The organism is Methanococcoides sp. LMO-2 (assembly GCF_038432375.1).
Lineage (GTDB): Archaea > Halobacteriota > Methanosarcinia > Methanosarcinales > Methanosarcinaceae > Methanococcoides > Methanococcoides cohabitans.
The window spans coordinates 230,687-288,357 of sequence record NZ_JBCAUS010000006.1 but is presented as its reverse complement, the minus strand read 5'-3'; the positions used below and the strand labels follow the sequence as shown (position 1 = coordinate 288,357).

The following is a 57,671-nucleotide window of genomic DNA, read 5'->3' as shown; positions in this document are numbered from 1 at the left end:
GAAGAGGATTAAAGAAGGTAAGAACCCTGCAAATTCCATCTGGTTCTGGGGACAGGGGTATGCTCCGTCCTTCCGCACTTTCCATGAGCTTTACGGACTCACAGGTTCTGTTATCTCGGCTGTTGACCTGATAAAGGGTCTTGGTATATATGCCGGGCTTGATGTCATAGAGGTCCCGGGTGCCACTGGATATCTTGATACCAATTATGTGGGCAAGGCAGAATATGCCATGGAATCCCTGAAGGAAAGGGATATTGTTGTGGTCCATGTGGAAGCTCCTGATGAGGCAGGCCATATGGGTGAGCTGGATGCCAAGATCAAGGCGGTAGAGGACTTCGATGAGAAAGTTGTGGGCACTGTCCTGCGCGCGGTAAAAGAAGACGATGAAGACTATATGATTGTCGTGCTTCCGGACCACCCTACGCCGATCGTGCTCAGGACCCATACGTCCGATCCGGTGCCGTTCCTGATGTATTCAACCCTTGAGGATGACGTGGACAGCGTGGAAACATTCGACGAGGATGCTATGAAGGAAGGTTCCCTTGGAACTGTCCGTGGATGTGACATTGTCCAGATGCTCATTGATAAGGCAAAGCAGGACTGATCCTCCTGCTTGCACTTGTTTTTTAAGTCCCGTTAGTCTTTTATTTTTATCTGATGTATATCTTCACACCTAAATTTTAAGGAGTGGAATACATGAAATTCGGTTTAACACGTAGGGGTCCCTCTGGATTATCCCGCTGGGATCCATTTGAAGAGATCAGGCAGACGCAGGAACACCTCAACCAGCTGTTCAGGGAAGTTTCACCTTTCGGAGGGTGGCTGGAGGGGAGTTCGTTCACACCCCTGATGGACATCAAGGAAGAGGGTGACAACGTCGTAGTTACTGCTGACCTTCCCGGAGTTGACAAGAAAGATATCAACGTATCTGTAAAAGACAATATCATCGAGATCAGTGCGGAATGCAAAAAGGAAAGTGAGGAAAAGGAAGAGGGTTACACCCAGAGGGAGCGCACATATAGTCGTTTCTCAAGGTCTGCAGTCCTTCCATCCAATGTCACTGATGAAGGTGCAAAGGCAAAGCTTGAGAATGGTGTGCTGACCATCACCCTTCCGAAAACAAAAGCTGAAGAAAAGCCGAAGATCATGATCGAGTGAGTTCGATCATTCTTCTTTTTTAGATCCCGATCAAGAGTCTGTTTGCGGCATCAGCCAGAGTTTATCGTCATATTTTGCTCGGTCGGGGTAACTCTCATCATCGCCGCAACTTCCGTTTATATGGATAGTATTATTTATTTTTGATGCCATTTCACCTTCCGAGGTATCATATTGAGGATGGAACTGTTTACTGTGGATGGCCTGCCGCTTATTCAGAAAGGAGATGACATTGCGGCTATGATATGTGAGCGCACAGAACTTGAGGCCCATGATTGTGTGGTGATTGCTTCCACCATCGTAGCAAAGGCCGAAGGTGCAATGGTTCTGAAAAGTGATGTAGTACCATCCGATCGTGCTGTGAAAATTGCGAAACGCCTGGGAAAAGAACCTGAACTTGTGCAGGCTGTCCTTGACAGGAGTGCTGATGTGATCGTGGAATTCCCTTTATTACTTGTGGAGAACCTCAATGGGCACGTGAGCATCAATGCCGGTATAGATGATTCCAACGTTGAAGATGATTATTTCCTGGAACTTCCACACGATCCGGATGCTTCTGCAAAGGCAATAGGCGAAGAAATAGCCAATATCTGTGGCAGGGATGTGAGTGTTATCATCACTGATACCAATGGCAGGGCTTTCAAGATCGGTCAGACCGGAGTTGCTGTGGGTGTCTATCACATGTACCCTATCAGGAACTGGCGTGGAGAAAAGGACCTCTTTGGAAAAGAGCTTGAGATCACAGAGGAAGCGATTGCAGATGAGGTCGCATCGGCTGCGAACCTCCTGATGGGGGAGGCAGCGGGAGGATATCCTGTAGTGATAGTACGCGGGTATGAATATCATACTACTGATGATGTTACTGTGAAGGAAATGTATCGTCCGGAAAATGAGGATATAATCAGAAAAGGTTTAAGGTGCCTTCGTCAGTCCTCTGACTGAAGGTTCACCATTTCTACACCTGCGGCCCTGAAGAACTCAGGGGTGTCTGTGTCAGGGTATTTTGTACTGAAGACAACTCTCTTGATATTGGAATTTATTATCATCTTTGCACAGAGTATGCAGGGCTGGTGGGTGCAGTATACTGTAGCTCCTCCGATACCCACTCCATGTAGTGCTGCCTGTATAATGGCGTTCTGCTCGGCGTGAACTGCACGGCATTTCTCATGCATGGTGCCTGATGCGATGTTGTTCTTCTGTCTTATGCAACCGATTTCAAGGCAGTGTTCCATGTTACTGGGGGCACCGTTGTAACCTGTGGAAAGTATCCTTTTGTCACGGACAATAACCGCTCCGACCTTGTTTCTAAGGCAGGTGGAACGCTTTGCGACCACTGAAGCGATCTCCAGGAAATATTCATCAATTGATGGTCTCTCGGTCATGTATAAAAAGAAAATGGTAAGTAGTATATATAAGTTGTAGTGTATGAATCTGGCATATACAAGAATATTTATAGTTTACATTTTTTTCTGATAACGGAGTATTTAAAAATGGGATCAATTCTAGCAGAATATCTTGATTCATTTATAAGAGGACGTGATGATAAGCAACTTATCGCCATTCCTCTAGTGGTCCTGGCACTAGCCCTGTTAGTGTCGGTGGTAGTATTTTCAAGTACAGGTGCACCTGTGAAGCTCGGACTTGAGTTTGAGGGTGGTACCATGATAGCTTTTGAGACACAGGATTCCGCCGGTGTTCTCGAAGAGGCATATTCCGATTATTCACTTGTTGATGCGCGCAAGACCGGGGACCGTGCTATCCTTCAGTTCGGCCCTATGGGCAATGAAGAGCAGAAAGAGCTTGAAAAGGACGTAACTTCGAAGTATTCGAACGTGGAGATCAAACAGATCGGTGCCCTGTATGGAAAAGAGCTCCAGTCACAGGCACTGAAAGCGATCGCACTTTCCTTTATTGGAATGGCCATAGTTGTGTTCCTCATTTTCAGGACCGCTGTCCCATCCATCGCAGTGGTGCTCTCCGCGATATCTGATATTGCCATTGCTGTTGGTTTCATGAACATTACAGGCATCGAACTTTCCCTTGGTACCGTGGCGGCTTTACTGATGCTCATCGGTTATTCGGTTGACAGTGACATTCTGCTTACAACACGTGTGCTGAAGAGAAGGGGCACTGCCAATGAGAACATCGGGCGTGCAATGCATACGGGTCTTACCATGACCACAACCACACTTGCAGCACTTGTGGTGATGTATATCGTATCCACTTTCTCATACCTTGTGACATCCTCTGTTTCCCAGGTCAACCTGCTTTCCGATATCTCCATTGTGCTGATATTCGGTCTGGTGGCTGACATAATGAACACCTGGCTGCTTAACACCGGTATACTGAGGTGGCATGTGACCCGCAGCAACCCAAGGGGGCGAAGAGCATGAGGGAAGAAGAAGTAAAGAAAGGCCTGAAAAGCGATCTTCGTGTGTGGCTACTGATAGCAGCAGTATTGTTCTCTGTTGTTATGATACATCCGTGGTACTCATCTGATGAGGGTTTAACAACTGATCTTAATTACGGACTTGACCTTGAAGGCGGTTCCTGGATACAGATCAGACTTCAGGGTGCGGTTACCCAGGTCGACGGGGACATTGCACAAATGGTGCCTGCTATAATTGAGCCAGTAATAGGTTCTTCAATTGATGTGAATACTGTGACAGGTGGCTCAGGAGACGAGTTTTCGTCTGTAGGTACTACGGTGGTATTCACAACTGATACATATGTTTCCGATCTGCAGATGGATCTGATAGGTCTCGGAGATTCCGATATCACTCATTCAGGTGACACTTCCGAGGTCGTCCTTTATACCAATAAACAGACGCTTATCACCCAGTATCTTTCCGATTCACTTGATGCAGAGGTAATCCCTCTTCCACTTGGCGGTTCAGTGGAGTACGAGATCCGTAAAGAGGTCTCACAGGAAGACCTTCAGTCACTGATGGAAGATGTTGGTGGTTCCATACTGACGGAAGCTGACGGCACTCCGATATATCGTGAAGGTGTCAGGACCGAGACCCGTGACATGACCCGTGATATTCTCAGTGAAAAGCTAAATTCCCTTGGTCTTAAGGACATACCTGTGCGTACCGTTGGTGACGATTACATCCTTATTGACTTTGCAGGAACAGATCTTGCAACAGCAAAGGATATTGTGGAAAAACCCGGTAAGTTCGAGATAAGGGTTCAGACGCAGGGCAATGAGACTGCTCATGTGCTTTATGGTGATGCCATCGAGAAGGTCGGTGTTGTGTCATTCCACGATGGTCAGTGGCATACTCCGTTCACACTTAGTGAGGAAGGTGCCCTTGCACTGCAGAAAGTTGCCATGGAGACCGGCGCGACCAGCGACCCCAGTTCACACTGGCTCTACATGTATCTTGACGACAACGAGGTCTATGGTGCACCTCTGAGCTATTCAGCAGCATCAAGGCTTACCGAGGTCCCGATATATTCCTGGGAAGCTTCAACAGGCCCTGAAGAGGATAGCAAGGCAGAGGCAGAACAGCTCCAGATACACCTTCGTGCAGGAGCATTGCCTGTGAACGTTGTCCTCATGGGCTCCGGGCAGGTGGATGCAGCACTTGGTGCACAGTTCAAGAAACAGGCATTGTTCGCCGGACTCTTTGCGCTTCTCGCAGTGGCCCTGGTCGTCTTCAGGAGATACGGGCAGAAAGAGATCCTGCTTCCAATGGTGGGAACCTCCATCTGTGAACTTATCATGATACTGGGAGTTGCAGCGACCATCAAATGGCAGCTTGACCTGCCGGCTATCGCAGGTATCATTGCTGCAATAGGTACCGGTATCGATCACCTTGTGATCATAACCGATGAGGTGCTCTACGAAGGCAAACTACCTTCCACAAAAGTATATCTTGAAAGGATCACTAAAGCATTCGGTATAATCTTCGCAGCAGCTGCGACAACTACCATTGCAATGTCACCACTTGTAGTGATGGGATTTGGCGCCCTCAAGGGATTTGCCATTACCACTATCATTGGTGTGCTCATCGGTGTGCTCATCGCAAGGCCGGTGTATGGTAAGGTCATAAAAGAAGTGCTCAGTGAAGCAGAGTGAACTGCTGTTCAAGGATGTGTTGATGATGAATGATATGTGGACTGTGAAATACCGCCCGAAGATGCTTGAGGATGTACTGGGCAACGAGGAATCCCTCAATGCCCTTGGACAGCTTGTCAGATCAGGCAACCTGCCACACCTTGTGTTCCACGGGCCGGTTAACTCCGGTAAGGCCTCAACGGCCTTTGCCCTGGCACGTGAACTGTATGGGGAGGGCTATGAGAGTAATTTCACATACTTCAATGCATCCGATTTCTTTGACCAGGGGAAGCGCTATCTTGTTCGTGACAAGCGCTTTACCCACATAATCGGTACGGATGATCCCAAAAAGATCTACTCAAGCGTCATCTCCATTTTCAAGACCGTGATCAATGAGTTTGCCGGAATGGGTTCCATTGATGCTGACTTCAAGGTAATTTTCATTGATAATGTGGAGTCACTGGACACCAGTGCACAGCATGCCCTGCGCCGTATCATGGAGAAGTACACACGTACCTGCAGGTTCGTCCTCTCCACCACCCAGCCTTCCAAGCTGATCTCTCCTCTGCGTTCAAGAGGTCTGGAACTGTTCTTCACCTATGTGCCGGATGAGTTGCTAAGGCCATTCATTGTCTCAGTAGCTGAGCAGGAAGGAATATCTATTTCCGGGGACGGCCTTGATGCCCTGCTGTACTATGCAGAAGGCAATGTTTCAAGGGCACTGCTGACCCTCCAGTTTGCCAGCATGAACAATCCCGGCAAGGAGATAACAGGGGATGTTCTCTATGAGGAATCCCTCTGTGAGGTCTCAGAAAACGTAACCGAACTGCATGCAGCAGCTATTTCCCATGAGTTCCTGAAAGCCAGGAAGCTGATCGACACTCTTCTTATCGAGGAAGGGTTTACCGGTGATGAGATCCTTCTACAATTGCATTCGGTTGTCATGAGATCTGACCGCAGCGAGGAAGAGATCGCAAAGGCAGCATGCAGGATAGCCGATGCAGATGCAATGATCATTGACAGTGCAAACGCAAGGATCCATCTGGAATCACTTGTTACGGAACTTTACTGATAACTGGTCTTTACCATGACATCTGAAGCTGATGATAATTTCAGGGCCGCATGCAGAAAATTGCTGGACATGGTCCTTGAGGGCAGGGTCTCTGGCAATCTGGAGCTCAATGAGGCTAAGAAGGCTGTAAGCAAAGAGTTCAGGCTTTCAACCCTTCCGAAGAACCCTGACATAATCATGGTGGGGGATGAGGAAGAGCAGAAGAAGGTACGTGATACCCTTCGCCGCAAACCTGTGCGTACGATCTCAGGCGTTGCGGTAATTGCAGCCATGACATCTCCCTGTGCATGTCCGCACGGTGTATGTGTGCCGTGTCCGGGAGGCCCGAACTCCACATTCAATTCTCCCCAGAGCTATATGGGCAGGGAACCGGCTACGATGCGGGCCATGCAGTATGAGTATGATCCCTACAGGATAGTCTCAGGTCGCCTCTCCCAGCTGAAACAGATCGGGCATGAGGTTGACAAGGCCGAGCTGATCGTCATGGGCGGTACGTTCTCTGCCCGGGCCATCGATTACCAGGAATGGTTCACAAAACGCTGTCTTGAGGCGATGAACGATTTCTCGGGAACTGAGTGGCGTGATGATGTCCAGCTTATCGGAAAGACCAATCCCTACGTGACCGTGGAGGATGTGCAGAAGGCCAATGAGACCGCAGCCATCAGGAACACAGGTATCACTTTTGAAACGCGTCCGGACTGGACGGATCAGGGGCATGTGGATCGCATGCTGGAACTTGGTGCCACGAAGGTGGAGATCGGTGTCCAGAGTGTATATGATTTCGTGCTTGAGAGGATGAGGAGGGGACACACGGTTCAGGAGACAGTTGAGTCGAACCGGATGCTCAGGGACAGTGCGCTTAAGGTCGGGTTCCATATGATGCCTCATCTTCCGGGAGTGGATTCTGCAAGAGACCTTCGGGGTTTCAAGAGGCTTTTTACGGACGGCAAGTTCATGCCAGACTACCTTAAGATATATCCCACGCTTGTCACAGAGGGCACGCAGCTTCACGAGATGTGGGAGCGGGGCGAGTATGAGGCCCTGGACGATGAGGCTGCAGTGGAGCTTCTCGCAGACATCAAGGCTATCCTGCCAAAGTGGGTAAGGATGCAGCGCATACAGAGGGATATCCCATCTCCGCAGATCCTTGCAGGTGTCCGGAAGAGCAATATTCGTCAGCTTGCAAAAGAGAGGCTTGAGGCAAGAGGTGGCAGATGCAGGTGTATCCGTTGCAGGGAGGTCGGTCACAATGTGCTCAAGGGCAATGAGCCGGATCCTGACAGCATTGAGCTTACTGTGGATACCTATGAGTCCTGTGGCGGTAAGGAACATTTCATCTCATTCGAGGATACGACGAAAGATATTTTGATAGGTTTCCTCAGGTTGCGCTTCCCGAATTCTCCTCACAGGTATGAACTGCAGGATTCTGCACTTGTAAGGGAATTGCATGTTTATGGTTCCATGGTGCCTGTGGGCAGGGGGGCCGCCGGTACGGACTGGCAGCATCGTGGATATGGTGCGGAACTTCTGGAGAATGCTGAGGATATTTCACGGGAGGCCGGTTACTCTAAGGTATCGATCATCAGTGGTATCGGTGTCCGGGAATATTATCGCAAGTTCGGATACTATCGTGATGGTGTCTATATGTCAAAGGACCTTTGAATTGTTTATCTGTGGAAAGCAGGAACTTTTGTATTTATGTAGTTCTTCAATACATTTATAACATAGTTGTGTGTACTCTCCATATGGCCTGCAATTATGGCTTTAGATTGGGAAATTTGTTAAAATTGACCGGGAGGTCAGCATGACCATTGATAATTCTAATGAAGAGATCGTGAGGCTTTTAAAAGAGATAAGCGGAAAGCTGGATCGCATCCTGATGCAGGGTTCATCTAACATTGAGCCGGAAAATGGTATCTTTGAAGTACTTGATGTGATGACATTACTTACACTCCCTGATCATCTGCGTGAGACCGCAACATCTCTCTTCGAGCTGGGATCAGCAACGGCGGAAGATCTTGCAAAGAAGACCCATAAGGAACGGGCTGTGGAGAGCAATTACCTGAATCAGCTTGTGAGGATGGGACATGTTGTAAAGAACCGTTCCGGCAGAAAAGTTTACTTTAGTATAGGTGAAGGATTGGGTAAATAATTGTTATTTTATTTGTTAATGGGTATATAGTCACTATAATTTGTACATTTATAGGTATCTTTGGTCAAATATGCATATTGTCACATTTTAGTAAAGTATACTTTACTTCTTAGCAAATGTTCTGTGAAATACTATTATATAGAAGTTCATCGTCCTACTTCATCAGGGAAAATTTGATAAAAAGGGATCTGAATGGGAATAACTATTGCGGTACACTCTTCAAAAGGTGGGTCAGGTAAGACCTCTTTCGCCATTAACCTGGCATTTGCATATGTTTCTGAAGGTAAGAACGTATGTCTTGTTGATGCAGACCTTAAAGCGCCAAGTCTTTTTAATTATATGTTCCCAGATTCCGAACGCTGGCTTAATGATGTCCTTGAGGGCAGGTGTGGAATCAGGGATGCTATCCTTGAGGTCGAAGATACCAATACTCTTCCCGGTAGTTTATGTGTGGGATATTGTAATCCTGAGATCGAGTCAGTCCGCGAGATGTCCGGGAAGGACCGCAAATGGCAGGCAAAGGCCCTGAAGAATATAATGAATGCGAAGAAAGAGCTTTTCTCATCCGGTACGGATGTCCTTATAATCGATACGGGTCCAGGTGTGGATTTCACTTCTGTCAATGCAATAGCAGCGGCCGATTATGTTGTGATGGTCACAAAACCTGATAAATCTCACCAGAAGTACATGGAGCAGGTGATCGAAGGAATTTACATTCCACTCACCAAGCCTTATGGTGTCATCATGAACAAGTGCCATAGCAATAGTCCTATGTCTATATCAGGTGTGAATGAGTCGGGAGTGCCTGTTCTTGCATCGATCCCATGTCTTTGTGACGTTGCGATCAGAGGGGACACAGAGGTCCTGACAATATCGGAGCCGGATCACCCGTTCTCAAAAGCCGTTTTCACGGTTGTCGGGGCGATCGATGAGTGCCTTTCAGGCGAATGATTCAGTTTTTATCATCCTCTTCAAGCATACCCTTTACTTCGTCCACATAATTCAGGATCTCAGTTTCCTTTTTCTCCCGGACCTGGTCATGGTATGTTTCCGATTCCATGAGCGTGTTCTGAAGTGATATTATCACTAGATACATGATCGCAGCGGCGGCGAGTGCAAGTGTTACTCTTTCAATGGGATAGATCATGATCACTGAGGCGAACATCTGCGGGGGCAGGTCAAAGAGCAGTGTGGCACTTATGCTGCCCGCAAGGTGGTCTGCAAGGATCGCCATCAGTGACGCAAGGAGCAGGAAAATGAATTTGAAGATGCTTTCTTCCCTATCCTTTAATTTATAATTGAAGGCGAAGAAGGCTCCAAGCGTTAGAATATGGAACCAGGGGTAGTAATATACACTTCTTCCCAGGGGCGTTGCGTACCAGAGCAGGATCATAATTCCGAATATTACCATTGCAGCTTTTTCTTTCTTTGTGATACAAAGACCTGCTACTGCAGATGCCAGTGCTACAAAGAAAGGGGTCAGCAGATGGAACGTGTCCGGCGTGCCTCCTCTTATCAGCGTATGTCCCATTATACCGGAAAAGGAGACGATTGCTCCCCAGAATGGCCCAAGTATCATTCCGTTCAATGCGCCAAAGGATACAACCGAACTTATCCTTGCTCCCTCTATGCCGATAAGGTTCTCAAAATCAGGGAACCAGCTTGCAAAGTATGTTATTATTATTGCAGAAAGAACATACAATGCTGTAAGTTTCCTTTTTTTGATAAGCTGGTTGTATATGTCAATGATCACAACATACTATTATCCTCAGTATATATAATACTTTAAGGGAACATATGCTTTTTTTTTATAGTAAACGACATTATTCTCATCAGAAATGATATATATAGTCATGGCAATTTAGCGGATTGATAACTATGATGTTTATTGGAGAAGCTCTAATTGGCGAGGAACCAGAACTCGCACACGTCGATCTTATGATCGGGGACAAGGAGGGACCTGTCGGACAGGCGTTCGCAACAGGCATGACCCAGCTTTCAGCAGGTCACACACCTCTTCTTTCCGTGATCCGCCCGAACCTGCCTACAAAGCCATCTACACTGATCGTTCCTAAGGTGACAGTGAAGAACATGGACCAGGCCGCACAGATATTCGGTCCTGCCCAGGCAGCTGTTGCCAAGGCAGTCGCTGATGCTGTGGAAGAAGGTGTCGTTCCTACAGACCAGGTAGAAGACCTTGTGATCATCGCAAGTGTATTCATCCACCCACAGGCTGTAGACTACAACCGTATCTTCAGGTACAACTACGGTGCTACAAAACTTGCTCTCAAGCGCGCACTGGACAACTTCCCTGACATCGACACTGTGCTCGAAGAGAAGGACAAGTCCTCACACGCTATCATGGGATTCAAGGTCTCAAGGCTCTGGGATGCCCCATACCTTCAGGTTGCACTTGACAACCCGAACATCGGTGCTATCACCAATGTGGTCAAGCAGCTTCCAAAGAGCGACCACCTGATCCTCGAAGCAGGTACACCTCTTATCAAACGCTATGGTGTGGATGTCATCACCAAGCTGCGTGAGATCAAGCCTGACGCATTCATCGTTGCTGACCTTAAGACACTTGACACAGGTAACCTTGAGGCACGTATGGTGGCAGACGCAACCGCAGACGCAATTGTGGTTTCCGCACTTGCACCTATTGCAACACTCAACAAGGCTATCGCAGAAGCTCACAAGACAGGTATCTCTGCTGTCATGGACACACTGAACCAGCCAGATCCTGTAGCTGTCCTCGAACAGCTGGACGAGCTTCCTGATGTTGTCGAGCTTCACCGTGCAATTGACATCGAAGAGACCGCTCACGCATGGGGCAGCATCGAAGGTATCAAGGCAATTGGTGAGAAGCGCAACAAGAAGATCCTCGTGGCAGTAGCAGGCGGTGTACGTGTTGATACTATCTCCGATGCACTTGGCGCAGGTGCTGACATTCTCGTTGTTGGAAGGGCTATCACCAACTCCAAGGACATCAAGCAGGCAGCTGACCAGTTCATTGAAGGCCTGAACAAGCCAGAGATCGACCAGTTCAGGGTAATGACCGATTTCTAAGCGTGCGTTTCATCGCACGTTCCCTTTTTTACGGGGGGATACAATGAGACCATTGATCGTATTGAATCTGAAGACCTATCTTGAGGGTACCGGGGAAGGTGCTGTCAGGATCGCTGAGGCCTGCAGGGATGTGGGTGAGGCAAGTGGTATCGAGATCGCAGTGGCACCACAGCTTTGTGACGTTTACAGGGTTTCATCCCAGGTGGATGTGCCGGTGTACTCACAGCACATTGATGGTGTGGGTGCAGGAAGTTTCACAGGCCACGTATTTGCCAGATCTGTAAAGGATGCCGGTGCAGTGGGTACACTTATCAACCACTCTGAGCGCCGACTGAACCTTGCGGACATCGAAGCATCTGTTACTGCCGCAAAAGGCGAGGGACTTCGGACGATAGTTTGTACCAATAACATCGCTACAACAGCAGCAGCAGCTGCATTAAAACCTGACTTTGTTGCAGTGGAACCGCCGGAACTCATCGGTTCAGGCATTCCTGTTTCAAAGGCGGACCCTGAGGTCGTAAGGGGTTCAGTCAGTGCCGTTGAGCGCATCGATGCTGATGTGAAGGTGCTCTGCGGTGCAGGAATCTCAAAAGGAGAGGACCTTAAGGCTGCAATGGAACTTGGTTCCGTTGGAGTGCTCCTCGCATCCGGTATCGTCAAGGCGGAAGATCCAAAGGCAGCGCTCGAGGATCTTGTAAGCCTGATATAATATCGTAACGTTATTTCAAAAAGAAGTGAGTGATGCCTTATGGCATCCTTTTTTTAAATTTATTATTTCCTTACAGGAAATACCATGCTATGAACAACAGCAATGTTGAGAACCCTACCTTTATTCCCATGGTAAGTTCCATGTGAAGGTTGCGTGCAACCATATTGGATATCCCAATAGGTGGTGGTGATAACAGGAGTGCTGCAAGGAACATTGCGAGTCCTGAGACGTAATTGTTCTCCACAATGATCAGGTATAATCCTGAAATTCCCAGGTATATCCCAAAAATGGAGATTATCAAAAGTCCCATTTTGTAGAATCGAAGATATTTTTCGATCCCCCCGGGAAGCATACCAGCAGTCTGCAGTTTATCAGTTTTAGTCAAAAGTTCACCCCTGTCATTGTTTAATCTGAATTACTAAATTTGTTTTCATGGCATAAATATCAGATGGGGTCATGGCCTCTTATTCCGCATCCAAGTCCCCGGAGCAGTTCCTCGATGTCTTCCTGCACCTCTGCAGCAGTGAGGTCTCCGAGTATGGTAATGCGGTATGTAATACTGAGCCTGTTATCGGATATGCCTGAGTATGTATCGACAATACTGACAGAAACGATCCTCTCATCGCAGGAGATCACTTTCTCTATGGTAACCGGATCTGCTCCTGCAGGTATCAGGGCGGAGATATCCCTGACCGGATGGTTCAGGGTGTCGATCTTCCATTTTTTCAGTTCCGCATCAGTGAGCAACCTGACATTCTCGGTCCTCAGGGCGATGGTTCGGTCACCTCTTGATAGCGTTACTGTCAAAGGTGTGACCTTTTCGATGATACCGACATGTGTTACGCCGGAGTAGGTGTGCAGGAGCCCCCTTTCTTTACCTGCGGATGCGATCATTTCCTCGAACTCGGCGATCTTTGAATTGATGAGCTTGTCCGACCTGTGAAGTGCGGATGCCGTGTCTTTGAAGTGGGCTGCAGCATCTGTCATTTTCTTGCAGAACGCTTCGGTATCCTGTTCCCTGACAATATCCGAAAGCAGGTTGCATTCATTGATGAATGCCTCGTGGACATTGAGCACCTGTTCGTTCTTCATCTGTATATGGGCGTACAGGTACGGGTTCTGACCAAGGATCCTACCCACGAAATCCACCATGATCTCGTATACCGGGCTCATGAAACGACGGGACTTGCTTATGTCAAAGTCAAGGCTTTTGAACGTGGTTCCGATAGTAATGTATGCAAAATGGGTAAGCCCCTGGACCACGGAAACGAACTTATCATGCTCTTCCGGATCGATGATCTCAATATGTGCACCACTCTTCTCAAAGAGTCCATGCATGATCGGGAACCATTTATCACAGCGTCCTTTTGTGGGACTCATTATGACGATCTGCCCCTGTAAGGTCGGGATGGATGGCCCGAACATGGGGTGTGTTCCCAGTATCTCCACGCCTTCAGGGGCGAATTCCCTCATTGCGTTGACGGGTTCGGCCTTGATGGAGGTAAGGTCCATGAGGAGGCTCCCCTGCTTCATTTTCGGTGCGGTTTCCTTGATGACCCTTGCAGTGATGTCTATGGGCACGGTGATGACAACTACATCTGCCTCTCCGATCTCTTTGTCAAGGTCTGTGGCAAATTTAACTCCCATCTGTTCAGCTATCTCGGTCTTGCCACTGCTTCCCCATACGATCACCTCGTAGCCGTGATGCAGGAAGAACTTAGTGAACCACTGGCCCATACCTCCGGTTCCGCCGATGATGAGCATCTTCATAGTCTCAGGGCCTCCATTGCGGCCTTTTTCATCACGTCCACAGGTGGTTCCACGCCGGTCCAGATGCGGAATGCTTCTGCGCCCTGGTAGACAAGCATCATGATACCTGTGACCGGTGTTGCACCGGCAGCTTCGGCTTCCTGAAGCAGGCGTGTCTTGAGTGGATTGTAAACGATATCAAAAACAGTGAGGTCGGAGTGCATCTGCTCTGCGTTAACGATGCAATCTCCTATGTTAGGGTCCATTCCCACGGTGGTGGTATTGATTAGTATGTCAGTGTCCTCCAGGCACCTGTCCAGTACGTCCAGCCCGAAGCCGTTGACCTTACCTACCTCGGCTGCCAGGGTCATGGCCCGCTCAGGGGTCCTGTTGGCAATGTTGACCTTTGCACCGGCTTCAGTGAATGTGAAGGCGATCGCCCTGGCGGCGCCTCCGGCACCAAGTACCAGCACGCTCTTATCCTCAATATCTACCCCTGCATCTTCCAGTGTCTTCCGGGCGCCTATGCCGTCGGTATTGTAGCCTTTGATACCATCCTTAAAGTCGATGGTATTGACAGCTCCGATCCTTGCTGCCAGCGGGTCGGTCTCAATGAGTCCGATGGCAGTCTCCTTTAACGGGACCGTGAGGTTGAGTCCTCCGAATCCCATTGCCTTTGCACCTTTTATGGCATCGCCAAGGTTCTGCTTTTCTACCCTGAAGGCATGGTATGTACAGTCCATGCCCAGTGCTTCGAAGGCTGCATTGTGCATGACTGGTGAAATTGAGTGCGCGATGGGGTCTCCAAGAACTCCGAATACCTGTTTCATTGAAGCATCTCCAGTGCTTTCTTAAGTTCGTGTACTTTCAGCTGTCCGGGTGCAACAGCATTTGACACGCTTGCATAGGTAAGTTTTGAACCGTAGCATGGCCCGACTATCCGGGTGTGTTTGCCGAGCTGTCCCATTGCAATGGTGCAGACGTTGCTCTCACTTAGTGTGACCTCGAGAAGCTCAAGGACGTCCTGCATGCTGTTTGGCATCACTGCAAGTTTAGCTATATCCGCTCCTGCCTGCCTGGAGCGCTCAAGGATTTCCCTGATAACCGCTTTGTCAGGTGTTCTCTCAAAATCGTGGGATGATATGATGACCGTTGTTCCCGCTTCCTTTGCTCTTTTTATGAGCCTTTTACGAAGTTCCGGGTCTGCGCTGAGCTCCACATCGATGGCATCCGTGAATGGCAGAATCTCTTCAAGTAGGGAAATCCTGTCCTCTTCAGAGCCATCCCAGTTTCCTCCCTCAGCTTGTAACCTATTGGTTGCAATACAGGGAAGTTTTGTGTCAGAACGAAGCTTTTTGAGCAGATTCGCTGCAGTTTCAGGAGTGTCTATTCCGAGCAGGTCGAGCCTGATCTCAAGGATATCCGCTCCTGTGGATGCAGCTGCTTTTGACTGGGTAAGAGGGTCCTTGTTGATGGCTGCAACAAGGGCTGCCCTCTTATCCAGGTCGAAATTACCTATGTGTACCATATCTCATTTCTCGATGATGGTTTCTTCCACCTTCATGCCGAAGTGGCGTGCGCCTCCCTCGTAGTTGACCATTACCTCATCTCCTGGCTTAAGGTCTGCAATGGAGATGGGTTCGCCTTTTGTGTCCACGAGTTTGATGGTCTCGGCATTCTGGAGTATGTTCTTGATTATGTTGCCCTCTACCTCTGCTTCTACAAGCATGAGCGGGCGTCTTTCTATCTTGACCCTGCCGACGATGCCTGCACGCTGGTTGCCCTGTGCATCCACGATGGTGACATCATCGCCGGATTTGAGTTCGGAAAGGTATTTGGTCTTTTCACCGACCTTCACGTAGGCATGCACTGCACCTGCGTTGACCCTGAAAGGCCTGGATGCCACGTATGGGCTTTCCTCAGATTCGGAGTGAACAAGGAACATGCCGCTTGCCTGTGAGCCAACGAGCATTCCTTCGCCGCGTGTCATCATATTGCAGGTGTCCACGCAAACGCGATCACCCATTCCCACGGGTTCGACCTTTGTGACCTTTGCAGGTACTAGCTCCAGTGCTTCAACGCCTGAGCTCTCGGCCACTGCAACGGTGGACTTGATGGCATTTGGATCATCACTGTCAAGCAGGACGCCTTCTGAGCCGTGTTCCATGGTCTCGAGGGCGAGCTTTGCCTCTTCAGCATCACGAACGCCGGCAATGATCTGCACATCGCTTTCCTGAAGGCCTGCGATGAGGTTTTCAAGAGGAATGACCTTCCAGTCGGTTCCTACGATGATCAGGAAATCACATTCCTTTCCCATCTGTGCTGCGAATTCCTCATAGGCCTTGTTCTGTATGACCACATATGCTCCTACTGTGAGGCCTTTTTCCTTTAAGCGGATGGCTGTGCTCATGTCAAGGGATCCTACAGGGTCAGGGGACAGGGGCTTTGTTCCGTCTCCTTCTCCACCCTTTCCGACGACAACAACGTCAGCGCCGGACTTGTCATCGTGGGCAAAGGCTGCGACCTTGATGTCGCCAAGCTCCCTCACTTTTTCCACTTCATCAGCGTTCACAAGTACATAGTCAACGCCGGATTCCAGTCCGGTGGTAATCCTTTCCTTATGGTCGTCCCAGTTGCCTTTGTCGGCTTTGATCCAGATGGTCTTTGGTTTCATATGTATACGCCATTCGCCTTCATCATTTAAGTGTTTGTAGTGCTTCCTCCACAGAAAGGCCCTTGTGGACGATCTGTGTGATGGCCTGTGTCATCTTTGTGGGGGTTGGATGCTGGAAAACGTTCCTGCCAATGGCGACTCCCCTTGCACCGGATTCCATGGCACCGCTGATCATATCAAGGAACTGTTCATCGGTTTCGGTCTTTGGTCCGCCTGCAATGACCACGGGTACCGGACATCCATCAACAACGTCCCTGAAGCTGTCAACATCACCTGTGTAGACGGTCTTGATGACGTCTGCACCAAGCTCTGCTCCAACCCTGGCGGCGTGTGCTACCATTTCAGGGTCGTGAGGGTCAGTGATCTTCTTACCCCTTGGGTACATCATGGACAGGAGTGGAATTCCCCATTCGTCACACTGTTCTGCGACGTATCCGAGTTTTTTGAGCTGGTCGGCTTCGGTATCTGATCCGATGTTCACATGGATGGATACTGCATCAGCACCCATTTTCATTGCTTCCTCGACCTTGCATACAAGGACCTTGTCGTTTGGATCAGGACCCAGGGCTGTGGATGCGCTCATATGGACAATGAGTCCCACGTCATGGCCGTATCCGCGGTGGCCGTGGTATACCATTCCTTTCTGCATGAGGACAGCGTCTGCACCGCCTTCAGCCACCTTGTTGATGGAGTCTGCAATGTCTATTACTCCCCTGATGGGTCCATCAGACATTCCGTGGTCCATTGGTATGATGACCATGTTTCTGCTTTCCCTGTGCATAATCCTTTCAATTCGAATCCTTTTACCTATTTCAGCCATATTATCACTCTTGTAATTGATATTTGTTGGATCGTGTTAGTATGTGACATAGTAGCACAATATACTATTTAAATCTTATTATTTTGTTCCTTCTGAAATCTGGAATAGTCTTATATATAGATTCATCATTTACTGCCAATATCGACTCAACCCGGTGTGGATTCCATCATGAGAGAGTTAAAGATCCTTGTTATCAATAATTATGGCCAGTTCTGTCACCTTATTCACAGAACCGTACGCGATCTGGACATGGACACGAAGATTGTATCTAACACGACCCCTGTGGAAGAGATCCTCGAGCAGGAGCCGGACGGTATCATCTTAAGCGGTGGTCCGTCAATGGAGCGCATAGGTCTCTGTCAGGAATACGTGGAGAGCATCGACCGGCCGATTCTGGGCATCTGCCTGGGACACCAGCTCATTGCCAGGACCTTCGGCGGCCAGACCGGTTCAGGCGACCTCGGCGGCTATGCCGAGATCGATGTGGAGATTCTGGATGAGGACGATATCCTCAAAGGGCTTGGTCCCAGAACATCCGTCTGGGCTTCCCATGCTGATGAGGTCATAGCGCTTCCGGAAGGATTCCTGCACCTCGCACGCTCGGATGTGTGCGAAATAGAGGCAATGCGCCACCCTGAGAGACCGATCTATGGCGTACAGTGGCATCCTGAAGTTGCTCACACAGCACAGGGCGAGGAGCTTTTCATGAACTTCTTTGAAGTTTGTGAGAATTACTGATATACTACTCGTTTTCTTATTGCAGAACAGGAGCTAAATGCTCCCTGTCTTTTTCTCTTCTTTATTAAAAATCAGTATTCCTGAACGTATCCTGCAATAACAACGCATCCTCTTCCAGATTCGGACTCTCGCATATCACAAGTCCTTTCACCCCAAATTCCCGAAACGCTGCCATAAGGTCAGTATAATTGTAATCCGACTCCCGGAGTACCAGGTGGTTCTTCTCCCCCTTCTCTCCGTACTCTATGCCGGAAACGTGGCAGTGCATGTCCTCAAGCCCTTCTTTGCCCAGGTATTCTTCCACCTTCCCGAGCACGTCCCGGAATTCCTCAAGTGTGTTGAACTCTCCGCTGCTTCTTGCGTGCAGATGCGAAAAATCGATACAGGGCATGACCCCCTCGATGGCTTCCGCCATCATCAGGGTCTCCTCCAGACTGCCGAACTGCGTAGGTTTGCCGGTGGTCTCCGGGCGAAGCACCGCATCGATGCCCTCGTCCTCAAGCCTTGATGCTAACTTGCCAAGCAGCACGTTGACCCTTTCCATCACTACTTCACTGTCCTGCTTGTGGTAGTAGGCAGGATGGAACACAATGGATGATGCACCGCAGAGTGCCCCGATTCGGGCCGACTGGTAGATGCGCTCGATGCTGGCATCGATCTTCTCATCCTCTGCGGAATTGAGATTAATGTAATACGGTGCGTGCACGCTGAGTGCCACGCCCTCTTCTTCAGCTGTAGCCCTGACCCTCTCAGCCATGCCTTCCTTCATACGCACCCCGCGTACGAATTCCAGCTCCATGCATCCCAGACCAAGCTCACGGATGCGCTGGATCCCTTCGACGCTCCCTCTCTTCTTAGCACTGAGGGGGGTTCCTGCCGTTCCGAAGAGCAGTTCCTTCATAATATCCCCAGCTTGATCCGAAGCTCCTTTTCCCGCTCCTCGGAGACCTTCTCTCTTACCATATCAAAAAAGGAATCCACATCATCCTCATCAAGGGACCGGATGTCTTCCTTCCCTTCCATTGCAAGCCCTGCAAGGTATTCCGCTTCCTCACTGTCAAGTCTCTCAAGCCTCTCCCTGAAGTCATCCGCATCCTCTGCGATCTTGTGGGATATCGGTCTAAGTATGAATGGATATGGGTGTCCCATCTCGGACATATGTGTCCCGCCGTTCTCTGGTGCAAGCTTGTTGAAGACCTTCTTATCCATGTCTGAAAATTCTCGTCCCATGGTGGATTGTTATGTGGGGGTTGGTATAAAATTATGTCTTTTTGTAATTGTTCCAATTAGATGATTCTGTTGACGTACGCATTTATATAACATTATTTAGAAATATTCATCTGGGAGGTTGTGGGTGATGTGCAACTTTATTATTTCTATTAAAAACAGGGGCGAGGTGTGGCAATGAATGTTGTAGCCGTCATTCCTGCATATAATGAAGAGGTTAATATCAAGCACATCATTAAGAGAACGAAGCTCTATGTGGATCAGATAATTCTTGTTGATGATGGGAGCAGTGATGCGACAGCCTATATTGCCAGGAATATGGGTGTAAAAGTGATCCAGCACGGGGATAACCTGGGAAAGGCCGCTGCCTTGCAAACAGCTTTTGAAGAAGCCAGAAAAATAAACCCATCTGTACTTGTAACTCTCTATGCTAATGGTTTTCATAATCCTGACGACATACCTGCAGTATTGGATCCTGTGCTTTCCGGGGATGCAGATGTTGTGAACGGTGCTTATGTTACTTCATCGGTCACTGGTTTTGGTACTACGTTTGAGGATTTTGGATCCCGGGGCAAGGGTCAGTTTTTCATGTCCAGTGGATTCCGTGCATATTCTTCGAAGACGCTCGAGATTTTCAGGTTCACAAAGGGCGACAATATGATCGAGCTCGAGTTGATAGATGATGCTATCAATGCCGGTTTCAGGGTACGTGAGGTACCTATCAAGATAATCGATCCGATCAAAAGGGAGTTGCTGGCAAGTAAACGTATAGGTGTGGTAGTGCCTGCGTATAATGAAGAGAAGCTGATAAAAGCGACCATTGATGGAATTCCCCATTACGTTGATCGGATATATGTGATAAATGATGCGAGTACTGATAATACTGCAAAGATCCTTGATGCATTGGACGATTCCAGGCTGTTCGTGATAACGCATGAGGCCAATAAAGGTGTGGGTGCTGCAATCGTCAATGGCTACAAACAGGCGCTGAAAGAAGAGATGGATGTCGTTGCGGTCATGGGAGGGGATAACCAGATGAACCCTGCCCAGCTGCCAAAACTGTTGATGCCTATTATTGAGGGCAAAGGGGATTACACCAAAGGTAACCGCCTGTTCAGTACGGAGTATCGTGGCGGCATGAGCGGATTTCGCCTGTTGGGTAACTCGATGCTCACGTTCATCACGAAAATAGCCAGTGGATACTGGCACGTCATGGATCCGCAGAACGGTTATACTGCCATCTCAAAGGAAGCACTGGGGGAGATCGGCCTGGATGAGATCTACACGTACTATGGTTACTGCAACCACATACTTGTGAGATTGAATGCTTTTGGTTTCAGGACCCTTGATGTTGTCATGCCTGCCAAATACGGTGAGGAAAAATCAACGATCAAGTACGGTCCTTACATTAGCAAAGTGTCTATGATGCTGTTCAGGAAGTTCCTTTGGAGGCTGAAGATGAAGTACATGATACTCAACTTCCATCCACTCGTCCTGTTCTACATCCTAGGCATGGCGTTCATTCCTGTGGGCGTGTTGTTCGGTCTTTCAATGATCATAGCTACTCTGATGCAATGGCCGGTATCTTCGAACCTGTTGGTCTTGGATGCCCTGATACTTATATCAGGAACCCAGTTCCTGCTGTTCGCAATGCTGTTCGATATGCAGGAGTCTGATAAGGATCTGAGGGGTTCAGGTTCCCGGTCTGTAGAAGGTGAGATCGAATGAGCTCACTTTTGTTTGAGACATTGCTGTGTGGTGATCTCTGATGTTGAGGATTGATGAACATGATTTCACTATCAGTAAATTCCGACTTCTCTGTGAGGCAATAGCCATAGATTATCCCACTGTTACAATGGCAGAATACATGAGTGGTGATCATCCTGACAGGTTTGTGCTGATGCGACACGATGTTGACCGGATGCCGGGACATTCACTGGAAACCGCACGGATAGAGCATGAGCTGGGTATCAGGGCTACATACTACTTCAGATCGATAAAAAGTGTGTTCAAGCCGGAAATAATGAAACAGATACGTGACATGGGTCACGAGATCGGTTATCATTATGAGACATTAAGCGAAGCAAATGGTGACCCTGAAAAGGGGGTTCAATTGTTCAAGGCACATCTGGCTGACTTTGATGACGTCTACAAGGTGAAAACCATCTGTATGCATGGAAGGCCGCTCTCAAAATACGATAACAGGGACCTTTGGAAATCTTATGACTTTAAGGATTATGGAATTATTGGTGAGGCCTATCTCTCTGTGGGGCCAGAACTTAATTATTTTTCAGATACAGGAAGAAGCTGGAGTACTAGGAACAGTTTGAGGGATTTTATCCCCGGTAAGACTGAAGATTTCACTGCCGATACGACGGATGATCTGATCGATCTTATCAAAAGTGGTGAACTGGAGAACCTTTATCTTCTTGCACATCCGGAACGCTGGTCATTGAATATGGTGGATTGGGGTTTATATTGCAGTATGGATGTGGCTGTCAATCTGGTGAAGAAGGTTTTATCTGTGGTGAGAAAATGAGGATATTATTCAATATGGCACATCCTGGCCAGATCCATTTGTTCAAAAATGCTATCCGGGTTCTGGAAGAACGGGGTCACGCATGTAGGATTACTACGGTTGATAAGGACGTTTCTTTACATTTACTTAAAGCATATGGATTTGAATATGATGTTGTTGGAAGTGCAAAACCTTCCTTATTCTCAAAAGCCACAGAGTTGCTGAAGATCGAATATAATCTGTACCGGATCGCAAGGAAATTTAAACCTGATATTTTGATAGGCGGAGTAGGAAATGCCTATGTTGCTCATGTGGGAAAGATCATCAGAAAACCTTCCATCGTTTTTGATGATACCGAGCATGCAAAAATAGAACACACGATAACTGATCCTTTTGCATCCGTTATATGCACTCCGTCATGTTACAGGCTTGATCTTGGGGAAAAACAGGTGCGATATAATGGCTATCATGAGCTGGCATACCTTCATCCGGATTACTTCACTCCGGATCCGGAGATTCTCAGTGAACTCGGACTTACCGAGAATGATCCTTTCATTATCCTGAGATTTGTTTCCTGGGAGGCAAGTCATGACAAAGGTCACAGGACATTGACCCTGGAAGACAAATTTACTGCTGTTGATAAACTAAAAGAATACGGTCGTGTCCTGATCACTTCTGAAAACGAACTGCCTCCTGAGCTTGAGGAGTACAGGATTAGTGTTTCCCCGGAAAAGATCCATCATCTGTTGTATTATGCGACTTTGCTTTATGGGGACAGTTCGACCATGGCCTCAGAATGTGCAGTCCTGGGTACTCACTCGATTTTCTGTGATTACGCGGGGAGGGGCTATACGGACGAAGAAGAGAAACTGTATGATCTGGTCTACAACTTCTATGATGAAAATACGATGGGTAAAGACTCATTGGAAAAGGCACTGGAATTATTGCAGAATCCTGATCTGAAAGAAAAAGGAAGACAGAAAAGGGATGTCCTGTTAGCTGATAAGATCGATGTTACGAAATTCATGGTGGAATTTGTGGAAAATTATTCTAAGAAGTAAGTTGTATCTCATAAGGGGGTTTAATCTGTGTTTCATGTTCCATTGTTCAAATTTGCACATATGCTGGGCGACTATCGTTTCTTATCTATGTACAATTCTGCTGTCATGTCACAATGGTACTCTTATCAAGATCTGAAATCGGATCAGGAAGCTCAGCTTCGAAAGCTGATATCGTTCTCTTATGATAATGTTCCTTATTATCATAAATTATTCAAAAGTCTGGATCTAAGACCTGAAGACATCAAAAAACTGGAAGACCTGGAGAAACTTCCTGTTTTGAACAAAGATATCATCAGAGAGAACTGGGAGGACTTCAAGCCAGCTAATCTGAACAAAATGAAATATTATTCTCTGGCCACAGGGGGTTCTACAGGTACTCCCTTCCCATTCAGATTGTTAAAACATGATCGTTTTATGTCAGGAGTAATGCTTTATCGCGGATGGGGATATGGAGGTTATGAACTTGGGGATAAGATGGTATTTCTGGCAGGTATGTCCCTTGGTATTGATGGTAGCTCACGAATTACAAACAAAGTACACGAAATTGCCCGCAATATTCGCAGGTTATCTTCTTTTGATATGAGCAACGAAGACATGTACAAATATGCGAATATAATACGCTCATTCAATCCCAAATCAATCCGTGCATATCCCTCATCCATAGATACATTTGCATCATTTGTTGAGGAAAATAGTATTGACCTGCCTAAAATTCCTGTGGTCTATACGACTGCAGAAAAACTGTTTCCGAATATGCGTGCTCATATCAGTGATGTTTTCGACTGTGAGGTCTATGATGCTTACGGACTGAACGATGGTGGGGTGGGTGCATATGAATGCTCTGAACATAATGGCCTGCATATCGATACAGAGCGAAGCATCATGGAAGTTGTTGATGATAATGGATCTCAGATGTCAGAGGGTATTGGAACTATCCTAGCTACAAGTTTACACAATTATGCCATGCCTTTTATAAGGTATAGTACAGGGGATATGGGCCATATTATTGAGGATAAATGTGGTTGTGGCAGAGGATCAAAACTATTAAAAGAGGTTATGGGACGCTCGGTGGATATGTTCATTACTCCGGAAGGTAAGAAGGTTCATGGGTACTTCTTAATGTATATCTTCTGGCAACACGATGACGGTATCAGAAATTATCAGGTAATTCAGAAACAGATCGATAAGATCCTGATAAAACTGGTAGTTGAAGATACTTTCAATCCGGACAATCTCTCTCTTATCAGGGACGCAATAAAATCCAAATCCTCCTCATGGGATGTAGAGTTCGAATTTGTTGATTCTATTGAATTAACGAAGGCAGGGAAATATAAGTTCGTTATTAACGAGTTGAGATAATGTCACTCAGAAATCTGTTGATCCTGACTAATAATTTCCCTAACTTTTCGGATACCTACGTTGTAGAGATATTTGTAAAAGAGCAATTGAAATATATTCGCAGGCATTTCGAAAATGTCTACGTAATCTCACCTGTTGCTTATGGCATGGAGTATATCAGGAAGACGCATTTTGAAGATTACTCTTATGACAATGTTCACGTTTTCTTTCCAAAATACTTCAATCTGCCCTTTTTTTATAAATATCAAAAGGAGTTCTGGGTAAAACTTGAATCTCATGCAGTTCTTAAATTTCTGGAAAAAAAGGGCATTGAATTTGATATAATTCATGCCCATTTCACCTGGCCTTCTGGTGCAGTTGCAGTGGAAGTTAAGAAAAAGTTCGGAGTGCCTGTGGTTATTACTGAACATACTTCTGGTACATTTCAAAAAGCGATTGATGAGAAAGATCCGATATTTATTCATTCATGGCAAATGTCCGATGCAATAATCCGTGTAAGGAAAGGTGATATCTTTCTGATGGGGGATGTAGGCATCGATCTGGAGAAAGTCTACCATATCCCCAATGGCTATGATCAAAAGAAGTTCTATCCTCTGGACAAACAGGAATGCCGGGATAAACTTGGTTTGTCGAAAGACAAAAAGATCATTCTTAATGTTGGGAATCCATATGGCGAAGTGAAGGGCCATTCCTACTTGATAGAAGCTATGGAAAAAGTTGTCTCCAAAAGGGATGATGTGTTGTGCTATATTGTGGGTGATGGTGTACTGAGGGAGAAATTAGAGAAACAGATCTTGTCCTCCAATTTACAGGATCATGTGAAAATAGTGGGCCTTAAACCACACCATGAAGTACCTCTCTGGATGAATGCCTGTGATATATTTGTGTTGCCAAGCCTGAATGAAGGCAACCCCACAGTTCTGGTTGAAAGTCTGGCTTGTGGTAAGCCATTTGTGGGAACAAGTGTAGGCGGTGTTCCGGAGATTATAACGTCCGATGATCTTGGCTTTCTTGTAAAACCCGGTGATTCCCTGGATCTGGCAGAAAAAATATCTCATTCATTAGACGTAAATTGGGATGAGAATAAGATCCTTGACCATGCACAACGCTATAGTTGGGAGAATATAGCAGAACAAATATCAGACATCTATGTCAATCTTAACTGTAATATATAATTTCTTAGTGCTAATTAATATACTTTCCATAACAAATTATAATCAGGGAAAATCAACTAAACGCAATTGAAACATTTTAGGAGTATTGAGGTTGGGGACCGGGTGCTTATGAACTTATTAAGATCAATAACAAACAGGGACAAAACGCTGATTGAAATTTTTGGTCTTATCTGGCCCTATCTAGTAGTTGTTGTTGTTCTTGGAGGTTTGGGTTTTGCGTTTGTGATAGGGAGGCCCGATTTTGCTATCAGGGGTCTTGCTATAGCAATTCCGGGTATTGTTGCAGCAATAGCGCTGACCAGAATATATGGGAGTGGAACGAAAATTCCAAGTTCCGATCTTGAAATGAAACTTGAGCAAAGGCAATTATCTAGCATATTCTTCATTCTTTATGCTTTGAGTTTGGTCGTTGTACTTATTTCATCAGTCAGGCCCTGGTACTATTTTGTAATGATGACTTTACTTTATACGATTATTTTTGTCCAGATTCTCTCTAAAGGAGTAAATCAATATCTGGTTCTATCTGAAATCATTCTATGCATGGTGAATTTGATCTATAGTTTTACCTTAAAGGACCATCTTTATTATGGTGCCACTGACATATTACCACATCTTTTCATGTCTCAGGTAACCTATCTTACCGGGCACACAATCCCTGAATATCTAAGTGTAACCTATACGAATTTTCCTTTATTTCATATTCTGATATCGGAGACTTCATATCTGCTAAATCTGAATATCACGACAGCATTTTTTGTAGTAGCTCCTTTAGTATTCACAGTTGTAGTGCTTTTCTTATACTGCATTTTTTTAAGCACTACTAAATACGTAAAATTGTCTTTACTTTCAGTTGCTCTGTTTTCAACCCTGAGTATAGTAGTTTATTATGGGATGTATATGGTCACCAGAGTTGCAGCATTTGTTGCGTTTTTAATGCTGATATATCTGATCTATAAGAATTCAGAGATGAATGATTCTCGATTGAAAATACTGGGCGTAGTTGTTGCCAGCTTTATAGTAATTGTTCATCAGGTGTCAACTCCTCAGATAATTGCCATAATGATATTGTTCTTAGTTTCTGAACTTTTGTTAACCAATTTGACGGGTCTAAAATCCAAATTCCACGATAACAATTACATTCTTTTACTAACTGTAACGTTCTTAACCTATTGGTTTTATGTTGCTTATTCCTTTACATTTCTTGCATTGACCTCCAGGGCGACCCATATATCTGGTGAACTTACAATAAAGCAGGACATTCAGACTGGGTTAGAGTGGATATTTCTCTCTCAAAATGTTGACACGATGATCGTCACATTCTTTGTTTTTATTGGAATTGGGGCAATGTTCTGGAAATATGGTAATAAATACGCTGCAGTTTTTACTATGGTTACTCTGTTTTCCTTACCACTATATCTGCCAAATCCGCTACAAACTCTCTGGGATGTAATGACCCTTTTTAGATTTGACCGTTTTATTTTACTTGTAAGTCCATTCATAGCTTTTTCAATGGCTGCTGGCATTCTCTTTTTTTACAATTATCTGTCATCAAAGGGGAAAAGGGTCTTGTATGCCGGTTTGATAATCTCAATCCTTTTGACGGGATTCGTATATCCGTCTTTGATAGGCGGCAGTCCGGAATATGATGAGGTTATTGCCAGCAGGACCTATTTCTATTCAGATGAGCTGATAGGTTTTGACCATGTTTTTGATTCCGTTCCGGATAACTCAATATTATATACGGATACTCCTACTTCCAGGTTATTTGAGAATCGCAGATTTAGTGAAACCGACAACCTTGGGATTAAGTATTATAGAATTGATTCCTTCGATGTTACAAATTTTACTGTCACAGATGGTTATTTCATTTTGAGAAATGAAGAGTTAGATAGAGGACTATTATTTGATAGGACTATGATCAGAGGGGATGATAGTTTAGAATGGGGCTACTTAAATTCAAATTTGAAGGCCAACAACAAGGTCTATTCAAACTCAGCAATTGATATCTATGAGGCAGTTCAATGAAATCTTCAAGGCGATCGTTCGGGAATGATCAGAAACAGATCTCGAAAAAAGGTCTGATCATTTTTATGGAGACGAAGGCATCTTATAGCATCGTCCAGTCCTCAAGAGCTTTGCATGTTTTCCAGGAGCTCAAAAAATATTTGCCCGATACTTACTTAATGTTGCAGAAGAACGAACAGAACGAAGTAGTTCTGGAGAATCTTATTCAGGTTAAACCCATTATACCTATTGCGGGGAAATTGTCTCTGTTGAAAGGAATTTCATTTAGATTCCAGATGTCCATGAAAGTATTTCATTTCCTTCTTACGAAAAAGATCGATTACGTTATCATCAGGGGTTATGACTGTATTGTATTGTATCCATTTTTAAGACTGCTTAATACAAAGATATACTATGATTTTCATGGTAAGTACCATCTTGAACTGTATCAACGAAAACGTATTTTAAGAGGCTATATCGCTAAATTCTCTGAAAGGGTGCTTTTGAAGAATTCTGACAGGATTATTGTGGTAAGTGCCGGTGTAAAAGAGCAGATTAAAGAATATGCTCATAAGTGTATTTATCTGCCAAACGGGGTCGATGTGGGAAAAATCGAATCTAATGACTCTGAGTGTCCTCTGGATATTCCGAAAAGTAAGAAAGTTATAGGTTTTATCGGAAACTGGGAACAGGTAATGAAAATAGATGATATTTGTGATTCAGTTGATTATCTGAAAGATGTGGTTGTTGTGATCGTTGGGCAGGGTTACGATTATAAGAAAATCTTCGCAAAGTATGGTCAAAAGGAAAATGTAATTCTGACCGGTCGTCTTGAATACAGTTCAGTAATGGCAATATTAAAACGGATGGATGTTTGTATTGTTCCGTACAATAAAGATTTTTACATGTCAAAATTGAAGGATTTTTTCTCGAATAGAAAAATATCCGAATATCTTGCAGCAGGGAAACCAATGGTAATTGCAGATATTGAAGGAATTCCCGGACATTTGAAAGAAAATGTCAATTATGTGAAATATGAGTCCGGTAATCCTAAAAGTCTGGCTGACAGAGTGGAGTATTTGTTTAGTGATCCCGAGTTGCGTACAGAAATGTCTCAGAACAACAAGATATTAGCAAAAGAATTTGATTGGGAACAGATTGTACTAAAATCCGGAATTTTGGAAGATCTGTGAGCGTTGAGCATGTTGTATTATTTCGAATTGTATTGGTATTTCCGATAACAATTCGGACCCCCTCACACAATGGTGGTTGTGATGATCAAAACAAAACAGGATTATCATTCCTATTTAGAAGCAGATAAGGTGGCTTTGGGGAGAACTGGTAAAAGGCCTTTTTTTGCTGATGATATATGGAAATTTGAGAGATTGTTAAGGAAAGTAGAATACTATCACAATTGTAAAAAATTTATATTCTGGAAACCATATGTCCTATTTCTAAAATGGAGGTACTATGCAATGAGCGTGAAATTGGGATTCACCATACCTAAGAATGTTTTTGGGCCTGGTTTAAGCATTGCTCATGTTGGGACCATTGTTGTAAATACCAATGCCAGAGTTGGATCGAATTGTCGAATACACACATGTGTAAACATCGGGACCAAGGCAGGCTATTCAAATTTAGCACCTCGTATTGGAAACAATGTTTATATTGGTCCGGGTGCCAAGTTATTTGGTGACATAGAGATCGCGGATGGAATTGCAATTGGTGCAAATTCTGTTGTAAATAAATCATTTTTGGGAACAAATATTTCAATTGCGGGTGTTCCGGCTAGAAAAATAAGCGACAAAGGTTCCGAAGATCTACTGGTGAAAGAAGAAAATTCATAACTGGAATTATATTGCAGTACTTCTCAATGCACAATAATGATACTTTTAAATCTAAATAAATGCATAATCTCTATTACATTGCCAATTTTTTTGTCAACATGGGTGTCATCATGAAAATAATATCCGTTATCGGTGCCAGGCCACAGTTCATAAAATGTGCTCCACTTTCCCGTGAACTTAGAAAATCTCACGATGAGATACTTGTCCACACCGGGCAACATTATGATCCTGATATGTCTGATGTTTTCTTCAAAGAACTTGGCATTCCGGAACCGGATCATAATCTTGGTATCGGTTCCGCTACACAGGGTGAGCAAACAGGTAATATGCTGATCGGGATCGAAAAGATTCTCATTAGTGAAGAGCCTGATATGGTCCTGGTTTATGGTGATACCAACTCTACTATTGCAGGTTCTCTTGCAGCCTCCAAGCGTCATATTCCTGTGTCTCACGTCGAGGCCGGTCTTCGCTCGTTTGACAGAACTATGCCAGAAGAGATCAATCGCGTAGTTACGGACCATATTTCAGATATTTTGTTCTGTCCTACGGAAACAGCAGTGATAAATCTTGGAAACGAAGGCATTACTGAAGGCGTATACAATGTTGGTGACGTGATGATGGATGCACTGCAGTACAATATAAGGATAGCAGAAGAAGGATCCTCGATACTTGATGATCTGGAGCTTTCTCCTAAGGATTTTATGGTTGCAACTGTACACCGTGCTTCAAATACGGATAGCATTGAAAATCTATCTTCCATTGTGAAAGCCTTTTGCAGTGTGGATGAACATGTTGTTTTTCCTGTTCATCCCCGGACTAAAAAATATCTCATTAAATATGGACTTTGGGATAATCTTTGTGAAAATGTGAGTGTCATATCTCCTGTTGGTTATCTTGACATGCTAAAACTCATGTCCAATTCCAGGAAGGTTCTTACTGACTCCGGTGGAATCCAGAAGGAAGCCTATATGCTTGGTGTTCCCTGTATTACAATGCGTGATAATACCGAATGGGTAGAAACCGTGAATGATGGATGGAATGTGCTAGTTGGATCAGATTGCAATATGATTATGGATGCTATTAATGGGTTTGAAGGTTCAGGTATGAAAGGTAACGTGTTCGGATCCGGAGATGCCTGTGAAAGAATATGCTCTGTGCTTGAGGGCTCCAGCTAAATTTAGTGTACCTTCTATAAATCATATTGATTCATTGTTGTATTATTCTAAAATGGGTGTGATTCAATGTCAGATTTTATCCGTAATATTATGAAATTAGTATCAGGGAGTATGATCGCCCAAATTATTGGAATATTACTTTTTCCTATTATTTCCCGACTTTATTCTCCGGAAGATTTTGGAGTTTTTCAGTTATTTTTATCAATTGCAAGTATTATTGCAATTATATCCTGTCTTACTTATCACCTTGCAATAATGCTCCCTAAAAAGAACGAGGATTCTGCAAATATTGTTTCGTTATGTTTCATTTTATTAGTAATCACTTCTATTGCATCCGGACTCATATTCATCCCGCTATCTGATGAGATCTCAGGTTTCTTAAATACTCCTGATCTTGCAGATTATCTTCTTCTTTTGCCGATAGTCGTTTTTTTAAGTGGCCTGTTCAACGTGCTGAACTATTGGACATCTCGCAGGATCCGGTTTGGGGTTGTTGCCGAATCACGTATTGCAAATTCATTAGGTTCAAGAGTGTCCCAGGTAGGGATCGGATCTTACAATCCTTCTCCAATGGGCTTGATCACTGGTTACTTGACAGGTTTTTTTCTGGCAAATATCCTGATGCTGGGCTACTTCAAATCTGATATCCAGTATTTCAGGAAGGTTTCAGTGCACAGGATGAAAGAACTGGCCATTAGGTATAAAAGATTCCCGAAATTTTCCATGGGCTCTCTGTTTGTAAACACGTTCTCTTTTCAGCTTCCACCTTTTATGCTTGCGTTCTATTTCACTTCTGCAATAGTGGGCCATTATTCGTTTGCGAATTTAATACTGGCTTTGCCTGTAACTTTAATAGGTGGTGCTACCAGTCAGGTCTTCTTCCAGAAAGCAAGTGAAGTTAAAAATGAAAATGGAAACTTCAAAGAATTAGTGACTGAAGTACACAGGAAATTGATTCTCATAGGGGCATTTCCACTTATCGTGTTTATGATCGTCGGTGAGGACCTGTTCACCTTCTTTTTAGGGGCTGAGTGGTATTCTGCAGGAATTTATGCAAAAATACTTGCTCCTTGGCTATTTATAAGATTTATGTATTCCCCGATATCTTCCATTTTCGACATACTTGAAAAGCAAAATATTGAACTTATTTTTAATATCCTGATCATTTGTTCAATATTTATTACACTTTTTATAGGGGGAAGTTATAATGACCCAATCCTCGGACTTATGTTATTGTCCATTGTTGGTGTTATTTTATGGAGCTGTGCAAATTTCTATCTTTTAAGAATATCTGGTGTTCAATTGACACATGAGGTCAGACATTTTGTAAAATATCTGCTTATCGCAATTTTAGTTTCCATCCCTTTGGTCCTAGTTGATTACCTTTCAGCTACAATATATGTAATTTTATTCCTTTCCATGGTGCTTTCAATTGCTTATTATATTGTAGTGATCTATCTGGATCATACTCTAAGGTCTAAATTACTAGGTGCTATAAATGCAGCAAAAAAATAAGAAAAAATATTTCATCTAATATAATTTATTATATGTAGGGATACATCAAATTTTGTTGAATGTCTGCTTACTACGTAGTAAGGTACCAATTCCGGATTAAATCCTGTTATGAATTTAGTCAGTTTTGGGGTATTACCACTCATTAAATTTATCTCTTTAAAGTTTCTGCTCTTAAGATCCTGAAAAATATTGTGCAGTAATAGAGATGTTGCATTATGGCTTTTCAGATCCGGATTTGAAGTAGCTGCCCATCTATGGGCTCTTTTGTTATCCCAAATGATTATTTCTGCGGCTACAACTTCTCCTGTGGGCATTTCTGCAATCCACATTTCCCCTTGATGGGTTTTATGTAAGAAATCCATTATTTTTTCATAAAAATTCATTTGTGCAGGTGGTATTAGTTGTTGCCTTTCATACGTTTGGTTAATAAGCTCGTAAAAACGCTGGAGGTCATCCTCTTTTTTAACCAGGATCCCATTTTCATTAGCCTTACGAATAATCGCCTTCAATCCCTTTGGCATTCTTGTTTCAATATCCTCCCTCAGGTCAAAATAGTAAGAATACCTAATATCTTTGATCCACTTATTGGATGAAAATTGCCTGGTGTCTATGAAATCAGGGGGATTTGATATCGAAACACTATCATATCCCTGTTCTTCGATGTGTTTCAGGATATTCTTCAAAACATTGTTTTGGAACTCTTCTTGATTTCTTACTTTCTTACTTGCTGATCTTTTTACCAGAATGCCTCCATAGGGGGTCATGTTGCAGTAAGATGATGCTACCCTGAATATTCTTCTAACCCTGTAACTAAAAAGGGAGCATCCTCCGACCAACTCGTCTTTATGAAAACAGCCATACATTTTCAGGTCGAAGTTGAACGAATCCTTGCATATTGTTAACCAATTGCTTTTCTGGAATATTGTTCCGTATGGGGAAATTTCAACCATCTCATCCCAGAGTTCGTATTCATCAGGACCAATTTCCCTGACTCTCATCTCTGAACTCATTGTTCCCACCATTCGGTCATATCTTTTCCACTGGCCATCCATGCATCCTTTTCATAACAATAGTTTAGGATTTTTTTGTAGAATTCCAGATTTTCGTCCAGCATGTATGTGTTGTGCCAGAGTATTGTAATTACACCGTTGTATTTTGCAACAGAGTCGATTAGTTTCTTTGTGATTTCCCATGAACCGTTGAAGTCTAGTCTCATATAATCCCTGAGAAGTGTACAGTCCATTATCGTCAATGGGATCTCCACGATATCGATCTCTTTTCCTGTTTTCAGGTTTATCGGTCTGAACGGATGGCACATACCATTTCTGAATCCTGCACAGTCGTTATATCCGAAAGTTGTGTCATATTTGAAACCGGCTTTACTAAGTAACTCCCAGGTTTCAGGAGTCCTGAATCTTAAGTAGTGGTTCCGATACCCGATTATGTTTTTCCCAAGAACAGCTTCAAGCTTTTCTTTCTTTTTGTAAAGGTCTTCATAATTGTTGTATGATCTGTGACCACCATGGAGCCCTACTTCCCAACCTCTGGCATCTATATATCTTATGTCGTCCCTGAGGGTCTGCAGGTCATAGTCATAATTCTGTTCCCCAGGCTCAAGTGCAAGGAAGTAAAAACTTGATGTAGCTCCATACTGTTCTTCCAACTTAATTATCTCCCGGAAGTTCCAGTATGGGTGGCTTCTTTTGTTTATTGCGTAGGTGAAGTTTCTTAGTGCTTCTTTGATATTTCCTTTGGTAACAGCTCTGAAAGAATTTAATGCATATCTAAAATTGCTCTCTTTAATTACATCAATATCATGCGTCAGACAAACGGCGAATTCCTTTCCATCCGGGTATTCCGGCTTAAAACCATTTTCGATCAGATATTTTGAGACCTTGGGTTCGAAGATGTCTCGGGAACTGCTCAAATAGTAGGGGAATCTTTCATATTCATCAAGAATAGGGGGATTGTATTCCTCTTTTTTTGTGAAAAGATCCCATAGTTCCTTTTCTTCTTTCAGCTTTTCAATCAATGTGCTATTAGGTATCATCTGATCTCATCGGATGCCTCGTTTACATCCTTTCCTTATTATATGTTGACTAATGTACCCTCGACGATATTCTTGTCAGATGGGTCACGATCCTACTATCTATCACGAGAACTTGACTCTCAAACCTGCACTAATATATAGTGTGAAGTATTGCTCATGCTTTTCCAATAAACCCTGATGTATCTTGCAGGTTTTTTTGGTCACACTTTTGTGCTCAACTACTGTTTGTCACATATCGGGCATGCCATCTCTCAATTTGTCAGACTTACCCCTTTAACCCTTTATATTATGGGTTATAAAAATATTTAAGGAAATTGGTTCTCTCCATTTTGAACGTGGTATGGGAAAAACATGGCATTGACAATTGACTATTTCACACGATGTGGTCGTTGGTCCTTTCCTAAGTTGAAGTAATATGTTTTCTTTGTAAATTGTATCTCTCAAATCTTTCATATTGTTCGATGTGCCTCAACTGCTCTATCTGCTTATGTAAGCGGCCAAAACTTTCAAGACTCATACAATCTTTCTCATCATTATAATGATGCTGCCCTAGAAGGGGGCCAATGCCTATACATATTAAGTATTAATCGAGAGTTTTTCCTTGTTATTGGTATTGATGCTTTTATTCTTTGACTCAATCATTAATATGGCTAATTTTCCCTCCACTTCTGTATTTTATTCTAATTATTTTATTTAGTGAGCTGGTCCGTTTGAATATCTACTGTCCTTTCTAAATATAGTCGAAAAGTGTGTTCATTTCATGCGCATTATTCAGAAAAATATCTACATAATTCTCAACTTAAGTGTACACAATACTCTTATTAGTGTACATAAAAATCGTTATTTGGTACTCGTGATGTAGATGCATGACAACTTTGGTTTATTATGTGCCTAAGTTTTATGCAGGGAAAAACTCACAACATTTATATGTGATTATGACCCTGAATCACCATCACTAATATCTAATAACAATATAAAAATACAACATAAAAATTCTACAAGTAAGATTTGTGGTAACTATGAGGAAACTTAAAATTTTATTACTCTTATCATTCATTTCATTAATTGCTGTACCAACTGCATTGGGTGCTACTGCTCCGGTGGTATATGTATCTGCAGCTGGCAACGGTGACTATAATTGTGATGGAGTAAACGATGAAGTACAGATCAATGCAGCTCTGCAATTTGTCAACGATAATGCAGAGTTTACCACTGTTTACCTGATGGATGATGGTGGAGAAAATGACTATATAATCTCTGATCAAATTGAGATTCATGACAATACCATTCTTGATGGTGAAACCGGTGTACGTGTTAAATTAAAGGCCGGTCTTACTGAATACGATTTTGAACAGATGGTTACGGGTGCAACTCCTACAAGTCAGGTATACAACAGTGCCAATCACATCATAATAAGGAACATTATTTTTGATGCTGACAGATGGAATCAGGACAACATGCCTATTAGCAAGAAAGATGAAAGAGAGACTATCTCCATTAGGGGAAAGGACATCACTATCTATAATTGTAGGTTTGAAGATGGTGTTGGCGATTTCATCAAGATCGGTAACTATGGCGAAAAATATCCGGACATTAATATCTACAATAACTATTTCGGCAGGTCCGGACACTGTGGCGTATATGTCCTGTATACCGGATACACCGGTGATAACAGAATCTGGATACATGACAATGAATTCGGTTATGTGGCAGCAAATACCGGTGTTCGCCTGGACGAGTGTTCTGGTGCTTTGGTTGAAAACAATGTGTTCACTTCCTATAATCAGGGAGATTCCGCAATCTATCTCCTGTACAGGAATGCGGGAAGCAACACTGGTTCACATGACAACGAGATCAGGTATAATACAATATACGATGTGAGGGAATACGGTGTCACTCTTGCTGCAGAGGTCAGTGGAGGCGTAGTGGACAAATCCGAAACAGCTGGTAACTATATCCATCACAATTCGATCCGCAATACTATTGGGGATGGTAATGCCGGTGGTATCAACGTGTATGGTTATGATGATGTTCTGATCGAATACAACACCATAGCAAACTGTGACGGTGACGGAATATCAACTCACGAATATTATGGTTCAACCTCTACGTCTGGTTTTACCATTACTGCTAAGAACAATCTCATCTATGGGATGACATATTATAATGGTCGTGGGTATGGTATCAATAACGTTGAATCCAGCAGACACACCATAATTTCCGATTATAACAACATCTATGGCAATGCATTGGGTAATTATAGAAATACAGCTGAGGGTACACATGACATTCATGATTCCAGTCAATCTACAATTCCTGATGAGCCAACAACTCCTGAAGAACCCACAACTTCCGTGAAGCCTACCGCTTCTGCAGGTTCTGACCGCACAGTTTCTGTCGGTGAGACTGTGACTTTGGATGGATCCGCATCAACAGATGACGTCAGTATCGCATCCTACAAGTGGGATTTCGACAACTCTAATGGAATCCAGCAGGATGCAACCGGTGCCGTTGTCCAGCACTCCTACAGTTCTGGAGGAACATACACAGCAACACTGACAGTAACAGATGGTGATGGAGAGGTTGACACTGACACTGTTCATATTACAGTACAGGATACTTCACCAGACGCTCCATCAGATGTCGGCAACGCACATCTGGACATTTCAAGTGGCACTGCAATGATCGACGGTGATCTTTCAGACTGGCAATACGCTGCAGGAACCACCATGTCTGGCGTTTCAGATAACACTGCAACAGTCAAATCAATGTATGATAGCACATACCTTTACATTTCATATGATGTGACAGACAGCAACCTTCAGGCAGACGCCCTGATCGAGACAGGTGGTCTCCATCTGGATGATAGCATTGAGATCTATCTTGACACTTTGAACAACGGTGGAGCTGCAATGCAGCCTGATGACTACCACTTTATCATTAATTTGAATGGTGCAGTGGTGGATGACGTGGGTACGGGTACCGGAAAGGACTACAGTTACTCAAGCAACATCATCACTAATGTGAATCTGCAGGGTACCAAGAACGATGCCAGTACAGATTCCGGTTACATCATCGAGGTTGCAATTCCATGGAGTGACATTGGTGGAATTCCTTCCAGCAATGATGTTGGTCTGTTCCTTGCTGTAAATGACCAGGATAATACGGGTACTGTATATCTCCTTAACTGGCACGATCTGACCACTTCCTACGCTGTTCCTGACCGCTGGGGGGATGCGACCATTACAGCTACAAGCAACACCGCACCTATCATGTCTTCTATTGATGACAGGACAGTGGATGAGGGAAGCACTGTAAGCTTTACTGTCAGTGCATCAGATGCTGAAAGTGACCCTCTTTCCTATACAGTAAGCGGCCTGCCTAACGGTGCATCATTTGATTCTTTATCAGGTGAATTCAGCTGGACTCCTTCCGCTGTCCCTTCAGGTGACTATGGTCTGCTGTTCGAAGTTACCGATGGCGAACTCAGTGACTCAGAGTCTATGATCATTACTGTGAATGCAATAAGCAATGACCCTTCGAACAACGCTCCGGTAATTACTTTCCTCTCACCTGACCATGATTCGGTCTTTGAGGTTGGAAATGTGGTTGACATTGGAGTAGTTGCTTTTGATGCAGATGAAGATGAACTGAACTATGCTCTGAAGATCAATGGTGTTACCGTCAGTACAACTTCCAGTTATTCATGGGATGCTGATTCTTCAGGTTCTTACACCATCGAAGCTGTTGTAAGTGACGGAACCGATCAGGTGACTACTCAAAATGTTGTCACTGTCATCAAAATACTCCCACGTTGGGATGTAAATAAGGATGGTGTAGTGAATATTCTGGATGTCACTCTTGTGGCTCAAAATCTGGGTAGTTCAAAACCACACCCAAGCTGGGATGTAAACGAGGATGGTGAAGTGAACATTCAGGACCTCACCATTGTAGCACACTACTTCGGTGAAACTATATAATTGACTTAAATTCAGGCGCAATTTTGCGCCAACTTTTTTTATTTCATTCTCAACTTTTGAAACTATCTCAGGAATCCCTGAGTTCTGCCTGAAGTTCAATACTTAATTATTGTTCATTATCTCCTATATTTTGATCGCATCCCGGATAGATTTATATTTTCAAATGTTCAATTTAGTAGTATGCTCTATCCAAGTGCACAAGCTTTGCTCTTTGTACTTTTGATCAGTGCGATTGTGACCTATATGATCTTTCCGGCACCCGTTCGTAAAAAGGTTTCATCTATGGGTCTCATGCAGATCCTGTTAGTTCTAATAGTGGTAGCTGTGGGAGTTTCAGCTGTGCATTTTATGGACGCTCCATCCATTCCTACGAACATTACTCCAGGTGGGGGATCCATTGTGTATGTTTCCGCAGATGGTAATGGTGACTACAATTGTGATGGGGCAAAAGATGAAGTTGAGATTAATGCTGCTCTTCAGTATGTGGGTGAGCATGCAGATTTAAACACTGTTTATCTGAGGGATGATGGTGGAGATAACGATTTCATCATTCAGGGAACGATTGAAATCCCGGATGATACAACGCTAACAGGGGATATGGGGGCAACAGTCAAACTCGTGGCTAGATTCAATCCTCCGAGGGATGACTGGCAAATGGTCTCAGGGGTGACCCCACTCAGTGGACGTGGCTACAAACAGTCTAACAATGTAACTGTTACTAATCTTACGTTCGATGCGGACAGATGGAACCAGCCACGTATTCCATCAGATGAAGTGGATCACTATCCTACAATTGAGATCCGTGGTAAGGACCTCACATTCCATAATCTGTCGTTTACCACTGGTATTGGTGATTTTATCAAGGTCATAAATTCCGGGGAGAAGCTTCCAAATCTGAATATATACAATAACTATTTTGGCAGGTCCGGCCACGTTGGTGTATATGTTTTGTACACCGGTTCAACTGCTGACAACCGGATCTGGATACATGATAATGTATTCGGGCATGTGGCAGCAAATACCGGTGTCCGTCTGGATGAGTGTTCCGGTGCTTTAGTTGAGAGAAATACATTCACCTCATTCAATTCGGGTGATTCTGCTATCTATCTTATATATAAGAACGATAAATCCAACACCGGTTCATCTAACAATGAAATTGCTTACAATACAATATACAATGTAAGGGAGTATGGTATTGTCCTTGCTGCAGAGGTGGCAGGGGGGAGGGTTGACAAATCCGAAACGACCGGCAATTACATACATCACAATCTGATTTATGGTACAATTGGAGATGATGGCAGGAGCGGTGGTATAAGCGTTTATGGCCATGATGATGTTACTATTGAGTCGAACACCATTGCAAACGGAGAGGGCGACGGAATTTCCACTCATGAATATCATGGTTCAACATCTACATCCGGGTTTACCATTACAGCAACTAACAACATCATCACCGGTATGAAATCCTATGATGGTCGCGGGTATGGTATAAATAATATCGAATATGAGTCTCATACCATTATTTCAGATAATAACAACATTTACAACAATGCCCTGGGGGACTATAATCATGTGGGAGAGGGTCCAAATGATATTCATTTTGATCCTATGTACTACGATGAGGCCAGAGGTAACTATCATTTAAGTTCAACAGCAGGGACGTGGACCGGAACTGGCTGGGAGATAATGAAAGCCAACAGCCCGTGTATAGATGCAGGTAAGATCTCCAGCAGTTATTTCAATGAACCCGATCCAAATGGTAACAGGATAAACATTGGCCGGTACGGTAATACTGCCGAAGCATCCAAGAGCTATTCCGGAAAACCTGCTATCTCCACCATCATTAAGAATGTCTTTTCCGGCGATGGGGTGCAGGATGCACAATCAGATGGTGATCGTGAAAATCTGAATGTCGTACGTGGTACTGCTACGGTGGATGGCGATCTCAATGATTGGAAAGATGTAGTAGGAATTGCAATTGATGTTGCTTCTGACAAAGAACGGGAAAAAGATAATACTGCATCAATAAAGGCAATGTATGATGATTCATACCTCTACTTTGCTTTCGATGTGGATGACAGCGACCTTCAGGCAGACGGTCTGACCGAGACAAGTGGTTTGCACCTGGACGACAGCATTGAGATCTATCTTGACACTTTGTACGACGGTGGAGATGCGATGCAGTCAGATGACTATCACTTTATCATAAATCTGAATGGTGCTATTGTGGATGATGTGGGTACCGGTAGCGGCAAAGATTACGATTATTCGAGTAATATTGTCAAAAAGGTGACGTTGCAGGGTAGCAAGAGCTATGCCAGTGATCTGGATGCTGGCTATATAATGGAGGTTGCAATCCCGTGGAGCGATGTCGGTGGACAATCCCCTGGTGATGTAATTGGTGTGTTCTTTGCCATAAACGACCAGGATGCAGGCGATGTGTCATTCTTTAACTGGTATGATCTGACGGGTTCCTATGCAGTTCCAGATCACTGGGGGGACGGGATACTACAGGAATGACCACATGTCGTGGAAGAATATAGTGCTCGGGTTTTGATGTAAGTGTTTTATTGATGGCGATGATGGCTTTGCCTACGCATCAATTGTTCAAGTAAAAAAGGTATGAATTATTTTTGGTAATTCTCTTTTTTTGTGCATTTGCTATCCGGGATCCCTGACTTTCCTGCATCTCAAAGGATTCCTCTATCAGGATCAATGGGTGAAGGAATGAACTCATGCTTCTGTTCTTTCAGCTCAGATTCATCATCCTCGTTGATAAAATTATACAGGTATGCATGTTTGTGCTTTCTTTTGATCATGACTCGTTTTTTCAGCACGTCATCCATTTTCTGGTCGGTAGCCCAGAATGCCATTGCAGCAGCATTATTACTTTTTGCCAAATTAATTGAGAACTCAACAAGTGACTGGACTATGCCTTCCTCGAAAAGTGGTATGTAGGCATCTTTGAGGTGCATGATCTTGATATCTGTCTCAGTACATGGGACATCAACTACGAAGTACCCTACTAGTTTGTCATTTCGGGTATCGATGCACCTGATCACATTCCTTTTCTCAGCGATGGCATCTGAAAAGTAGAGCCACCTGAGTGTCTCTACATCCCTGCATATGGTCGTTGTGTTGTTTTTCCTGTTGTTCTCCCACAATTCAGTGAACGATTCATCACAATCCATGCACAGGGAGCATTCGTAATGATCCGGTGGTGATTTAAACGTTGTTTTGTCCTTGATCCAGCGGACAACCGGTGAGGCCAGCTTTATGGGAATCAGGGGGATCTTTGCTAAAAGCTGTATCCTGTCAGATTTGATGCTCGTACGTGTGTACAGGTTATATATTTCGCCGAAATCCCGGATATGCCAGTATTCCAGGTTGTTATACGGAACATCGTGTTCGGTAAATCCGAATTTCTTGAATATTACTGATGCTGTCTCATTTGCCGTGGTGTTGAGCAGGAGATTGATATTTTTCTGTTTTTCAAATGCACGTACAAGCTGAAGACTTGTAAATCCTCTCACTGTAGGTCGTACATATAATGAAGTGCCGGCTGCAGCAATGCCATCTTTGCCATTGATCTGGTACTTAACAGGGATGTTCCCCATAAATCCAACAATTCCCGAGTTACCGTTTTCAACGACCCATCCATAAGGGATTGATTCATCCATCCAGGGATTGCTGGTCCACCACATGTCGAAACGACGTATCCATACCTCAGGATCGATCTCCAGTCCTTCGTTCAGGAGATCTGCCAGTTCCGGAAAGTCCTTTTCCTCAAGTGGACGTATCTTTGTTGATGGCATGGTATTCCTATTAATTTTATGATTTTTCTTTATGTAGTTGTCTGGCTTCACCGGAACGTGTTCACTTATATTCATCCAAACTATAAATATATCGGCTTTTCTGTGGTCCAGAACTTTGGTGCTCCTGTAGGCACTGGTATGTCTGTAATGGTGTCACCGTCCCACCATTTTCCTGAGATACCACCATACTCCACTTGCTTTGACCAGCAGTTCGTTGATATCAGCACCATCCCTTATGGGTGCACGTTTTAGTCTGAAAAGGTCCGTATTCCCGGAATTGAATCCCGGTTCAATGGTAATCCCGCAAGTATATCCGGCCTTTTTAGCTAGTTCGATATCCCTCTCAGAGTAGTCCCCGTTCGGATAGGACAATGAGTATATGTCGAATCCGTATTTCTCTTCAAGGTCCTTTTTTGACTGCGCGATCTCCCAGTCTGCTTCCTCGTCGGTACACATGGGTAGGATGGGGTGGAACACTGTGTGGGACTGGAAGTCTACCATATCCTGCATATTCTCGATCTCGCTCTTTAATAGTGCCTGTCTGTCCTCGAACTCTTTTGTTACCTCGAACCCGAATTGTTTCAGGATCTCAAGTTTTTCCTGATTGGAGACTCTCTTCAGATGTTCCCTGCCATACTCTCCGCTGGTCTCATGTTTCCACCAGAAGTGCCGATTGGTATCCACGATGCCGCTGCAGAGAAAAATGGTAGCCGGCACTTTGTATCTCTCTAGGAGGGGTTTGAGGTCGTAGTTACTTTTATGCCCATCATCCAGTGTTATGATCAATGATTTTGGTGGCAGCTGATTAACAGTTTCCGCCTCCCTTGCGTTGATGTAATCCTGAAGGGAGATTATATTGTATTTGGGTATCAGCGTTTTCAGATACTTTTCTATTATGTAAGGATTTATGTCGTGGAATAGAATTATCGAAACCTTATTTTTTTGCAGGACTTCTCTGAAGAGAAATGATATCCCTGTTAACCTCAACAAAACGAATGGCAATTTTCTAAGCACTCTGCTTCCCCCACATTAAAAGATTAGTACTGCAGTATATATGGCTTTTTATCATTCTTTGCTGATCTCTGAGTTATTTAATTTGGGATGTTCATATTTTGCTTCTGGGGTATATTTTTTTTGAACAAATAAATTGATATTACTTTGCAGAGTCGCTTTCAGTGTGAACCTTTGAATGCTCCCGATAATAGTATTGGTATAATTATCCTACAGGATCTGTATAACCAGATATGTGGTATGAATATGTGTTGACTTTTGAAGCGGGTGTATACCTGTATATAAGGTTAACTGTATAAGCCCTTCAGATGGCCATGTACGTCGATCTCCCCGTGTACAATACGGGTGGAAGAAATAGGGATGTCATCATCGGCCATGACGTATTCTATCCTGATTATCTTTATCTCGGCCTTTCCGTCAGCCTTTCTGAGCTCGTTGATCTTCAGGGCTACGTGGTAGGTCTCGGGGGAGACGACGATGTATTCATAGTCTTCTTCGAGGGTGTTTCCGTAGGGAGAGTTGAGCATCTGGATATGATAGTGGTTTTCGGGGATGCCAATCTCTTTTAGAAAATCGGTAAGATTGGCCTTGCGGGTGGGATAGTCGGGTATATCGCGGTTCTTTTCTCCGGCCATGCCGTTGGATGTGAGGCCGATGTCCACTATGTCGTCTCCGGCTGCTTCGAAGGCCTTCTTTATCAATTGTTTGTGTCCGTCGTGAAGGTACTCGAAGGTTCCTCCGACCGCTGTTCTTCCCATTGTTCTCTGAAAGGGGTTTGTGTAACATAAGTCTTTGTGTTGAGTGGATGGGTTTTGTTGGTCGGATCTGGGATTGGGTGAAGTGAAAATTAAAAAAAGTATGAATGGTTGAATACTTTCACACCGCTTAGCTCACCCTTAAATACTCAGCAGAGATAAAGAAGAACGAACGTGCACGCTACGAAAGAAAAACTGTGCACCATAAGGAGCTATCAAAATGAGTGAAGTTTTATTGGAAGATCTTGATCATGTGGGGCCGGCTACGGCGCAGAAACTTAAGGACGCCGGATTCAACACGGTCGAAGCTATTGCTGTGGCATCCCCTGCGGAGCTTGCCAACAGTGCGGAGATAGGGGAATCAACTGCTGCAAAGATCATCAATGCGGCCAGGCAGGCTGCGGACATCGGCGGCTTCGAGACCGGGGACACTGTGCTTGAGCGCAGAAAGCTTGTGGGCAAGCTGACCACCGGCTGTGAGGAGTTCGACGAGATGATGGGCGGTGGCATTGAGAGCCAGTCCATCACAGAGATGTACGGCGAGTTCGGCTGTGGTAAGACCCAGGTGGCCCATCAGCTGGCTGTGAACGTGCAGCTGCCTCCTGAGCAGGGCGGACTTGGTGGTTCTGTGGTCATCATCGATACCGAGAACACCTTCAGGCCTGAGAGGATCGAGCAGATGGTCAGGGGTCTTTCCGAGAAACACGGCATAGAGTATGATCCCGAGGAGTTCCTGAAGAACATCCACGTGGCACGTGCCTATAATTCCAATCACCAGATACTTCTTGTGGAATCTGCTTCCGAGCTTGCCAACGAGCTCAAGGACTCCGAGATGCCTGTAAAGCTGCTGATCGTGGACTCCCTCACCGCTCATTTCAGGGCGGAGTACATAGGCAGGGGAACACTTGCCGACAGGCAGCAGAAGCTCAACAAGCACCTTCATGACATCCAGCGCTTCGGTGACCTTTTCAACGCCTGTGTGATCGTAACCAACCAGGTTATGTCCAAGCCGGATGCCTTCTTCGGTGACCCCACCAAGCCTATAGGAGGGCACATTCTGGGTCACACTGCAACCTTCAGGCTGTACATCAGGAAGTCCAAGGGTGACAAGAGGATCGTCAAGCTGGTGGACTCACCCAACCTCCCGGACGGCGAGGCTATCATGTCCATCACCACGGAAGGTCTCGGGGATGCATGAGATGTATCGGGATCCGTTCCGAACAATGTTAAGGTAAACTTTAAGGTACTCTCCGTCATATCTGATTGCATGGTCTTCAAAGCCCTTGTAGTTGATATTGACGGAACTATAACCAATCATGACAGGTCACTGGACCTCCGGGTCGCGAAGAGATTCCGCGAACTCCGGGTTCCGGTGGTCCTTTCCACAGGCAACCCTCTCTGTTACGTTCACGCTGCTGCAAAGCTCATCGGGCTTGGCGGTATCGTGATCGCGGAGAACGGCGGGGTTATCTCGACCGGTTTTGACAAGCCTTCCATCATAGCCGATGGCATGGAAAAATGCGAGGAAGCGTACGAACTGCTATCCAACTATTTTGATCTTGAGAAACTGGATGCTGCATACCGCAAGACCGAGGTCGTGCTCCGCAGGGGCATGGACATCTCACAGCTTCGTCAGATTGTTGAGGACAACGGCATGAAAGTGGAGATCATCGACACCGGCTATGCTGTCCACATCAAGGATGGGAATATCAACAAGGGCACAGGGCTTCACACAGTGGCAGAACTAATGGGTATCGACACAAAAGAGTTTCTGGCCATCGGGGATTCCTGCAACGATGCTGAGATGATGCGTGAGGCAGGCCTAGGCATAGCTGTGGGTAATGCCGATGATGATGCCAGACAGGCGGCATCCATGGTAACGAAAGCCTCATTTGGAGAAGGTGCGCTGGAGGCCATTGAATATGCGCTTTCCAATGGCCTTCTGGAATAAATCAAAAAAATAAGGGATCTTTAGTCACGATCGAATGGAAGGCCCCTTGCCATGGTCTTGTCCACCACGATGTAGTCCTTGATCGCGCTTACTGACTCGAAAGGTACAATGATGTACTGTCCGTCCTTCTGGTACTTGGAAGTGTCAAGACCGATATCGGGCTTTACGATAAGGTCTTCCAGTTCTCCGGTCTTTCCGTCCATTACGATGTTGTTCAATACGCCAAGTTCGGTTCCGTCAGTAGCCATTACCTGTTTGTTGGACAGGTTCTTTGCAAACACTTTTGCCATCTTTCGTCTCCCTCTGAGTAATTAACAGATTATTTACATGTATCCCATATAAGAACTTGTTTCTTGTTTATGGGTGCTGCCCTTGAGCTTCTCCTGCATCTTTCCATAGAATTCGGCCATATCCTCTGAGATAGTAGGCTTGACCTTGTTCATTGCCGCAAGGAAATGGGACTTTCTCACAGACTCGGTCTCGAAGTTCTCACGCAGTGCAAGCATCACAGCTTCCCTGCACACAGCCTCGATATCCGCGCCCACATAACCTTCGGTCATAGCCGCAAGTTCCGGTATGCTGACCTCGCCGTCCAGCGGGATATTGCGTGTGTGTATGTTGAAAATGCTCTCCCTCCCTTCCATTGTGGAATTGCCCACAAGCACCAGCCTGTCGAACCTTCCTGAGCGCATCAGTGCAGGGTCGATCATGTCCGGCCGGTTGGTGGCTGCAATGACCACCACTTCCTTCAGGGCCTCAAGTCCGTCCAGTTCGGTCAGCAGCTGGTTGACCACCTGTTGGGATGCCCTTCCTGTCTCGCTGTCAGCCATACGCGTGGTCGCAATGGAATCTATTTCATCGAAGAATATGATACATGGTGAGACCTGCCTTGCCTTCTTGAAGGTCTCGCGGATCGCCTTCTCGGACTCTCCTACGAACTTTGAGAGCATCTGTGGTCCTTTGATACTGATGAAGTTCGCATTGGACTCGTTGGCAACCGCCTGTGCCATCAGTGTCTTTCCGGTTCCCGGCGGGCCATAAAGGAGTATTCCCTTTGGTGCCTTGATTCCCATTTCCAGGATCCTGTCCGGACGCTTGAGCGGCCACTCCACAGCCTCCACGATCTCCTGTTTTGCATCGTCAAGACCTCCCACATCGTCCCATTTGATGGATGGTACCTCTACAAGCACCTCTCTCATTGCGGAGGGTTCCACTTCGGTCAGTGCATCCTCAAAGTCATCAGGATTGACCTCCAGCTTCTCCAGTACCTCGTCAGGTATCTCGTCCTCGTCCAGGTTGATCTCCGGCAGTATCCTCCTTAAGGAGCGCATGGATGCTTCCTGTACCAGTGCAAGAAGGTCTGCACCCACAAATCCCTGGGTGTGCTCTGCAAGGTATTCAAGGTCAACTTCTTCTGTTAGAGGCATTCCTCTGGTATGGATCTGCAGGATCTCCAGACGGTCGTCGCTGTCAGGAACTCCGATCTCGATCTCCCTGTCGAACCTTCCGGGACGGCGCAGTGCGGGATCGATGGAATCCACACGGTTGGTGGCACCGATGACCACGATCTGTCCTCTCTCCTCCATGCCGTCCATCAATGTGAGCAGCTGGGCGACCACCCTGCGCTCCACTTCCCCGGTCACGTTCTCGCGCTTTGGTGCGATGGAGTCGATCTCATCTATGAATATAATGGAAGGTGCGTTCTCTGCAGCTTCCTCGAATATCTTTCTCAGGCGCTCCTCACTTTCACCGTAGAACCTTCCCATGATCTCCGGTCCTGCGATGTAGAGGAAGTTCGCCCTTGATTCCCCGGCAACCGCCTTTGCGATCAGTGTCTTACCTGTTCCCGGCGGGCCATAGAGTATAACTCCCTTCGGGGGTTCGATATTAAGTCTCTGGAAGATCTCATGGTGCTTGAGAGGCAGCTCAATCATCTCGCGTACCCTCTGGATCTCGTCACCAAGCCCGCCGATATCCTCATAGGCGATTCCGCGTGCAGCGTCCTCATAGCCCTTTGCCGGCTTCTGGCGGAGTTCGATCTCCGTGCTTTCAGTAATGATAAGTATTCCCTCTTCAGGCGTAGCCTCGATGGCAACAAGAGGTATGGCCTGGTTGCCTGGTGTCGGCTGGGTCATTGAGCTTGTGATAGGGATGACATCTCCTGCAACAAAGGGGTGTTTCAGTATATTGTGTTTGATGATCGCCTGAATGTTGGTCCCGAACTCCATTGTGATGCCCTCGGGAGGTGCGAGCACGACCTTTTCTGCAGGTGTGACCTCTACCCTTCTGATAGCTACCCTCTCTCCTATGCCAACGCCTGCATTCTGTCGGGTGAAACCGTCTATTCGACCAATTCCCTGACCCCAGTCCTGTCGGTCTGCCCTCCAGACCTTTGCAGCTGTTGTTTTCTTTCCATCTATCTCAACGATATCCCCTGGTGAAAGCTGCAAGCTGAGTAAAGTGCTCGGATCAAGCCTTATGATTCCACGTCCAAAATCGATTGGATGTGCTTTTTCCACTTTGATCTGTAGTTCTTCCATTGGTCTCATCCTTAATTGTTTTACTATTTTATTCGGTACAAGGCATAAATAATATATGGTTTCATGTCCTGTTTTTACATCCCGGGAAACTCTGTTTATTCCAATAATATGAAAATAGAATGATCTTTGTTACTTATCCTCACGGTTAGCTTCCGGTCATACGTTCAAAAACTCTTCAAGTCCCTGTTTAAGCTCTATCTTTGGTACAAAACCAATTTCCCTGGCCTTTGAAATATCCGCAAGACTGTGCCGGATATCTCCTGCCAGGGGTTCCCTGTGATCCACGTCAAGGTCCTTATCAAATAGTTCTATAATGATCTCGGCAAGCTCGTTAATGGTGGTGCTCCTGCCCGTCGCAGCATTGAACACTTCTCCCACAGCTTCCTCCTTTTTAATGACCAGTTCCACCATATCCACGATATCATGAACCGAAATGAAGTCCCTTGTCTGCTCTCCGTCACCAAAGGCTATCGGGTTCAGGTCATTTCGTACCCTCTCCATGAACTTTGAGATAACCCCGGAATAGGGGTTTGAAGGGTCCTGTCTGGGGCTGTATATATTGAACGGCCTGATGCATGTAGTGGGTAATCCGTATGCCCGGTTGTACATCAGGCAGTATTTCTCTCCTGACAATTTGCTGGTCCCGTATGGCGAAAGTGGATCCTGTGGGTGCTCCTCACTGATCGGCACTTCCACGGGGTTCCCGTACACTGCAGCCGAGCTGAAATAGACGAATCTCTCAAGGTCTGCTTTCCTTGCTGCTTCTAGCAGGTTAAGTGTGCCGAACACATTGTTCTGTGCATCAAAAAGGGGTTCCTGCATGGACCTTGCAACGCTGATCTGGGCAGCGGTGTGTATTACAACATCTGTATCCTTCACAAGATCTGAAACGTCATCCCGAATATCGCCATTTATCAAGGTCACGTTTTCAGGTACACCTTCCCTTGTAGTGGATGTATGGTTATCCAGGACAACAACTTCGTTCTTTTCATGAAGGTGGTCAACGAGATAACTGCCAACCTGACCCAAACCGCCGGTTATGAGGATCCTCTGCATATTTTCCATGACGTTTGCATTGTTTATACTTATTTTGGGGAAGTGTGTCAGGAGTGAGTCTTTATCTAAGGGTAGTTCACATGGTGAAGCTCATTCACAAAGTTGCCATGTGTTGCTTGGGTGGGGTGTGATTGTCCTACTCGGACGTTTTCATCTGTTAATTCAGAAATTGTTATTCATATTGCTTCTATTTAAAAATATGAAAGCTAATGACATTCCAAATTCATTCGTTAAGTTAATATATTATTACTGAATAGTGAGGGCAACGTACGACCAATACTGCTATTGGTAGTGTTGTCGTACGAGAAAAACGTTCTTTCATTCCGTCATTTCTATGAACGGACCAGGGGTCACATCCGGCCCCTTTCATCCCCTCTTTCTGATCGTTCTTATTTCAGTTTAGTGTTACTTGCCGGGAAATAATTAAAAAAAGTGAAAAGACCTTCAGATCTTTTCTGCCGGTGGTGCTGTATTGAGCTTTACGTATTTGACGCCTTTTAGTGCCATGAGCCTTTCATCCATTTCCTTTACTTCCTCTCCTTCTCCATCGAATATCACTACTTCGAGGCAGTTGTCATGGTCAAGGTGTATGTGGACGGATGACTTGATAAGTTCTGAATAATCGTGCTGTATGTCTGCAATGGCGTTTGAAAGTCCTCTTTTTGTGTGGTCATAGATTATAGTGATGGTACCAACACGACGACCTCTGATATCGCTCATCCATTCATACTGGTTTATGTAGTTCCTGATGGAATCCCTGATACCTTCTGAACGGGATGAGTATCCTCTGCGTTCTATTATTGAATCAAATTTGGTCAGGAGATTGTCCGGGAGGGACACGCCAATTCTCATAAGTTCTTGTTCCATTTTTTTCACCTGGGGGTGCAATTGACATAAAAGGTAATAAATTTATGTATTGTTTTTGTTATTAAAGTTGTGTTTCTGTCAGAAAAAGTACGCATAGCACATGTATTTATACCGAGGATGCCTATATGATAGGTAAAATCCGGAGGTATGTTTCATGAAAACGGAAGAACTTTACTCAGGCAAGGCCAAGACCATATACAAGACCGACAATCCTGACGAATTTATTGCAGAGTTCAGGGACAGTCTCACTGCTTTTGACGGAAAGAAGAAGAGTGAGGCAGCAAAGAAAGGTTACTACAATGCCCAGATCTCAAGAAAGATCTTCGAGATGCTTGAGGAAGAAGGTATCAAGACTCACTACCTGGGTATGGTATCTGATACCGAGATGCTCGTGAAGAAAGTGGAGATCGTCCTCATTGAAGTAATTCCAAGGAATATCGCAGCAGGATCCATCACACGCAAGTATCCGATAGAAGAAGGTACCGTTTTCAAGGAACCGGTCCTTGTCTTTGATTACAAGAGCGATGAGTACGCCGATCCGATGATCAACGATGACATTGCAGTTGCAATGGGCATTGCCACCCGCGAGGAGATCGATTACATACGCAGTATGGCATTCAAGATCAACGAGATCCTCAAGAGCTACTTCGAGAGCAAGGGATTCCTGCTTCCTGACTTCAAGCTGGAGTTCGGAAGGGCAGATGGTGAGATCTTACTTGCAGACGAGATCTCATGTGATACCTGCAGGTTCTGGGATGTCGAGACCGGAGAGTCCATGGACAAGGACATATTCAGGTTCGATAAGGGTGACCTCTCAAAGGCATATGAAGAAGTCGCACGCCGTCTCGTACCCGAGATCTTTGAGGAGTAAATAGTGAAATATGATGTTATTGTGGTCGGGGCCGGCATTAGCGGGCTTCTGACCGCACTTACCTTATCCAAGCACGGCAAGAAGGTGCTGGTGCTTGAAAAGATGCATGATGTGGGGGGCAATTGCAACAGTTATACTGTGGATGGCTATCAGGTGGACACCGGTCCTCATGCTATCACCCATCTTGCAGAAGGCCCTCTCAGGCGCTTGATGGATAACTATTTTGATTACCAGCCGGTCTTTGAGAACTATGGGCAGTATTATGTAAGGACCGAGGATCGTTTCTTGAAGGTCCCGTCCACCATCAAGGACTTTGTTACCTTTGATGTGTTCCCGAGACTTGACCGTCTTGCCATAACACAGTCCATCACAAAGGCTCTCACACTTTCCTCCTTTGGTGTTGACCTTTCAAAGCAGTCTGTCTATGAATCCCTGCCTGCGAACCTGTCAAAGGAGACCTATGAGTTCGCGGATGCGATATCCTATTTCCTGTCTGGTCGCTCCATGCATGAGACCTCTACCCAGAGGGTGCTTGCAGGCAGCAGTTTTGTCAGGGACAGCGTAACCCAGGAGCAGTTCGAGGAGTTCATAAAAGAGGAGAAGGTGCCACGCCCGGAGTCTATTCTCCAGTCTGTGCTGCCTTCGAACCTGCACACATCCCTTCACTCGAGGATCAATAACGTTTCCAGTCTTGGAAGGCTTGCCACCAATAAGGTGCACATCTCTCAGGGCTATCCTCGCAAGGGCTTAAAATCATTGCTCAATGCTCTCCTTTATTCTCTTCCTTCATCCGTGGAGATCAAGACCGGTTGCAATGTGGAACGCATACTCACAAAGGACGGGAAGGCATGCGGTGTGGAAGCGGATGACCTCTATGAGTGTGATCTTGTGGTCTACACCGGTTTTGCATCATCCCTGGGGCAGCTTGTGGATGACCTTCCAACATCATACGGGGAAATTCTGGATGGTATCGTTCACAGCAAAAGCCTAACTGTCTGGCTGGGTCTTGACAGGATCATGGATGAGTTCAACTACATGGGTTCTGAGATCTGGTTCAAGGACACGCCTTACTGGGCCATGCCTATCAGCAACTATGATGCATCACTTGCTCCCAAGGACAGGCAGCTTGTTGGGTTTGCTTTCTTCCTTGATGAGAACGAGGATGAGGGCAAAGGAATAAAGAATGCGTATGAGACCATCTATAGCGCCATTCCTTCCATACAGGACCATGTGGAAATGAACCACGACCAGATACTTGTGCCTGAGAAGGCAGCTGTGACCCTTGATGGTAAATTTGCAGATATCCGTTCCCCGGTTAAAAACCTGTATATTGCAGGAACGGATACAGATAAGCGTAGCATGGGTGTGACCCGGGCTGCTTACTCTGTAATTGAATTGTTAAAAGTGTTGAACGAGGACGGTAATCTGCACTGATTACCGTCTGAGGATCATTGTCCTGAGCCTGTCTGCAGCATGCTCTGTTTTGTCTGCAATATCCGCAATGGTACGCACAAGTTCTATAAGGTGTAGTACTCCTACAGCACCAATCTCTTTTTCATTCGCATAGATCTCTTTTAACAGATCTTTCTCAATGAGGTCAACTCTGTGTTCCATCTCTTCAATGGTTGGTACAAGTACCAGGGATTCATCAATCTCGCGTTTGCTGAAGGAGGTCTCAAGGATCTCACTCAATGAATCGACTAGTTCCTCATATTTTTGTACGGTCTCAAGCGTCAGGGCTGATAGTTCACAGACCTTTACTCTGATTGGCTCCGGCATATCGCAGGGCCTCAAAGTAAGCATGAATGCAGCTTCCTGTGCCACATCTGCAATGGAGTCCTGTGGCTTGAGGAAATTGAGCAGGTCTTCCGCTTTTACAGGCAGCATGATAGAGGAAGAAAGCTGTGTCCTGATGGTCTGCTTTATGATATCTGCTTCGTGTTCGATGTTGTCTATCTGAAGGCTCAGCTCATCAATAAGTGGTTGATTTGTACAGTATGCATTGACAGCCTGGTCTAGTATCTTTACGGTTTCCACTCCCTTTGATGCGTGCAGGTAAAGTGGTTTGAATGGTGATCTTGCGAACACGTCAAGTACAGAACGTATGTATTCCATTTTCTTCATAATCCAACCCCCAGTAATGCCACGAAAACAAGTGCCGATGTAAGTGCTGCAACAGGCACTGTGATTACCCATGACATAACTATTTTTCCTATAACACTAAGGTCAACAGCAGCAAGACCTCCTGCGAGTCCAACACCTATCACAGAGCCCACGAGGGTGTGAGTGGTGGAGATCGGCAGGGAACTGTAACTGTGAAAAACTACAACTGCTGCCGTTGCAAATTCAGCTGAAAATCCTCTTGTAGGTGTAAGTTCGGTAATCTTTGTACCGATGGTCTCAATCACACGGTATCCCCAGGTTCCAAGTCCGATGACCATTCCTATACCTCCTACTATGAGTACCCACAAAGGTACTGCTGCTTCTGCAAGGTTAAGTGCATTAAGGCCTGCGTAGAGTGGTCCAACAGCATTTGCAACATCGTTGGATCCGTGTGCGAATGCAATGAAACAGGCAGTTCCGACCTGCAGGTACACAAACTTCTTCTCGATGTGATACGGATTTTCCACTTTTTGCAATATCGTTACCCTGATAATCGAGAATATAAGATATGCAAGTACGGCTCCCAGTACAGGGGAGACCAGCCAGCTGCCAACGATTTTTCCCAGCACGGTCCAGTTGATGTCTGAGAGTAATATAATATTCTGATATGCGGCAACAATTCCAAAACCAAGTACTGATCCTACAATAGAATGGGTTGTCGATACCGGCAGGTTGTAGAATGTGGCAAAAGTTATCCAGAATCCGGCTGCCAGGATAGCTGCAAGCATGCCGATGGCCACAAGGTTCGGGTCGATAGCTTTTATGGTGTCGATAGGCACGATTCCTTTTGCGATGGTGGATGTAACCCTTTTTCCAAAGAAAACAGCCCCGACGAACTCGAAGACACCTGCTACGATGATTACCTGTTTGAGTGAGAGCGCTCCGCTGCCCACCGATGTTCCCATAGCATTTGCAAGGTCATTGGCACCGATGTTCCACGCCATGTAAAGGCCGGCAAGTACCAATAATATAACAATTGGATTGAATAGTTCTATCATATTCCTCTTCCTGATGTTAACTCTTCACGCCGTTAAGGTTCCATCTTTGATAAATGTATCACTAATCATTTTTTTCATGCAATGTTTCCGATCTCTTCCCTTGCCTTTTGTGCTTCTTCATTATCGGGTTCAAGTTCAAGAATCAGGTCGTATGTTGCCAGGGCATCAGCGATGTTGTCTTCCTGTACACAAAGTTCAGCGGCATTGGTCAGAATGCTCTTCGCTTCCTCTTTGTGTCCCAGCCTGTATAGCAGCTTACCTCGCTTTCTCCAGAGGTCCACGTTGGTCACATCGACCTCGAGTGCATTCTCAATGGCATTTAAAGCATCAAGGTATGCATCCTGGCTTCTGGAAACAAGTGCTCTTACTTCCCACATTTCGGCAGCTGTAAGGAAACATTCAAGAGCGTCCTTTGACTGTCCGAGTCTCCTGTGTGCCAGTCCCTTGATGAATATTGGCTCAGTGGCATCTTCCATATGATCGATCGCAGAGTCAAGTGCTTTAATGGCTGCTCCATATCTTTCTACATTGAAAAGGATCATTCCCTTATTGTACCATGCATGTCCCATGTCGGGTTTGATCTCAGTAGCAAGGTCCAGGTTCTCAAGCGCTTTCTCCACATTTTCCATTTCTGCAAAAATACTGCCTTTTAAGAAATATGTGTCAGCATCATCAGGTGCGATCTCTTCAAGTTTATTGAAGGTTTCCATTGCTTCTTTTAGATCTCCCTTCGTAGCAAGCACGTTTCCTTTGAGTTTGAGAACTTCAGCATCGTCACCAAGTTCCAGTGCTTTATCAGCAGCTTCGATAGCATCATCAAAAAGGTGAAGTCCGAAGAGGATCTGTCCCTTGATGAGGCATGCTTGTGTGGGGTTTGGGGCATGCTTGATGGCCTGTTCCACAACTTCAAGTGCCTGTTCGTGCTGGTTTTCCCTGCACAGCAGACGTACTTTGTTAAGCAGGAAATCTGCCAGTTCCTGTGGTGACATATTGTCTTGGTTCTCAGACATAATGTCCAATTGTCTCATAACGTTTTAATGTCTTGCGGAAAAGCTTACAAAAAAGAGTCAAGTGTTCTCTGGAAACGAAGGTCTGAAAGCATCTTCGTCTTTGCTTTCCATTCCGGTGCAGGAGTGCGTACACGTGTTGCCATATCATCCATTGCTTCCTCTATGGTCTCAAAGGTACGTGGGATGGATGCCATAGCATTTCGGGCAGCTTCCCTCACTACCCATACTCCAAGCGGTGCCCAGTACTCCGGTGTGATCTCTCTTATCATGAATACCGAAGCCTGCCTTCCTGCATCTTCCAGGTACTCCAGGGCAGCGATGCGGGCAGCGTAGTAGCCGCCTGCAAGGTTTGAATATCCCTTTTTGCCATTGATGTCCTCCATATCCTGCCCAATCCATGAGGATCCTCCGGACCACACTGAACGCTTCATCCATATTTCCAGGAGTTCGAAGGAGAATACTCTGGGGACAAGCATGATCTCAAAATAGTTGCCAAAACATCCTCCGCTGAACACGGAGATCTCACTTACAAGGGGCATGTCCCTGACGCGGTCGATGATATCCTTTCCGGCCATATCATCGGTTGCGGTGATGGCCCACCGAGTGGGCACAAGCTTGCGCTGCTGCCCCAGAAGACCTATGGAAAGTAGTCGGGTGATATGCTCGGTGGGAATATCTCCTCTGAAAAGTTCGCATACGACATCCTTTGCCAGGGCATCGGTGTCATAGGCCAGATAGTCTACTTTCTTTGGTACCTTCGGGTTCTCGGCGATATCAAAATCTTTTACAGCTCCCGATGGCCCCATGGGTGTCAAAACACTGTCGAACTTGAGTTTTTGCTGCAAAGGTTTTGAGAACCAGGCTTCGGTGTCCACCGGTGATTTTGAAAGGGCCAGCTCCTGTGACTTTTCCAGCAATTTATGGGGCTTCATCGCATCTTTCACATCGATGGTGCTGTTTGCCCTGACCAGCTGGCAGCGAGCGGATATCACGTCCTGGATATCCATGGAAAGCCATTGCTTGGGGTCCTCAAGTGCCATTGCATCCTTTGCATCGACCTGTGGGGGTATCATTGGTCCGGCCTTGACCTGCGGGTAGCCATACCTTCCCACGAAGACTGCAGGCGGGGATGCGCCAAAAACAGAGCCGTCACTCGAGACAGATGCTGTGGTAGTCTCGGTTGACCTGAACTTTTCAAGGATCGGACACAAAGGTCGCCCGCAAAGTCCTTTCCCCTTACATTTGATACAAAGGCTTCTGCTCAATCTTCCTCATCACTTTTGCACAGGATACAGTACTCTGCACCGGGTACGTTCTTGTACAACCATCCGGAACGCTGCACGAACTTACATACATTGCACATCCCTTCGGTCAGGACCTTGTCAGAAGAATTGTTCACGAGCTGGGTGGCAAATCTTTTGATCTCTTCGATGGTTTCTTCTGAGAATCCCACCTCTGCACCTCTTTTTGCACTAACGTACTGCGATACGGCTGCTCTTGAAAGCCCCAATATGTCTGCAACCTGCTGCTGTGTGCATCCATGGTCGACCATCATAGAACGTGCCAGTTCTGCACGTATGGCAGGTAATACTTTTTGTACCATTATCTCACAGGTAGGTTTCATAATTTATTTTCCTTTTTTCGTCCTATATGTTTTTTTCGTCGGCAAATTGGGGTCGGTCTCATTCTAACCTGTCGAAGAATGCTTCCAAAATCAAAAAAAGGAACATGGCGATTTTTCAGGGCCATGTTCTGTATTCGAAAAGTTAAATGAGTTGGTGATGCACAAAGTGCATACCATTGATCAGTCTTTGATCTGTTCCGGAGAGAAACCTTTCTGGACGAGAACTGCTTTCATGCGCCCGAGGTGGTTGCCCTGCAGTTCAACGGAACTTCCCTTTACAGTTCCGCCGCACGCGAACTTTGATTTAAGGTACGTGGATAGCTCATGAAGGTCGATCTCATTCGCATCGAAACCTTCCACAACTGTAACTTCTTTACCGTATCTTCGTCTATTCACTTTCACTGTTATTCGCTGTTGCTCTTTTGCCACTTCTTCGCATATACATAGCTCTGATGGCAAACCGCAAACCGGGCACATTTCTGAACTCATCTTCTGGTATTTCCTCCGATTATTTACTCACCTGTATAACTATTTATATAAATTATAAACAGATATTATATGTTACTCACAATGTTATTAAAATCTAATGGTGATGTCATTGCATCGGATATTGAATATGCCAAAAGCATGTTCAGTCAGGCAAAAGGCCTGATGTTCAGAAGCTCTGTTCCGGATAGCTATGCTATGATATTTGTGCTGTCTTCGCCAAAGAAGATCTCCCTGCATATGCTCTTTGTTCCTTTCCCTCTGGACGTCCTTTTCCTTAATGAAGAGAAACGAATTGTGAGGACAACGTATCTTCGTCCATGGATCGGCACAGGTGACTCCGGTGAAAAGGTGAAGTATATTATTGAACTTCCTGCTGGTGTTATCTCCCGTTCAGACCTTTCGGTGGGTG

General features: G+C 45.2%; 54 protein-coding genes (2 of these 54 running past the window's edge). 29 read left to right on the top strand and 25 right to left on the bottom strand.

Annotated elements, in window-relative coordinates:
* The 3 genes from WOA13_RS09035 to WOA13_RS09025 all read left to right on the top strand — a co-directional run.
* A protein-coding gene (locus WOA13_RS09035) for a cofactor-independent phosphoglycerate mutase (protein WP_342127572.1) crosses the window boundary here: on the top strand, positions 1 to 604 show its 3' portion. The gene continues 602 nt to the left of window position 1, outside the view; 604 of the gene's 1,206 nt are visible here — the last part of the coding sequence; the start codon falls outside the window, past its left edge; its stop codon occupies positions 602 to 604.
* 92 nt (positions 605 to 696) lie between these two features.
* Entirely contained in the window at positions 697 to 1,158 is a 462-nt protein-coding gene (locus tag WOA13_RS09030) for an Hsp20/alpha crystallin family protein (RefSeq protein ID WP_342127571.1), read from the top strand.
* A 171-nt stretch (positions 1,159 to 1,329) separates the two neighbouring features.
* Positions 1,330 to 2,097, top strand: a complete 768-nt coding sequence (locus tag WOA13_RS09025) for a coenzyme F420-0:L-glutamate ligase (protein WP_419095417.1) — start codon at positions 1,330 to 1,332, stop codon at positions 2,095 to 2,097.
* Here WOA13_RS09025 and WOA13_RS09020 read toward each other — a convergent pair.
* Positions 2,082 to 2,537 (bottom strand): deoxycytidylate deaminase, encoded by a 456-nt coding sequence (locus WOA13_RS09020; protein ID WP_048204496.1) that lies wholly within the window; start codon positions 2,535 to 2,537, stop codon positions 2,082 to 2,084. The two genes, WOA13_RS09025 and WOA13_RS09020, sit on opposite strands and share 16 nt — an antisense overlap.
* A 108-nt stretch (positions 2,538 to 2,645) precedes the next feature.
* On the opposite strand from WOA13_RS09020, the gene WOA13_RS09015 reads away from it, so the two are divergent.
* The 6 genes from WOA13_RS09015 to WOA13_RS08990 all read left to right on the top strand — a co-directional run bounded on the left by WOA13_RS09015 (position 2,646) and on the right by WOA13_RS08990 (position 9,393).
* Positions 2,646 to 3,548: a protein translocase subunit SecF gene (locus tag WOA13_RS09015; RefSeq protein ID WP_342127570.1), complete on the top strand. Its 903-nt coding sequence runs from the start codon at positions 2,646 to 2,648 to the stop codon at positions 3,546 to 3,548.
* Entirely contained in the window at positions 3,545 to 5,239 is a 1,695-nt protein-coding gene (locus WOA13_RS09010) for a preprotein translocase subunit SecD (protein ID WP_342127569.1), read from the top strand. The genes WOA13_RS09015 and WOA13_RS09010 overlap by 4 nt, the downstream gene beginning before the upstream one ends.
* Positions 5,226 to 6,290, top strand: coding sequence for an AAA family ATPase (locus WOA13_RS09005; protein WP_419095416.1), 1,065 nt, complete (start codon positions 5,226 to 5,228; stop codon positions 6,288 to 6,290). The genes WOA13_RS09010 and WOA13_RS09005 overlap by 14 nt, the downstream gene beginning before the upstream one ends.
* 15 nt (positions 6,291 to 6,305) lie before the next feature.
* Complete coding sequence (locus tag WOA13_RS09000) at positions 6,306 to 7,952, top strand: tRNA uridine(34) 5-carboxymethylaminomethyl modification radical SAM/GNAT enzyme Elp3 (RefSeq protein WP_342127568.1); 1,647 nt, start codon at positions 6,306 to 6,308, stop codon at positions 7,950 to 7,952.
* A gap of 142 nt (positions 7,953 to 8,094) precedes the next feature.
* Positions 8,095 to 8,442, top strand: a complete 348-nt coding sequence (locus WOA13_RS08995; protein ID WP_342127567.1) for a transcriptional regulator — start codon at positions 8,095 to 8,097, stop codon at positions 8,440 to 8,442.
* A 192-nt stretch (positions 8,443 to 8,634) separates the two neighbouring features.
* The gene (locus tag WOA13_RS08990) at positions 8,635 to 9,393 is read left to right on the top strand and encodes a MinD/ParA family ATP-binding protein (RefSeq protein WP_342127566.1); all 759 of its coding nucleotides are present in this window, start codon (positions 8,635 to 8,637) and stop codon (positions 9,391 to 9,393) included.
* A 1-nt stretch (position 9,394) separates the two neighbouring features.
* Here the strand turns inward: WOA13_RS08990 and WOA13_RS08985 are convergent, their stop codons facing one another.
* The gene (locus tag WOA13_RS08985) at positions 9,395 to 10,195 is read right to left on the bottom strand and encodes a hypothetical protein (RefSeq protein ID WP_342127565.1); all 801 of its coding nucleotides are present in this window, start codon (positions 10,193 to 10,195) and stop codon (positions 9,395 to 9,397) included.
* 125 nt (positions 10,196 to 10,320) lie between these two features.
* Here WOA13_RS08985 and WOA13_RS08980 point away from each other — a divergent pair, with 125 nt between their 5' ends.
* Both WOA13_RS08980 and tpiA read left to right on the top strand, forming a co-directional pair.
* Positions 10,321 to 11,511 (top strand): bifunctional 5,6,7,8-tetrahydromethanopterin hydro-lyase/3-hexulose-6-phosphate synthase, encoded by a 1,191-nt coding sequence (locus tag WOA13_RS08980; protein WP_342127564.1) that lies wholly within the window; start codon positions 10,321 to 10,323, stop codon positions 11,509 to 11,511.
* Between the two features lie 43 nt (positions 11,512 to 11,554).
* Entirely contained in the window at positions 11,555 to 12,220 is a 666-nt protein-coding gene (gene tpiA / locus WOA13_RS08975) for a triose-phosphate isomerase (RefSeq protein WP_342127563.1), read from the top strand.
* Positions 12,221 to 12,290: 70 nt separating this feature from the next.
* Here the strand turns inward: tpiA and WOA13_RS08970 are convergent, their stop codons facing one another.
* The 6 genes from WOA13_RS08970 to WOA13_RS08945 are packed head-to-tail and all read right to left on the bottom strand — an operon-like array spanning position 12,291 to position 17,463.
* A complete protein-coding gene (locus WOA13_RS08970) occupies positions 12,291 to 12,605 on the bottom strand; it encodes a hypothetical protein (RefSeq protein ID WP_342127562.1) in 315 nt (104 codons plus the stop codon).
* Positions 12,606 to 12,664: 59 nt separating this feature from the next.
* Complete coding sequence (locus tag WOA13_RS08965) at positions 12,665 to 13,990, bottom strand: prephenate dehydrogenase (protein ID WP_342127561.1); 1,326 nt, start codon at positions 13,988 to 13,990, stop codon at positions 12,665 to 12,667.
* Positions 13,987 to 14,799 (bottom strand): shikimate dehydrogenase, encoded by an 813-nt coding sequence (locus WOA13_RS08960; protein ID WP_342127560.1) that lies wholly within the window; start codon positions 14,797 to 14,799, stop codon positions 13,987 to 13,989. The genes WOA13_RS08965 and WOA13_RS08960 overlap by 4 nt, the downstream gene beginning before the upstream one ends.
* Positions 14,796 to 15,497 carry a type I 3-dehydroquinate dehydratase gene (gene aroD, locus WOA13_RS08955; protein WP_342127559.1) on the bottom strand — a complete coding sequence of 234 codons (702 nt, stop codon included), beginning with the start codon at positions 15,495 to 15,497 and terminating at the stop codon, positions 14,796 to 14,798. The genes WOA13_RS08960 and aroD overlap by 4 nt, the downstream gene beginning before the upstream one ends.
* Positions 15,498 to 15,500: 3 nt before the next feature.
* Complete coding sequence (locus WOA13_RS08950) at positions 15,501 to 16,643, bottom strand: 3-dehydroquinate synthase II (RefSeq protein WP_342127558.1); 1,143 nt, start codon at positions 16,641 to 16,643, stop codon at positions 15,501 to 15,503.
* 22 nt (positions 16,644 to 16,665) lie between these two features.
* Complete coding sequence (locus WOA13_RS08945) at positions 16,666 to 17,463, bottom strand: 2-amino-3,7-dideoxy-D-threo-hept-6-ulosonate synthase (RefSeq protein ID WP_342127557.1); 798 nt, start codon at positions 17,461 to 17,463, stop codon at positions 16,666 to 16,668.
* Positions 17,464 to 17,631: 168 nt separating this feature from the next.
* On the opposite strand from WOA13_RS08945, the gene WOA13_RS08940 reads away from it, so the two are divergent.
* Positions 17,632 to 18,201 (top strand): GMP synthase subunit A, encoded by a 570-nt coding sequence (locus WOA13_RS08940; RefSeq protein ID WP_342127556.1) that lies wholly within the window; start codon positions 17,632 to 17,634, stop codon positions 18,199 to 18,201.
* A gap of 64 nt (positions 18,202 to 18,265) precedes the next feature.
* On the opposite strand, the gene WOA13_RS08935 is transcribed toward WOA13_RS08940, so the two are convergent.
* Both WOA13_RS08935 and WOA13_RS08930 read right to left on the bottom strand, forming a co-directional pair.
* Positions 18,266 to 19,102 (bottom strand): TIM barrel protein, encoded by an 837-nt coding sequence (locus WOA13_RS08935; RefSeq protein WP_342127555.1) that lies wholly within the window; start codon positions 19,100 to 19,102, stop codon positions 18,266 to 18,268.
* Positions 19,099 to 19,431 (bottom strand): hypothetical protein, encoded by a 333-nt coding sequence (locus WOA13_RS08930; protein WP_342127554.1) that lies wholly within the window; start codon positions 19,429 to 19,431, stop codon positions 19,099 to 19,101. The genes WOA13_RS08935 and WOA13_RS08930 overlap by 4 nt, the downstream gene beginning before the upstream one ends.
* Before the next feature lie 174 nt (positions 19,432 to 19,605).
* Between WOA13_RS08930 and WOA13_RS08925 the strand changes: the two genes are divergently transcribed.
* From WOA13_RS08925 to WOA13_RS08880, 10 genes are all read left to right on the top strand, one after another.
* Positions 19,606 to 21,156, top strand: a complete 1,551-nt coding sequence (locus tag WOA13_RS08925; RefSeq protein WP_342127553.1) for a glycosyltransferase family 2 protein — start codon at positions 19,606 to 19,608, stop codon at positions 21,154 to 21,156.
* Positions 21,157 to 21,196: 40 nt separating this feature from the next.
* Positions 21,197 to 21,967: a polysaccharide deacetylase family protein gene (locus WOA13_RS08920; RefSeq protein WP_342127552.1), complete on the top strand. Its 771-nt coding sequence runs from the start codon at positions 21,197 to 21,199 to the stop codon at positions 21,965 to 21,967.
* Positions 21,964 to 23,007: a DUF354 domain-containing protein gene (locus WOA13_RS08915; RefSeq protein ID WP_342127551.1), complete on the top strand. Its 1,044-nt coding sequence runs from the start codon at positions 21,964 to 21,966 to the stop codon at positions 23,005 to 23,007. The genes WOA13_RS08920 and WOA13_RS08915 overlap by 4 nt, the downstream gene beginning before the upstream one ends.
* A gap of 87 nt (positions 23,008 to 23,094) precedes the next feature.
* Positions 23,095 to 24,366: a phenylacetate--CoA ligase family protein gene (locus tag WOA13_RS08910; RefSeq protein ID WP_342127550.1), complete on the top strand. Its 1,272-nt coding sequence runs from the start codon at positions 23,095 to 23,097 to the stop codon at positions 24,364 to 24,366.
* Complete coding sequence (locus WOA13_RS08905) at positions 24,366 to 25,541, top strand: glycosyltransferase family 4 protein (RefSeq protein ID WP_342127549.1); 1,176 nt, start codon at positions 24,366 to 24,368, stop codon at positions 25,539 to 25,541. The genes WOA13_RS08910 and WOA13_RS08905 overlap by 1 nt, the downstream gene beginning before the upstream one ends.
* A gap of 108 nt (positions 25,542 to 25,649) precedes the next feature.
* On the top strand, positions 25,650 to 27,566 hold the full coding sequence (locus tag WOA13_RS08900; protein ID WP_342127548.1) for a hypothetical protein: 1,917 nt from the start codon (positions 25,650 to 25,652) through the stop codon (positions 27,564 to 27,566).
* Positions 27,563 to 28,738, top strand: coding sequence for a glycosyltransferase family 4 protein (locus WOA13_RS08895; RefSeq protein ID WP_342127547.1), 1,176 nt, complete (start codon positions 27,563 to 27,565; stop codon positions 28,736 to 28,738). The genes WOA13_RS08900 and WOA13_RS08895 overlap by 4 nt, the downstream gene beginning before the upstream one ends.
* 81 nt (positions 28,739 to 28,819) lie before the next feature.
* The gene (locus tag WOA13_RS08890; RefSeq protein ID WP_342127546.1) at positions 28,820 to 29,392 is read left to right on the top strand and encodes a serine O-acetyltransferase; all 573 of its coding nucleotides are present in this window, start codon (positions 28,820 to 28,822) and stop codon (positions 29,390 to 29,392) included.
* A 110-nt stretch (positions 29,393 to 29,502) separates the two neighbouring features.
* On the top strand, positions 29,503 to 30,567 hold the full coding sequence (wecB, locus tag WOA13_RS08885; RefSeq protein ID WP_342127545.1) for a non-hydrolyzing UDP-N-acetylglucosamine 2-epimerase: 1,065 nt from the start codon (positions 29,503 to 29,505) through the stop codon (positions 30,565 to 30,567).
* A 66-nt stretch (positions 30,568 to 30,633) separates the two neighbouring features.
* Positions 30,634 to 32,082 carry an oligosaccharide flippase family protein gene (locus WOA13_RS08880; RefSeq protein ID WP_342127544.1) on the top strand — a complete coding sequence of 483 codons (1,449 nt, stop codon included), beginning with the start codon at positions 30,634 to 30,636 and terminating at the stop codon, positions 32,080 to 32,082.
* An 11-nt stretch (positions 32,083 to 32,093) separates the two neighbouring features.
* Here WOA13_RS08880 and WOA13_RS08875 read toward each other — a convergent pair whose 3' ends face one another.
* Together WOA13_RS08875 and WOA13_RS08870 are read right to left on the bottom strand one after the other, a co-directional pair.
* Positions 32,094 to 33,092 (bottom strand): lipid II:glycine glycyltransferase FemX, encoded by a 999-nt coding sequence (locus tag WOA13_RS08875; protein WP_342127543.1) that lies wholly within the window; start codon positions 33,090 to 33,092, stop codon positions 32,094 to 32,096.
* Positions 33,089 to 34,132, bottom strand: coding sequence for a polysaccharide deacetylase family protein (locus WOA13_RS08870; protein WP_342127542.1), 1,044 nt, complete (start codon positions 34,130 to 34,132; stop codon positions 33,089 to 33,091). The genes WOA13_RS08875 and WOA13_RS08870 overlap by 4 nt, the downstream gene beginning before the upstream one ends.
* 1,019 nt (positions 34,133 to 35,151) lie before the next feature.
* On the opposite strand from WOA13_RS08870, the gene WOA13_RS08865 reads away from it, so the two are divergent.
* Complete coding sequence (locus WOA13_RS08865; RefSeq protein WP_342127541.1) at positions 35,152 to 38,112, top strand: sugar-binding protein; 2,961 nt, start codon at positions 35,152 to 35,154, stop codon at positions 38,110 to 38,112.
* A 180-nt stretch (positions 38,113 to 38,292) separates the two neighbouring features.
* Positions 38,293 to 40,632, top strand: coding sequence for a sugar-binding protein (locus WOA13_RS08860; RefSeq protein WP_342127540.1), 2,340 nt, complete (start codon positions 38,293 to 38,295; stop codon positions 40,630 to 40,632).
* Between the two features lie 170 nt (positions 40,633 to 40,802).
* Here WOA13_RS08860 and WOA13_RS08855 read toward each other — a convergent pair whose 3' ends face one another.
* The 3 genes from WOA13_RS08855 to WOA13_RS08845 all read right to left on the bottom strand — a co-directional run bounded on the left by WOA13_RS08855 (position 40,803) and on the right by WOA13_RS08845 (position 43,696).
* Positions 40,803 to 41,927 (bottom strand): GNAT family N-acetyltransferase, encoded by a 1,125-nt coding sequence (locus WOA13_RS08855; protein WP_342127539.1) that lies wholly within the window; start codon positions 41,925 to 41,927, stop codon positions 40,803 to 40,805.
* A gap of 153 nt (positions 41,928 to 42,080) precedes the next feature.
* Positions 42,081 to 42,941, bottom strand: coding sequence for a polysaccharide deacetylase family protein (locus tag WOA13_RS08850; protein WP_342127538.1), 861 nt, complete (start codon positions 42,939 to 42,941; stop codon positions 42,081 to 42,083).
* A 284-nt stretch (positions 42,942 to 43,225) separates the two neighbouring features.
* Complete coding sequence (locus WOA13_RS08845; protein WP_342127537.1) at positions 43,226 to 43,696, bottom strand: phosphopantetheine adenylyltransferase; 471 nt, start codon at positions 43,694 to 43,696, stop codon at positions 43,226 to 43,228.
* A gap of 217 nt (positions 43,697 to 43,913) precedes the next feature.
* On the opposite strand from WOA13_RS08845, the gene radA reads away from it, so the two are divergent.
* Together radA and WOA13_RS08835 are read left to right on the top strand one after the other, a co-directional pair.
* On the top strand, positions 43,914 to 44,891 hold the full coding sequence (gene radA / locus WOA13_RS08840) for a DNA repair and recombination protein RadA (protein WP_342127536.1): 978 nt from the start codon (positions 43,914 to 43,916) through the stop codon (positions 44,889 to 44,891).
* A 69-nt stretch (positions 44,892 to 44,960) separates the two neighbouring features.
* On the top strand, positions 44,961 to 45,644 hold the full coding sequence (locus tag WOA13_RS08835) for a phosphoglycolate phosphatase (RefSeq protein ID WP_342127535.1): 684 nt from the start codon (positions 44,961 to 44,963) through the stop codon (positions 45,642 to 45,644).
* Between the two features lie 20 nt (positions 45,645 to 45,664).
* On the opposite strand, the gene WOA13_RS08830 is transcribed toward WOA13_RS08835, so the two are convergent.
* The 4 genes from WOA13_RS08830 to nikR all read right to left on the bottom strand — a co-directional run bounded on the left by WOA13_RS08830 (position 45,665) and on the right by nikR (position 50,107).
* Positions 45,665 to 45,934: a PRC-barrel domain-containing protein gene (locus WOA13_RS08830; RefSeq protein WP_342127534.1), complete on the bottom strand. Its 270-nt coding sequence runs from the start codon at positions 45,932 to 45,934 to the stop codon at positions 45,665 to 45,667.
* Between the two features lie 33 nt (positions 45,935 to 45,967).
* Positions 45,968 to 48,184 (bottom strand): CDC48 family AAA ATPase, encoded by a 2,217-nt coding sequence (locus tag WOA13_RS08825; RefSeq protein WP_342127533.1) that lies wholly within the window; start codon positions 48,182 to 48,184, stop codon positions 45,968 to 45,970.
* A 156-nt stretch (positions 48,185 to 48,340) separates the two neighbouring features.
* Positions 48,341 to 49,240 carry a GDP-mannose 4,6-dehydratase gene (locus WOA13_RS08820; RefSeq protein WP_342127532.1) on the bottom strand — a complete coding sequence of 300 codons (900 nt, stop codon included), beginning with the start codon at positions 49,238 to 49,240 and terminating at the stop codon, positions 48,341 to 48,343.
* Between the two features lie 444 nt (positions 49,241 to 49,684).
* Positions 49,685 to 50,107: a nickel-responsive transcriptional regulator NikR gene (gene nikR / locus WOA13_RS08815; protein ID WP_342127531.1), complete on the bottom strand. Its 423-nt coding sequence runs from the start codon at positions 50,105 to 50,107 to the stop codon at positions 49,685 to 49,687.
* A 154-nt stretch (positions 50,108 to 50,261) separates the two neighbouring features.
* On the opposite strand from nikR, the gene purC reads away from it, so the two are divergent.
* Positions 50,262 to 50,978 (top strand): phosphoribosylaminoimidazolesuccinocarboxamide synthase, encoded by a 717-nt coding sequence (gene purC, locus WOA13_RS08810; RefSeq protein WP_342127530.1) that lies wholly within the window; start codon positions 50,262 to 50,264, stop codon positions 50,976 to 50,978.
* The gene (locus tag WOA13_RS08805) at positions 50,979 to 52,412 is read left to right on the top strand and encodes a phytoene desaturase family protein (RefSeq protein ID WP_342127748.1); all 1,434 of its coding nucleotides are present in this window, start codon (positions 50,979 to 50,981) and stop codon (positions 52,410 to 52,412) included. It begins immediately after the preceding gene.
* Here WOA13_RS08805 and WOA13_RS08800 read toward each other — a convergent pair whose 3' ends face one another.
* The 6 genes from WOA13_RS08800 to yciH form a co-directional block, all read right to left on the bottom strand.
* Positions 52,413 to 53,102 carry a TIGR00153 family protein gene (locus tag WOA13_RS08800; RefSeq protein ID WP_342127529.1) on the bottom strand — a complete coding sequence of 230 codons (690 nt, stop codon included), beginning with the start codon at positions 53,100 to 53,102 and terminating at the stop codon, positions 52,413 to 52,415.
* Complete coding sequence (locus WOA13_RS08795; RefSeq protein WP_342127528.1) at positions 53,099 to 54,139, bottom strand: inorganic phosphate transporter; 1,041 nt, start codon at positions 54,137 to 54,139, stop codon at positions 53,099 to 53,101. Before WOA13_RS08795 ends, WOA13_RS08800 begins: the two co-directional genes overlap by 4 nt.
* Before the next feature lie 74 nt (positions 54,140 to 54,213).
* Positions 54,214 to 55,149 (bottom strand): tetratricopeptide repeat protein, encoded by a 936-nt coding sequence (locus WOA13_RS08790; protein WP_342127527.1) that lies wholly within the window; start codon positions 55,147 to 55,149, stop codon positions 54,214 to 54,216.
* A gap of 44 nt (positions 55,150 to 55,193) precedes the next feature.
* The gene (locus WOA13_RS08785; RefSeq protein WP_048204537.1) at positions 55,194 to 56,414 is read right to left on the bottom strand and encodes an Nre family DNA repair protein; all 1,221 of its coding nucleotides are present in this window, start codon (positions 56,412 to 56,414) and stop codon (positions 55,194 to 55,196) included.
* Positions 56,411 to 56,773, bottom strand: coding sequence for a transcriptional regulator (locus WOA13_RS08780; protein WP_342127526.1), 363 nt, complete (start codon positions 56,771 to 56,773; stop codon positions 56,411 to 56,413). Before WOA13_RS08780 ends, WOA13_RS08785 begins: the two co-directional genes overlap by 4 nt.
* Positions 56,774 to 56,953: 180 nt before the next feature.
* On the bottom strand, positions 56,954 to 57,262 hold the full coding sequence (gene yciH, locus WOA13_RS08775) for a stress response translation initiation inhibitor YciH (protein ID WP_048204539.1): 309 nt from the start codon (positions 57,260 to 57,262) through the stop codon (positions 56,954 to 56,956).
* A gap of 81 nt (positions 57,263 to 57,343) precedes the next feature.
* Here yciH and WOA13_RS08770 point away from each other — a divergent pair, with 81 nt between their 5' ends.
* A protein-coding gene (locus tag WOA13_RS08770) for a DUF192 domain-containing protein (protein ID WP_342127525.1) crosses the window boundary here: on the top strand, positions 57,344 to 57,671 show its 5' portion. It continues 20 nt past the right edge of the window; 328 of the gene's 348 nt are visible here — the first part of the coding sequence; its start codon is at positions 57,344 to 57,346; its stop codon lies beyond the right edge, outside the window.

Bases quoted from the DNA above. Each gene is read 5' to 3' on its own strand.
- WOA13_RS08875 (WP_342127543.1), bottom strand. From the start codon at position 33,092: ATGAGTTCAGAGATGAGAGTCAGGGAAATTGGTCCTGATGAATACGAA.
- WOA13_RS08795 (WP_342127528.1), bottom strand. From the start codon at position 54,139: ATGATAGAACTATTCAATCCAATTGTTATATTATTGGTACTTGCCGGC.
- WOA13_RS08860 (WP_342127540.1), top strand. From the start codon at position 38,293: ATGCTCTATCCAAGTGCACAAGCTTTGCTCTTTGTACTTTTGATCAGT.
- WOA13_RS08900 (WP_342127548.1), top strand. From the start codon at position 25,650: ATGAACTTATTAAGATCAATAACAAACAGGGACAAAACGCTGATTGAA.
- wecB (WP_342127545.1), top strand. From the start codon at position 29,503: ATGAAAATAATATCCGTTATCGGTGCCAGGCCACAGTTCATAAAATGT.
- WOA13_RS09030 (WP_342127571.1), top strand. From the start codon at position 697: ATGAAATTCGGTTTAACACGTAGGGGTCCCTCTGGATTATCCCGCTGG.
- nikR (WP_342127531.1), bottom strand. From the start codon at position 50,107: ATGGAACAAGAACTTATGAGAATTGGCGTGTCCCTCCCGGACAATCTC.
- WOA13_RS09020 (WP_048204496.1), bottom strand. From the start codon at position 2,537: ATGACCGAGAGACCATCAATTGATGAATATTTCCTGGAGATCGCTTCA.
- WOA13_RS09015 (WP_342127570.1), top strand. From the start codon at position 2,646: ATGGGATCAATTCTAGCAGAATATCTTGATTCATTTATAAGAGGACGT.
- radA (WP_342127536.1), top strand. From the start codon at position 43,914: ATGAGTGAAGTTTTATTGGAAGATCTTGATCATGTGGGGCCGGCTACG.
- WOA13_RS08915 (WP_342127551.1), top strand. From the start codon at position 21,964: ATGAGGATATTATTCAATATGGCACATCCTGGCCAGATCCATTTGTTC.
- WOA13_RS09000 (WP_342127568.1), top strand. From the start codon at position 6,306: ATGACATCTGAAGCTGATGATAATTTCAGGGCCGCATGCAGAAAATTG.
- WOA13_RS08830 (WP_342127534.1), bottom strand. From the start codon at position 45,934: ATGGCAAAAGTGTTTGCAAAGAACCTGTCCAACAAACAGGTAATGGCT.
- tpiA (WP_342127563.1), top strand. From the start codon at position 11,555: ATGAGACCATTGATCGTATTGAATCTGAAGACCTATCTTGAGGGTACC.
- WOA13_RS08960 (WP_342127560.1), bottom strand. From the start codon at position 14,799: ATGAAACAGGTATTCGGAGTTCTTGGAGACCCCATCGCGCACTCAATT.
- WOA13_RS08780 (WP_342127526.1), bottom strand. From the start codon at position 56,773: ATGAAACCTACCTGTGAGATAATGGTACAAAAAGTATTACCTGCCATA.
- WOA13_RS08965 (WP_342127561.1), bottom strand. From the start codon at position 13,990: ATGAAGATGCTCATCATCGGCGGAACCGGAGGTATGGGCCAGTGGTTC.
- WOA13_RS08895 (WP_342127547.1), top strand. From the start codon at position 27,563: ATGAAATCTTCAAGGCGATCGTTCGGGAATGATCAGAAACAGATCTCG.
- WOA13_RS08995 (WP_342127567.1), top strand. From the start codon at position 8,095: ATGACCATTGATAATTCTAATGAAGAGATCGTGAGGCTTTTAAAAGAG.
- WOA13_RS08890 (WP_342127546.1), top strand. From the start codon at position 28,820: ATGATCAAAACAAAACAGGATTATCATTCCTATTTAGAAGCAGATAAG.
- WOA13_RS08990 (WP_342127566.1), top strand. From the start codon at position 8,635: ATGGGAATAACTATTGCGGTACACTCTTCAAAAGGTGGGTCAGGTAAG.
- WOA13_RS08845 (WP_342127537.1), bottom strand. From the start codon at position 43,696: ATGGGAAGAACAGCGGTCGGAGGAACCTTCGAGTACCTTCACGACGGA.
- purC (WP_342127530.1), top strand. From the start codon at position 50,262: ATGAAAACGGAAGAACTTTACTCAGGCAAGGCCAAGACCATATACAAG.
- WOA13_RS08880 (WP_342127544.1), top strand. From the start codon at position 30,634: ATGTCAGATTTTATCCGTAATATTATGAAATTAGTATCAGGGAGTATG.
- WOA13_RS08920 (WP_342127552.1), top strand. From the start codon at position 21,197: ATGTTGAGGATTGATGAACATGATTTCACTATCAGTAAATTCCGACTT.
- WOA13_RS08820 (WP_342127532.1), bottom strand. From the start codon at position 49,240: ATGCAGAGGATCCTCATAACCGGCGGTTTGGGTCAGGTTGGCAGTTAT.
- WOA13_RS08855 (WP_342127539.1), bottom strand. From the start codon at position 41,927: ATGCCATCAACAAAGATACGTCCACTTGAGGAAAAGGACTTTCCGGAA.
- WOA13_RS08950 (WP_342127558.1), bottom strand. From the start codon at position 16,643: ATGAAACCAAAGACCATCTGGATCAAAGCCGACAAAGGCAACTGGGAC.
- WOA13_RS08940 (WP_342127556.1), top strand. From the start codon at position 17,632: ATGAGAGAGTTAAAGATCCTTGTTATCAATAATTATGGCCAGTTCTGT.
- WOA13_RS08800 (WP_342127529.1), bottom strand. From the start codon at position 53,102: ATGAAGAAAATGGAATACATACGTTCTGTACTTGACGTGTTCGCAAGA.
- WOA13_RS08825 (WP_342127533.1), bottom strand. From the start codon at position 48,184: ATGGAAGAACTACAGATCAAAGTGGAAAAAGCACATCCAATCGATTTT.
- WOA13_RS08980 (WP_342127564.1), top strand. From the start codon at position 10,321: ATGATGTTTATTGGAGAAGCTCTAATTGGCGAGGAACCAGAACTCGCA.
- WOA13_RS08925 (WP_342127553.1), top strand. From the start codon at position 19,606: ATGAATGTTGTAGCCGTCATTCCTGCATATAATGAAGAGGTTAATATC.
- WOA13_RS08945 (WP_342127557.1), bottom strand. From the start codon at position 17,463: ATGGCTGAAATAGGTAAAAGGATTCGAATTGAAAGGATTATGCACAGG.
- WOA13_RS08790 (WP_342127527.1), bottom strand. From the start codon at position 55,149: ATGTCTGAGAACCAAGACAATATGTCACCACAGGAACTGGCAGATTTC.
- WOA13_RS08870 (WP_342127542.1), bottom strand. From the start codon at position 34,132: ATGATACCTAATAGCACATTGATTGAAAAGCTGAAAGAAGAAAAGGAA.
- WOA13_RS09010 (WP_342127569.1), top strand. From the start codon at position 3,545: ATGAGGGAAGAAGAAGTAAAGAAAGGCCTGAAAAGCGATCTTCGTGTG.
- aroD (WP_342127559.1), bottom strand. From the start codon at position 15,497: ATGGTACACATAGGTAATTTCGACCTGGATAAGAGGGCAGCCCTTGTT.
- WOA13_RS08835 (WP_342127535.1), top strand. From the start codon at position 44,961: ATGGTCTTCAAAGCCCTTGTAGTTGATATTGACGGAACTATAACCAAT.
- WOA13_RS08930 (WP_342127554.1), bottom strand. From the start codon at position 19,431: ATGGGACGAGAATTTTCAGACATGGATAAGAAGGTCTTCAACAAGCTT.
- WOA13_RS08935 (WP_342127555.1), bottom strand. From the start codon at position 19,102: ATGAAGGAACTGCTCTTCGGAACGGCAGGAACCCCCCTCAGTGCTAAG.
- WOA13_RS08865 (WP_342127541.1), top strand. From the start codon at position 35,152: ATGAGGAAACTTAAAATTTTATTACTCTTATCATTCATTTCATTAATT.
- WOA13_RS08905 (WP_342127549.1), top strand. From the start codon at position 24,366: ATGTCACTCAGAAATCTGTTGATCCTGACTAATAATTTCCCTAACTTT.
- WOA13_RS08910 (WP_342127550.1), top strand. From the start codon at position 23,095: ATGTACAATTCTGCTGTCATGTCACAATGGTACTCTTATCAAGATCTG.
- yciH (WP_048204539.1), bottom strand. From the start codon at position 57,262: ATGAGTTCAGAAATGTGCCCGGTTTGCGGTTTGCCATCAGAGCTATGT.